General features: G+C 46.8%; 53 protein-coding genes, 6 tRNA genes and 1 pseudogene. 31 read left to right on the forward strand and 29 right to left on the reverse strand.

Going from position 1 to position 55,067, the window contains the following annotated elements:
* Window positions 1–88 precede the first annotated feature (88 nt).
* The 3 genes from MBO_RS06085 to MBO_RS10175 form a co-directional block, all read right to left on the reverse strand.
* Window positions 89–382 (reverse strand): barstar family protein, encoded by a 294-nt coding sequence (locus MBO_RS06085; RefSeq protein WP_036365631.1) that lies wholly within the window; start codon window positions 380–382, stop codon window positions 89–91.
* Window positions 379–2,187, reverse strand: coding sequence for a DUF637 domain-containing protein (locus MBO_RS06090; RefSeq protein ID WP_152545120.1), 1,809 nt, complete (start codon window positions 2,185–2,187; stop codon window positions 379–381). Before MBO_RS06090 ends, MBO_RS06085 begins: the two co-directional genes overlap by 4 nt.
* A gap of 200 nt (window positions 2,188–2,387) precedes the next feature.
* Window positions 2,388–2,516 carry a hypothetical protein gene (locus MBO_RS10175; protein ID WP_257791639.1) on the reverse strand — a complete coding sequence of 43 codons (129 nt, stop codon included), beginning with the start codon at window positions 2,514–2,516 and terminating at the stop codon, window positions 2,388–2,390.
* Between the two features lie 123 nt (window positions 2,517–2,639).
* Between MBO_RS10175 and MBO_RS06095 the strand changes: the two genes are divergently transcribed.
* Entirely contained in the window at window positions 2,640–2,855 is a 216-nt protein-coding gene (locus MBO_RS06095; RefSeq protein WP_036365747.1) for a helix-turn-helix domain-containing protein, read from the forward strand.
* A gap of 226 nt (window positions 2,856–3,081) precedes the next feature.
* On the opposite strand, the gene MBO_RS06100 is transcribed toward MBO_RS06095, so the two are convergent.
* A tRNA-Gly gene (locus MBO_RS06100) sits at window positions 3,082–3,157 on the reverse strand.
* Between the two features lie 23 nt (window positions 3,158–3,180).
* Window positions 3,181–3,256 (reverse strand) — tRNA-Gly (locus MBO_RS06105).
* A gap of 375 nt (window positions 3,257–3,631) precedes the next feature.
* Between MBO_RS06105 and pgsA the strand changes: the two genes are divergently transcribed.
* Window positions 3,632–4,279 (forward strand): CDP-diacylglycerol--glycerol-3-phosphate 3-phosphatidyltransferase, encoded by a 648-nt coding sequence (pgsA, locus tag MBO_RS06110; RefSeq protein ID WP_036365634.1) that lies wholly within the window; start codon window positions 3,632–3,634, stop codon window positions 4,277–4,279.
* 38 nt (window positions 4,280–4,317) lie between these two features.
* On the opposite strand, the gene MBO_RS06115 is transcribed toward pgsA, so the two are convergent.
* Genes MBO_RS06115 through nadR form a run of 3 tightly spaced genes read right to left on the reverse strand, consistent with a single transcriptional unit; the run spans window position 4,318 to window position 6,545 of the window.
* Window positions 4,318–4,746, reverse strand: a complete 429-nt coding sequence (locus MBO_RS06115) for an Mpo1 family 2-hydroxy fatty acid dioxygenase (RefSeq protein ID WP_036365638.1) — start codon at window positions 4,744–4,746, stop codon at window positions 4,318–4,320.
* A gap of 33 nt (window positions 4,747–4,779) precedes the next feature.
* Entirely contained in the window at window positions 4,780–5,523 is a 744-nt protein-coding gene (gene pnuC, locus MBO_RS06120; RefSeq protein WP_036365642.1) for a nicotinamide riboside transporter PnuC, read from the reverse strand.
* Between the two features lie 11 nt (window positions 5,524–5,534).
* On the reverse strand, window positions 5,535–6,545 hold the full coding sequence (gene nadR / locus MBO_RS06125) for a multifunctional transcriptional regulator/nicotinamide-nucleotide adenylyltransferase/ribosylnicotinamide kinase NadR (protein WP_036365646.1): 1,011 nt from the start codon (window positions 6,543–6,545) through the stop codon (window positions 5,535–5,537).
* A 250-nt stretch (window positions 6,546–6,795) separates the two neighbouring features.
* Here nadR and MBO_RS06130 point away from each other — a divergent pair, with 250 nt between their 5' ends.
* The 4 genes from MBO_RS06130 (at window position 6,796) to glyS (ending at window position 10,544) form a co-directional block, all read left to right on the forward strand.
* Window positions 6,796–7,038, forward strand: coding sequence for a PspC domain-containing protein (locus MBO_RS06130; protein WP_036365649.1), 243 nt, complete (start codon window positions 6,796–6,798; stop codon window positions 7,036–7,038).
* A 106-nt stretch (window positions 7,039–7,144) separates the two neighbouring features.
* A complete protein-coding gene (gene glyQ / locus MBO_RS06135; RefSeq protein ID WP_036365652.1) occupies window positions 7,145–8,086 on the forward strand; it encodes a glycine--tRNA ligase subunit alpha in 942 nt (313 codons plus the stop codon).
* 38 nt (window positions 8,087–8,124) lie between these two features.
* A complete protein-coding gene (locus MBO_RS06140; RefSeq protein WP_052585341.1) occupies window positions 8,125–8,379 on the forward strand; it encodes a hypothetical protein in 255 nt (84 codons plus the stop codon).
* Window positions 8,380–8,456: 77 nt separating this feature from the next.
* Complete coding sequence (glyS, locus tag MBO_RS06145; protein ID WP_036365656.1) at window positions 8,457–10,544, forward strand: glycine--tRNA ligase subunit beta; 2,088 nt, start codon at window positions 8,457–8,459, stop codon at window positions 10,542–10,544.
* Between the two features lie 68 nt (window positions 10,545–10,612).
* On the opposite strand, the gene MBO_RS06150 is transcribed toward glyS, so the two are convergent.
* The 3 genes from MBO_RS06150 to MBO_RS06160 all read right to left on the reverse strand — a co-directional run bounded on the left by MBO_RS06150 (window position 10,613) and on the right by MBO_RS06160 (window position 15,273).
* On the reverse strand, window positions 10,613–13,567 hold the full coding sequence (locus MBO_RS06150; RefSeq protein ID WP_036365660.1) for an insulinase family protein: 2,955 nt from the start codon (window positions 13,565–13,567) through the stop codon (window positions 10,613–10,615).
* Between the two features lie 671 nt (window positions 13,568–14,238).
* Window positions 14,239–14,676: a D-aminoacyl-tRNA deacylase gene (gene dtd / locus MBO_RS06155; RefSeq protein WP_036365663.1), complete on the reverse strand. Its 438-nt coding sequence runs from the start codon at window positions 14,674–14,676 to the stop codon at window positions 14,239–14,241.
* A 420-nt stretch (window positions 14,677–15,096) separates the two neighbouring features.
* Window positions 15,097–15,273, reverse strand: a complete 177-nt coding sequence (locus tag MBO_RS06160) for a chlorhexidine efflux transporter (RefSeq protein ID WP_152545121.1) — start codon at window positions 15,271–15,273, stop codon at window positions 15,097–15,099.
* Between the two features lie 79 nt (window positions 15,274–15,352).
* Here MBO_RS06160 and asd point away from each other — a divergent pair, with 79 nt between their 5' ends.
* Together asd and MBO_RS06170 are read left to right on the forward strand one after the other, a co-directional pair.
* Window positions 15,353–16,189, forward strand: a complete 837-nt coding sequence (gene asd, locus MBO_RS06165; protein WP_036365666.1) for an archaetidylserine decarboxylase — start codon at window positions 15,353–15,355, stop codon at window positions 16,187–16,189.
* Between the two features lie 165 nt (window positions 16,190–16,354).
* A complete protein-coding gene (locus tag MBO_RS06170) occupies window positions 16,355–16,567 on the forward strand; it encodes a type II toxin-antitoxin system RelB/DinJ family antitoxin (protein ID WP_046698657.1) in 213 nt (70 codons plus the stop codon).
* Window positions 16,568–16,604: 37 nt separating this feature from the next.
* Here MBO_RS06170 and MBO_RS06175 read toward each other — a convergent pair whose 3' ends face one another.
* The 3 genes from MBO_RS06175 to ygfZ are packed head-to-tail and all read right to left on the reverse strand — an operon-like array spanning window position 16,605 to window position 19,019.
* On the reverse strand, window positions 16,605–16,955 hold the full coding sequence (locus MBO_RS06175; protein WP_160169672.1) for a hypothetical protein: 351 nt from the start codon (window positions 16,953–16,955) through the stop codon (window positions 16,605–16,607).
* Window positions 16,956–16,987: 32 nt separating this feature from the next.
* Window positions 16,988–18,307, reverse strand: coding sequence for a D-amino acid dehydrogenase (locus MBO_RS06180; protein ID WP_227712682.1), 1,320 nt, complete (start codon window positions 18,305–18,307; stop codon window positions 16,988–16,990).
* Entirely contained in the window at window positions 18,300–19,019 is a 720-nt protein-coding gene (gene ygfZ / locus MBO_RS06185) for a CAF17-like 4Fe-4S cluster assembly/insertion protein YgfZ (RefSeq protein WP_036365667.1), read from the reverse strand. The genes MBO_RS06180 and ygfZ overlap by 8 nt, the downstream gene beginning before the upstream one ends.
* Before the next feature lie 161 nt (window positions 19,020–19,180).
* Here ygfZ and MBO_RS06190 point away from each other — a divergent pair, with 161 nt between their 5' ends.
* The 4 genes from MBO_RS06190 (at window position 19,181) to MBO_RS06205 (ending at window position 24,118) form a co-directional block, all read left to right on the forward strand.
* Window positions 19,181–19,519, forward strand: a complete 339-nt coding sequence (locus tag MBO_RS06190; protein ID WP_036365670.1) for a zinc ribbon domain-containing protein YjdM — start codon at window positions 19,181–19,183, stop codon at window positions 19,517–19,519.
* 51 nt (window positions 19,520–19,570) lie between these two features.
* Window positions 19,571–20,857 (forward strand): glutamate-1-semialdehyde 2,1-aminomutase, encoded by a 1,287-nt coding sequence (hemL, locus tag MBO_RS06195; protein ID WP_036365673.1) that lies wholly within the window; start codon window positions 19,571–19,573, stop codon window positions 20,855–20,857.
* A gap of 73 nt (window positions 20,858–20,930) precedes the next feature.
* Window positions 20,931–23,717: a preprotein translocase subunit SecA gene (secA, locus tag MBO_RS06200; RefSeq protein WP_036365676.1), complete on the forward strand. Its 2,787-nt coding sequence runs from the start codon at window positions 20,931–20,933 to the stop codon at window positions 23,715–23,717.
* Window positions 23,718–23,830: 113 nt separating this feature from the next.
* Entirely contained in the window at window positions 23,831–24,118 is a 288-nt protein-coding gene (locus MBO_RS06205) for a hypothetical protein (RefSeq protein ID WP_036365679.1), read from the forward strand.
* A 101-nt stretch (window positions 24,119–24,219) separates the two neighbouring features.
* On the opposite strand, the gene MBO_RS06210 is transcribed toward MBO_RS06205, so the two are convergent.
* The 3 genes from MBO_RS06210 to trxA all read right to left on the reverse strand — a co-directional run bounded on the left by MBO_RS06210 (window position 24,220) and on the right by trxA (window position 26,775).
* Entirely contained in the window at window positions 24,220–24,621 is a 402-nt protein-coding gene (locus MBO_RS06210) for a hypothetical protein (protein WP_046698646.1), read from the reverse strand.
* A gap of 331 nt (window positions 24,622–24,952) precedes the next feature.
* Window positions 24,953–26,221: a transcription termination factor Rho gene (gene rho, locus MBO_RS06215; RefSeq protein ID WP_036365682.1), complete on the reverse strand. Its 1,269-nt coding sequence runs from the start codon at window positions 26,219–26,221 to the stop codon at window positions 24,953–24,955.
* A 233-nt stretch (window positions 26,222–26,454) separates the two neighbouring features.
* Complete coding sequence (gene trxA / locus MBO_RS06220; RefSeq protein ID WP_036365685.1) at window positions 26,455–26,775, reverse strand: thioredoxin; 321 nt, start codon at window positions 26,773–26,775, stop codon at window positions 26,455–26,457.
* A gap of 186 nt (window positions 26,776–26,961) precedes the next feature.
* Here trxA and MBO_RS06225 point away from each other — a divergent pair, with 186 nt between their 5' ends.
* A complete protein-coding gene (locus MBO_RS06225; RefSeq protein ID WP_052585342.1) occupies window positions 26,962–27,714 on the forward strand; it encodes an RluA family pseudouridine synthase in 753 nt (250 codons plus the stop codon).
* 57 nt (window positions 27,715–27,771) lie between these two features.
* Here MBO_RS06225 and MBO_RS06230 read toward each other — a convergent pair whose 3' ends face one another.
* The 5 genes from MBO_RS06230 to MBO_RS06250 all read right to left on the reverse strand — a co-directional run bounded on the left by MBO_RS06230 (window position 27,772) and on the right by MBO_RS06250 (window position 31,635).
* Entirely contained in the window at window positions 27,772–28,101 is a 330-nt protein-coding gene (locus MBO_RS06230) for a beta-lactamase hydrolase domain-containing protein (RefSeq protein WP_036365687.1), read from the reverse strand.
* A gap of 132 nt (window positions 28,102–28,233) precedes the next feature.
* On the reverse strand, window positions 28,234–29,946 hold the full coding sequence (locus tag MBO_RS06235; protein ID WP_036365690.1) for a SulP family inorganic anion transporter: 1,713 nt from the start codon (window positions 29,944–29,946) through the stop codon (window positions 28,234–28,236).
* An 86-nt stretch (window positions 29,947–30,032) separates the two neighbouring features.
* On the reverse strand, window positions 30,033–30,434 hold the full coding sequence (locus MBO_RS06240; RefSeq protein WP_036365692.1) for a hypothetical protein: 402 nt from the start codon (window positions 30,432–30,434) through the stop codon (window positions 30,033–30,035).
* A 42-nt stretch (window positions 30,435–30,476) separates the two neighbouring features.
* Window positions 30,477–30,797 carry a BolA family protein gene (locus MBO_RS06245; protein ID WP_036365694.1) on the reverse strand — a complete coding sequence of 107 codons (321 nt, stop codon included), beginning with the start codon at window positions 30,795–30,797 and terminating at the stop codon, window positions 30,477–30,479.
* Window positions 30,798–30,813: 16 nt separating this feature from the next.
* The gene (locus MBO_RS06250) at window positions 30,814–31,635 is read right to left on the reverse strand and encodes a M48 family metallopeptidase (protein ID WP_036365697.1); all 822 of its coding nucleotides are present in this window, start codon (window positions 31,633–31,635) and stop codon (window positions 30,814–30,816) included.
* 124 nt (window positions 31,636–31,759) lie between these two features.
* On the opposite strand from MBO_RS06250, the gene MBO_RS06255 reads away from it, so the two are divergent.
* Together MBO_RS06255 and MBO_RS06260 are read left to right on the forward strand one after the other, a co-directional pair.
* The gene (locus MBO_RS06255) at window positions 31,760–31,930 is read left to right on the forward strand and encodes an oxidoreductase-like domain-containing protein (protein ID WP_080702208.1); all 171 of its coding nucleotides are present in this window, start codon (window positions 31,760–31,762) and stop codon (window positions 31,928–31,930) included.
* Complete coding sequence (locus MBO_RS06260) at window positions 31,905–33,164, forward strand: BaiN/RdsA family NAD(P)/FAD-dependent oxidoreductase (RefSeq protein WP_227712684.1); 1,260 nt, start codon at window positions 31,905–31,907, stop codon at window positions 33,162–33,164. Before MBO_RS06255 ends, MBO_RS06260 begins: the two co-directional genes overlap by 26 nt.
* A gap of 3 nt (window positions 33,165–33,167) precedes the next feature.
* Here MBO_RS06260 and aat read toward each other — a convergent pair whose 3' ends face one another.
* From aat to trxB, 3 genes are all read right to left on the reverse strand, one after another.
* Entirely contained in the window at window positions 33,168–33,914 is a 747-nt protein-coding gene (gene aat / locus MBO_RS06265; RefSeq protein WP_036365703.1) for a leucyl/phenylalanyl-tRNA--protein transferase, read from the reverse strand.
* Between the two features lie 148 nt (window positions 33,915–34,062).
* Window positions 34,063–34,818, reverse strand: a complete 756-nt coding sequence (locus MBO_RS06270) for a tetratricopeptide repeat protein (RefSeq protein WP_036365706.1) — start codon at window positions 34,816–34,818, stop codon at window positions 34,063–34,065.
* Window positions 34,819–34,921: 103 nt separating this feature from the next.
* Window positions 34,922–35,860 (reverse strand): thioredoxin-disulfide reductase, encoded by a 939-nt coding sequence (gene trxB / locus MBO_RS06275; protein WP_036365710.1) that lies wholly within the window; start codon window positions 35,858–35,860, stop codon window positions 34,922–34,924.
* A 297-nt stretch (window positions 35,861–36,157) separates the two neighbouring features.
* Here trxB and MBO_RS06280 point away from each other — a divergent pair.
* The 11 genes and pseudogenes from MBO_RS06280 to MBO_RS06330 all read left to right on the forward strand — a co-directional run.
* A pseudogene (locus MBO_RS06280) lies at window positions 36,158–38,971 on the forward strand (DNA translocase FtsK); the annotation flags it as partial.
* Window positions 38,972–38,978: 7 nt separating this feature from the next.
* On the forward strand, window positions 38,979–39,551 hold the full coding sequence (locus tag MBO_RS06285) for a hypothetical protein (protein ID WP_036365713.1): 573 nt from the start codon (window positions 38,979–38,981) through the stop codon (window positions 39,549–39,551).
* Between the two features lie 164 nt (window positions 39,552–39,715).
* Window positions 39,716–42,352, forward strand: a complete 2,637-nt coding sequence (topA, locus tag MBO_RS06290) for a type I DNA topoisomerase (protein WP_036365716.1) — start codon at window positions 39,716–39,718, stop codon at window positions 42,350–42,352.
* 187 nt (window positions 42,353–42,539) lie between these two features.
* Window positions 42,540–44,123 (forward strand): peptide chain release factor 3, encoded by a 1,584-nt coding sequence (locus tag MBO_RS06295; protein WP_036365718.1) that lies wholly within the window; start codon window positions 42,540–42,542, stop codon window positions 44,121–44,123.
* Window positions 44,124–44,194: 71 nt separating this feature from the next.
* A complete protein-coding gene (locus MBO_RS06300; protein WP_036365721.1) occupies window positions 44,195–44,761 on the forward strand; it encodes a hypothetical protein in 567 nt (188 codons plus the stop codon).
* A 280-nt stretch (window positions 44,762–45,041) separates the two neighbouring features.
* Window positions 45,042–45,671, forward strand: a complete 630-nt coding sequence (locus tag MBO_RS06305) for a DedA family protein (protein WP_080702211.1) — start codon at window positions 45,042–45,044, stop codon at window positions 45,669–45,671.
* A gap of 12 nt (window positions 45,672–45,683) precedes the next feature.
* Window positions 45,684–46,499 (forward strand): methyltransferase domain-containing protein, encoded by an 816-nt coding sequence (locus MBO_RS06310; protein WP_036365727.1) that lies wholly within the window; start codon window positions 45,684–45,686, stop codon window positions 46,497–46,499.
* Between the two features lie 106 nt (window positions 46,500–46,605).
* Complete coding sequence (locus MBO_RS06315) at window positions 46,606–46,905, forward strand: hypothetical protein (protein WP_036365731.1); 300 nt, start codon at window positions 46,606–46,608, stop codon at window positions 46,903–46,905.
* A 112-nt stretch (window positions 46,906–47,017) separates the two neighbouring features.
* A complete protein-coding gene (gene polA / locus MBO_RS06320) occupies window positions 47,018–49,912 on the forward strand; it encodes a DNA polymerase I (protein ID WP_036365734.1) in 2,895 nt (964 codons plus the stop codon).
* 131 nt (window positions 49,913–50,043) lie between these two features.
* A complete protein-coding gene (locus MBO_RS06325; RefSeq protein WP_036365737.1) occupies window positions 50,044–50,457 on the forward strand; it encodes an Ohr family peroxiredoxin in 414 nt (137 codons plus the stop codon).
* 116 nt (window positions 50,458–50,573) lie between these two features.
* On the forward strand, window positions 50,574–52,079 hold the full coding sequence (locus tag MBO_RS06330) for an anthranilate synthase component I family protein (protein ID WP_036365739.1): 1,506 nt from the start codon (window positions 50,574–50,576) through the stop codon (window positions 52,077–52,079).
* Between the two features lie 62 nt (window positions 52,080–52,141).
* Here the strand turns inward: MBO_RS06330 and MBO_RS10180 are convergent, their stop codons facing one another.
* From MBO_RS10180 to MBO_RS10195, 4 genes are read right to left on the reverse strand one after another with little or no spacing between them, the layout of a single operon-like run.
* Window positions 52,142–52,561, reverse strand: coding sequence for an alanine racemase C-terminal domain-containing protein (locus tag MBO_RS10180; RefSeq protein WP_052585344.1), 420 nt, complete (start codon window positions 52,559–52,561; stop codon window positions 52,142–52,144).
* On the reverse strand, window positions 52,545–52,835 hold the full coding sequence (locus MBO_RS10185) for an alanine racemase (protein WP_265013587.1): 291 nt from the start codon (window positions 52,833–52,835) through the stop codon (window positions 52,545–52,547). Before MBO_RS10185 ends, MBO_RS10180 begins: the two co-directional genes overlap by 17 nt.
* Window positions 52,778–52,903 carry a hypothetical protein gene (locus MBO_RS10190; RefSeq protein WP_265013588.1) on the reverse strand — a complete coding sequence of 42 codons (126 nt, stop codon included), beginning with the start codon at window positions 52,901–52,903 and terminating at the stop codon, window positions 52,778–52,780. Before MBO_RS10190 ends, MBO_RS10185 begins: the two co-directional genes overlap by 58 nt.
* Window positions 52,904–52,939: 36 nt before the next feature.
* Entirely contained in the window at window positions 52,940–53,125 is a 186-nt protein-coding gene (locus MBO_RS10195; RefSeq protein WP_265013589.1) for a hypothetical protein, read from the reverse strand.
* Window positions 53,126–53,380: 255 nt separating this feature from the next.
* Here MBO_RS10195 and MBO_RS06340 point away from each other — a divergent pair.
* The 5 genes from MBO_RS06340 to MBO_RS06360 all read left to right on the forward strand — a co-directional run bounded on the left by MBO_RS06340 (window position 53,381) and on the right by MBO_RS06360 (window position 54,465).
* A tRNA-Thr gene (locus tag MBO_RS06340) sits at window positions 53,381–53,456 on the forward strand.
* An 83-nt stretch (window positions 53,457–53,539) separates the two neighbouring features.
* Window positions 53,540–53,623 (forward strand) — tRNA-Tyr (locus MBO_RS06345).
* Window positions 53,624–53,652: 29 nt separating this feature from the next.
* Window positions 53,653–53,726, forward strand: a tRNA-Gly gene (locus tag MBO_RS06350).
* Between the two features lie 12 nt (window positions 53,727–53,738).
* Window positions 53,739–53,813: transfer RNA gene (locus MBO_RS06355), tRNA-Thr, on the forward strand.
* 226 nt (window positions 53,814–54,039) lie between these two features.
* Window positions 54,040–54,465: a DUF411 domain-containing protein gene (locus MBO_RS06360; RefSeq protein WP_227712685.1), complete on the forward strand. Its 426-nt coding sequence runs from the start codon at window positions 54,040–54,042 to the stop codon at window positions 54,463–54,465.
* Window positions 54,466–55,067: the final 602 nt, after the last annotated feature.

A 55,067-nucleotide genomic window follows, 5' to 3' on the forward strand; every position in this document is an offset into this window, starting at 1 on the left:
TGCAAAACCCAATAAATTCAATGAGTTACATCATAATTCTAGGTTACACTATCGCTGGTTGTCTTATGAGCTATAATCAGCCTGAAGTCTATTTTATTATATAATCAAAACGATCTGCCCGGCCAAAACTCTCATCTTGCTCCTTAACTCTTTGTAAGACATTAATGATTTGGTAGAATACTGACGCGCCCATGAATTTTTTTGAATTTTCAGAATTATTCCAAATAATACAAACTGGTCTTTCCACCCCCCCAGAAAGCAAATCCCAAAGAGCATTAAGATTATGCCCATAAAACTCTGTTACATCACACTGAATTGCTAAGGTTCTATGAAAATCTTTTTCAGTTTCAACAATATTACCATCAATCATAATTTGATTCATTTCCATCTCCCTATAAAAGTTACAGATTGATAATGGTCTGTTGTAATATATAATAAACCATCGTTTGAATACAAGAGTCTTGTACCTGGTTGTTTTGATCTGGATATGGTATTTTTAAGACCAACATCCGCCTCATACCAGATTCTCCTAGGTGCATTAGGTACAACACTGGGAGTATTCCAAAAAACATCTCCTCCAATTTGCTTACCTGGGTTTGTGCTATTTAAAGCCTTTCCTGTTTGCCATCCATCTTTCCCCGCCTCAATTTTTGTGATGTAATGACTAGGCAACCTTCCATTTGAGCGCAAGCTCTCAATAAGAGAGTTTGCTGCTTCAGTAGTTCTAAGATCCAAATTTAGCCTCATGCCACTATAAGAGCTGGTAGCATACCCATTTACATGGCTAACAGTGCCAGATAAACTTAGTTGATTGGTAGGGACTGCTTTTTTACCAATAGGCACAAACATTAAAGTTCCAGCCACAACCTGAAAAGAGCCTTGTCCTGTTTTTCCTTGTTTAACACTCTGAATGCCGCTTGCTATCATAGTGCTGCCTGTGGCAATGCGAACAACATTCATTACCTTTCCAGGAGCTGCAAATACAGCATCACCACCCAAAGATGCAACATCACTAACCTGCTTGTTTATATTGCGTTGTGTTGCAGCATTCCAAAACATTTTTTCATGTTCACCACCTGTGCCCCTATTAAACAGATAGTCATTTGGCTTTAAGGTGGAACCGGTATGATTTGTTAGCATGGACTGAATATGTGATAAACTACTGCCACCAGCATAATAGTAGTTTAGTATGTCTCCTAGTGCCATCAGTTCACTATGGCTGAGTGATGATGGATTTTGCCTGTATTTATCTATTAACTGATTTCCAACTTGGTCTAAAATAACTAAATTGGTTAATTCTTCAGCCTCAGCCAAAGTCATTTTATATTGTCCGAGAATATTTTTGCCTCGTCCCTGAATTTTTTCGTAGAGATTATAAAGTTTGTTGAAGTTTTGTTGGGTTAAAGCATTATTTTGAACCGCCTCCGCTGCCACACCAGCAGCCACATTGACATCTTCTCCAGCATAAGCGGCAGCGATGCCTGCAATCAGTTTGGCTTGGCTGATGAGTTTGTCTTTTTGTGCTTGGGTTAGGGTGTTTGGGTCATCTACTTGATAATCACCCACCATCTCACCGATGATAGCACCGATGCTGCCCGCTTCACAACGATTTCCTGCCGCTTTGGCAGATAGACAGCCTGTTAAGCCTGCGGCAAGTTTATGGGTAATGTTATCTATTAGGGTATCTTTGTCCAGTGGTTTGACATAATCGGTAAAGATCTCACTGGCGACAGCATTGGCAACTTCACCACGCAGATTTTTAATTAATGACTTTTCAAGACTGGTACCATATATGGCACTTTCAAGCAGCGCAGTTGAAGTGGCGTTGGCGATACCTTTGCTGATTTTATGGCTAAAATTGTGGGAGTTGGCTATATCACCCACACCAAGACTTTTTGAGAGTGTTTGGTTGATTTTGCTACCAATCCCAGCGCTGGCAATGGCAAAGGTCAGTTGCTTGATGTTTTGTTTACTACCAAGCTCCTTTAATGTTGCCTTAATATCTCCTTGATTGTTGATAAGACTGATACTGGCTGTGCTGACCAGTGATCCAAATGCAGCAGAGCTCATCGCCCCCAAAGTACCTGCTGTGCTAGCAGCGATGCCAGCATTAGTTGCTGAACTCACAATAGATGCCGAAAGTTCCGACCCAAGACCACCTGTCGCATAAGCCACTGCAATCGCCACAATGGCTGCTCCAGCAGGTGTCAAGCCTTGTTGTTTGTAGTTCCATTCATCGTTACTTAAGATGACTTGTTGCCAGTTGATGTCATCACGGTTGATGAGTTCGTTTAGATAGCTATACTCTGATTGACTGGCAAGGGTGATGATTTCATCTTTGAGCTGTCTTTTTTGAACATCCTTTTCTGATATGGGGATTTGGACATTTAGACCGCCTTTGGCTTCAAATGCACACCTTCAAGCAAAACACTGTCTTTTAATTGGTTACGAATGGTTCTCTCATCATACTTGATGCGATGGGAAAGCTCTTGAGTTGTGAGGTAGGTTTGTGTCATAATGACTCTCCATTTAAGATAAAGTTTTCATTAGTAATATCTTTGTTATCACTAATGAGCATATTTTATCTTATAAAATTATCATTTGAAAGTATTTTTTTATCATTTATGGGATTTTTTTTGATGATTAAGCTCAATTTACCAGTTTTATTTGCCCAAAAAGGCATACGAGTAGCCGATGCAGATCGAATGTCAAAATTAGGACGATCTACATTGTATAGAATGTACAACAACGAAGTGACTCGTATAGATTTTGAATCTCTGAATGAGCTTTGCAAATTGTTAGACTGCACACCAGGAGACATCATTATCTATGAAAAAGATGATGAGAATAAATAAAAAAATAGGCAAAATGAAAAATGGGGGTTGGTGTCAATTCAGGCTTTTTAAAAAATATGAAATTTTCACGATGGTCACGTTTTGGTCACGTTTTGGTCACGCAAAGCTCTAAGCACGAATCGCCTCTCTTTCCCTGAGTAATTTTTTATAAATAAATTTTTATTATAACCCATTGAATTTAAACAATAAAAAAGCCTAAATCTTTCGATTTAGGCTTTTTAGAATTTGGAGCGGGAAACGAGATTCGAACTCGCGACCCCAACCTTGGCAAGGTTGTGCTCTACCAACTGAGCTATTCCCGCAATGTTGCGATGTATTGAAAATTTGGAGCGGGAAACGAGATTCGAACTCGCGACCCCAACCTTGGCAAGGTTGTGCTCTACCAACTGAGCTATTCCCGCAATTTTCAAGATTGTCAATTCAACAAATCATTGCATGGGTGCGTATTATATAGATTTTTATTCATACGTCAAGATTTTTTTGATAAAAATATAAAAAATTTTAGTAAAATTTTAAAAATATCATTAATTTCAATCAGTTATAATTTTTAAAAAATTAAAAAAGCCCACCAAAAACAAAACATGGCGGGCTGAGGAAAACTATCAACAAGTCTTAGACATAGATATGGGGGCGATATCCATATAATCAAGCCAAAAGCCATGATTGGTCGCGCGAACAATAAAAAATGACAAATAAATTGGCAAAAATCGTCAAAAGTAAGGTATCATAAGCCCAAAATTATCCACCCAACAGCCAAGCAACGAGCAAAGTCAACCATGACCCAATCAAGCCACGCCAAGGACACCATCTTTAACCTGCCCAATAATCTGACCATCGCACGCATCGTGATGATTCCGCTTTTTATTGCCATTGCTTATTGGCCGCCTGCGCTTGGTATCGGCGTTCCTGCCATTCCTAATAACGCCATTGCGCGCCTTGGGATGCTTGAATACAGTGACAGCATGCTTAGGCATTTTTTATTGACTTTTTTGTTTATTTTGGCGGCGATTACTGATTGGCTGGATGGATATTTGGCGCGTAAGATGAACATTACTTCCGCCTTTGGTCGATTCCTAGATCCCGTGGCGGACAAGCTGATGGTCGCTGCCGCGCTCATCATTTTGGTGCAGTGGCATCCTAACATCGTCATGGCAACCTGTGGCATCGTCATCATCTCGCGTGAAATCGCGGTGTCTGCACTTCGCGAATGGATGGCAGAATTGGGCGCAAGAACCAGCGTGGCGGTATCTTATGTCGGTAAATTAAAAACCACCTTCCAGATGATCGCCATCTCAGTGCTGCTGCTAAACTGGCAAAGTCTAGAGATTCTAGGTTACATCCTGATGATCATCGCGGTGCTTCTGACGCTGTGGTCGATGATGATCTACCTAAAAGCCGCTTGGCCTTATCTAAAAAAACCTTAGAAAAAACCCATCATCGCGATGGGTTTTTTTGTTGACGTTTAAGCTTTTTTAAATAAATTCATGGCAACCCAAGCAGGCCCGATGAGTAAAAACTGCAAATCCTCAAAGAAAGACGGCTTAGCCCCTTCTATCTTATGCCCGACGAACTGCCCAATCCACGCTACCACGAAGATGGCAATCCACACGCCAACATACCAATTAACCAAAAGCACAAAGCCAACACACAGCGCAATGAATACCGTCATCGCCAAGAACAGTGATAAGGATAATCTAAGATAGAACCACAGCACACCGCCAGCAGCCACAGCCATCAATATCGGGCTAATATTCATGATCAAAGCCACAATGGTCAAAAAAATCACAGGCACGCAGATGACATGAATGAGCTTATTGGTGTGGTCTTGATGGCTGACCGCGTATTCATCAAGCCACGACTGTAGCGACTTATTACTTACGAGTAACGACATACAAACTCCTTTTATTCATCAATCAAGCAGCAATTATGACTGCTGCTCGCTTCTTTGCCAACCGTACAATCCCACAACGGCATTAATCTGATACACCATGGTCTGAATGGCGAAGATGATGTTGCCCGACATGATATTGACAATCAGCCACACGAAATTCACACCAATCCACAGCCACCAGTTGAACGAATAACGCAGAATCATCGTCACCTGAGCCGTGATAGACAGCACGAACGCCACCACGTTAATCCAAAAGAAGCTCACCCCAAAGAACCGACTGCCATCATCTTCGATCACGCCATAACCCTGGGCGATGAGCCATTCATTAATCACAGGAAACAGCATCAGCCCGACTGCGACGAATACAGCCGTTACACCCCAGATGTATTTGTTGGCGGTCTTGGGAATCATGTTGCCATCATCATCGGTGTGCCCACGCCAATTAATCATGCCATAGACATGGGTAAAAAAGTTAAACATCGGCGCAAGCATTAGCCCGACCGCACCAGACGTGCCCTGTACGACAACCTCGCCTGCCGTCGCCAGCACGCCTAAGCCATTACCAACCAGATTCTTACGAAATGACAATCCCACCACGCATAAAAGCCCGATGATAGACACGCCAAAATAGAACCAATCCAATCCTGAATGTGCTGTGGTACGCCAAAATCCGGTAAACAGTGCTGCCGCCCCGAATATGAACCAAGTCAAAATCCACTGCTTCGTCCAATCCTTCTCACCAAAACCTGTGATATTATCCAAAAATGCAATCTTCATCCTACCCTCACTCATTGCACGCTGTCATGCGTTAATCTAAGCACATGATCATCAATATATCGAACCGCTTGCAGATATCTTTGATGATAATCATCATCGTCTATCATATAAGGCGATATCCTGTGTCGCTCGAGCACCGTCAATAATCTTGTGGCGAATCGAGAACGCTGCTTTTGACTGCCTAGGCGGCGCATGCCATCTGCCACCCATTTGACATTATTGTCCAGATAGATGGTGTGATCCATGCGCATCTCATCGGCCAATGCTGAGACCACAGGATGGGTACGCCCCTCGTATTCTTCACAGAACGCCTGCGTGGTTACAAAGTCTGTGTCCACCAGCACGATCGGTGCTGTGGCGTGTTTTTTGGCATCTAGGATGGCGCGCGCATGATTCACTGCGATGGCTGTATAATCTGCATACTGAAGACCGACCTCCGTGCCACCCAGATCACTGTGCGTGTATAGGCGTCCCATCTCCAGCGCAACTGTCGCCCCATAGTGATTAGCAAGCTTATGCACTAAGGTGGTCTTGCCTGAACTTTCACCGCCAACGATACACACCGTCTGCACATGGTCGGACTTGGCGGACGGTGCTAATTTATCAAAGTATAAAATGGGATTGGCGCCAATATCTAATTTATCATACTCATTGGTGACTAGCGCTGATTTGTGATTCGTGTCTTTTTTGATGAATGTGATCACATCAGCATCAGCAGAATCAGTAGCCACCTTGGCTAGCACCTGCTGAATGATCGACTCATCGGGCAGATCCCCTTGTACATAATCACCCGTTACGGGTAGCTCAAGACTGTCCGATGTATGCACCTTAATAAAATTAAAATACTCACACGCCACCTGCACCCATCGAGCCTTATCCTGCAAGGTCTTGGTATGATACTGATGCTCGCTGGGCGTGACAATGATGTGCAATGTGTCGCACCGCCCTGCAGCGATGTTAATGTCCTGAAGATGTCCCAAATGCAGCGGCTCAAACCGCCCCATCAAAAGCCCTATACTCATGAAAATCCTTGTATGCCAAAAAATTACGACGCCTTATTAAAGACTAAAAATCTAAAAGATTCGTCATTATAACAAATTTCCACACCGTCCACGACAAAAGCCCAAAAAGATTACAAAACAACAAAACGCCGCTTAACGCTTAGCATTTGGGTTTTGTAGTGCTTTGGTAACTTAGGCTGATTTTAAATTGAAAATCGCACTAATAAGCCTCAAATTAATAGCAAGCCAATGAATTGTTTAAGGAATAATCATGACCAAAATGACAAAATTACACCGCTCAACCAAACACCGCGTATTAGCAGGCGTACTTGGTGGCTTTGCAGAATATCTGGGCTGGTCGCCAACCACTGTGCGCGTGTTGTTTTGGGCGGTCATTATCTTTAGCGCAGGCGTTACCTTGCCTATGGCATTATTCGCCTATCTGGTGATGTGGCTAGTCATGCCTGAAGCCACACCTGCTTCATATGCCATCGAGCACGAACACCGCTACTAAGCTACCTTACTAACAAAAACCACGTGAAAACGGTGGTTTTTGTTTTTTGTCATTGGTAAATTATGCTAAAATACGGATAAATTTTTACCCATAAAAGTGACTAATCATGAAAACGCCATTAACCTTTCAACAAATTATCCTAACCCTACAAAACTACTGGGCAGAGCGTGGCTGTGTGGTCTTGCAACCTTATGACATGGAAATGGGGGCAGGGACGTTTCACACCGCCACATTTTTGCGTGCTTTGACGCCCGAAAAATGGAACGCTGCCTATGTGCAACCGTCTCGCCGCCCAACCGACGGACGATATGGCGACAACCCCAACCGCTTGCAACATTATTATCAATTCCAAGTCGTCTTAAAGCCAAACCCTGCCAATATCCAAGAGCTGTATTTGGGTTCTTTGCAGGCGTTGGGTATTGATACACTAACCCATGACGTGCGTTTTGTGGAGGACAACTGGGAGAGTCCAACTTTGGGTGCGTGGGGGCTTGGCTGGGAGGTGTGGCTAAACGGCATGGAAGTTACTCAGTTTACCTATTTTCAGCAGGTGGGCGGTATTGAGTGTTTCCCTGTAACGGGTGAGATTACTTATGGGCTTGAACGCCTTGCCATGTACATTCAGGGTGTGGACAGCGTTTATGACCTTGTATGGACGGACGGCGAGTTTGGGCGTGTTACCTATGGCGATGTGTTCCACCAAAACGAAGTGGAGCAGTCCACTTATAATTTTGAATATGCAGACGTTGTCAAACTCTTTGAATTATTTGACTTTTATGAGCATGAAGCCGACCGTCTGGTGGGCGTAAATCTGCCCCTGCCAGCCTATGAAATGGTGTTAAAGGCAAGCCATACCTTTAACCTATTGGACGCTCGTGGGGCGATTAGTGTTACCGAACGCCAACGCTTTATCCTACGTGTGCGGACATTGGCTCGTAAAGTGGCGGTCAGCTATGTGCAAGCTCGTGCTAAACTGGGCTTTCCATTGGCAGATGATGAGCATAAAGCAGAAGCTCTTGAAAAATGGCTTGCCAAAGAAGAAGATTGATTTGAACATCACAACCATTTGATTAACTAGGACACATCATGAACACCAAATTGATTAAATCACTATCTGTATTATCACTTATCGCTCTTTTAACCGCTTGTGGCTTTGGCGATAATAACGATAGTGCAAACAACGAGCGTGAAAACGACCGCACCGAATATTCCGACCGTCAAGCTCGTGATAATGACGATGACAGAAATGACAATCGCAATGACGACCAAGACGGCGACAGAGATAACGATCGTGATAATGATGATAACGACCGTGATAATGACGATGATGACAAAAATTAATGCCAAATAAATATCACATCGGTTATTGATAAAAACCTATATCGTGTTTTATAGTTAATTAAATGTAAAAGGTTAAAATGAGCACAATCCTATTTGAACTTGGCTGTGAAGAGTTGCCACCAAAATCCCTAAAAACCCTACAAAATGCCCTATACGACCACGTCAAAAAGGCATTGGGTGAGCAAAACATCGCTTTTGATGACATTAAGGCATTCTCCGCTCCACGCCGTTTGGCACTACTTATCAAAGGCGTGGGCGACTATCAGCCCGACCGCACCGAAACCAAAAAAGGCCCAAACATCAAGGCGAGTTTTGATGAGGCAGGCGAGCTGACAAAAGCAGGGCAGGGCTTTTTGCAGGGGCTTAACGCAAACGGCTTAAACCTTACCAAAGACGACTTGATCACAATTAGCGACAAAAAAGGCGAATATGTCGCTTATACGCTTACCATCAAAGGCGAGAAAGTTACCAACCTGATGCCAAGCCTTATCCAAAAGGCATTGGACGACTTGCCGATTGCCAAACGTATGCGTTCTGGGGCGAGCAAGGACGAGTTTGTCCGTCCTGTACAATGGGTGGTACTCATGGCAGACGATACCGTCATTCCTGCGCGCATTCAAGGACATGACACAGGCAAGCAGTCTCGTGGTCATCGCTATCACACCCCTGATTTTTTTGTGATTGACCATGCCGAGCATTATGAAAGCCTGCTTGCTGAGCGGTTTGTGGTGGCGGATTTTGCCAAACGCCAAGCCAGCATTGTTGAGCAAGTCAGTCAGCTATCCGATGAAGTGGGGGCAGATGCCATTGTGCCTGCTGATTTATTGGACGAGGTTACCGCCCTTGTGGATTATCCTGTGGCAATGAGAGCAAGCTTTGATGAGAAATTTTTAAGCGTGCCACAAGAAGCATTAATCAGCACGATGCAAGCTGACCAAAAGTATTTTTGCTTGACCAAAGACGGAAAATTACAGCCTTATTTTATCTTTATCAGCAACATTGACAGCCTTGATAAATCTGCGGTGATTTTGGGCAATGAAAAAGTGGTACGCCCACGCCTGTCGGACGCTGAATTTTTCTTTTTACAAGACCAAAAACGTCCGCTTGCCGACTTTGCCGAAACCCTAAAAACCCGAGTATTCCAAGACAAACTTGGCACGATTTGGGAAAAGGGCGAGCGTATTGCCAAACTGTCCGCCTTTATTAGCGAAAACCTGCGTCCGCACGGTTGGGACGTGCCGACCGATGATGTGGTGCGAGCGGGGGTTTTGGCGAAAGCGGATTTGGCGACCACGTTGGTGGGCGAATTCCCCGAATTGCAAGGCATTGCAGGGACATATTATGCCCACAAATCAGGCGAGAAAGCGGACGTGGCGAACGCCATTGCCGAGCAATACCTGCCCAAATTTAGTGGCGATGAATTGCCAAAAACCCCAATCGGTATCGCCCTTGCCTTGTCCGACCGCCTAGACACTTTGGTGGGGATTTTTGGCATTAACGAAGCTCCGACAGGCTCAAAAGATCCATTTAGCCTAAGACGGACAAGCATTGGCGTTCTGCGTATTTTGATTGAAAATAAACTGCCATTAAATCTAGCGAGCCTTGTGCGTGAAGCGATTGCTAATTTTGGCGATAAATTAACCAACGCCAACACCTTTGATGATGTCATGGAATTTGTGGGTTCACGCTATCGTGCCATGTACACCGAGCAGGGCGTGAATGTGGACACCATTCAAGCGGTGCAAGCGATTAACCCACAAAGCCCGCTTGATTTTGATGAGCGTATCCGTGCCGTGCAGGCGTTTCGTGCATTGCCACAGGCACAGGTGCTGGCAGAGAACAACAAACGTGTTGCCAATATCCTTGCCAAAGCCGACAACGTGGGCGAGAATGTAGATGAGAGCCTATTGACCGAGACGGCAGAAAAGGCGTTGTATCAGGCGATTTTGAGTGCCAAAGAGACGGTGAAACCCTTGCAGGACAATGCCAATTATCAAGGAGTATTGACCGCCTTGAGTGCCTTGGCAAGCCCATTGACCGACTTTTTTGATAATGTCATGGTAAATGCCGATGATGAAAATCTCAAAAACAATCGCCTAGCCTTGCTTGGGCAGGTGCGTACGCTGTTTTTGAGCGTGGCGGATATTGGGGTGCTTCAAAGCTAATCTGTATGCCACATCAAAAAGCCTTGCAAGACGCAAGGCTTTTTTATTGATCATGCCAATTTTTTTGATCATGCCAATTTTTTGATCTTAAATCCAAGCTCTGCCATTGCAGATTCTTGCTCTAGTGGTGCAAGACTTGCCTTGGTGCATGGCTTATCTTTTAGGTAGGTTTGTGCGACACGCTTTAGATCATCGACACTTACTGCTAGGATTTTGGCACGCAGCGCCTGCTGATATGCCTTATCACGCCCATGCAGCTCACCAAAGCATGACTTAACCGCCTCGCCCGCTGGGGATCCAGGCTTGTCCATGCCTGCGACGATGCCCAAAATCGCCTCTTCAAGCTTTTCATCATCATGATCGTTATCAAGCAACCAATCAATGCTTGCCATGAAGTGATCAAAAGTCGCAACGCAGTTCGGATCGCGATAGCTGTAGAATTTAAATGCTGCTGCATTCGCATCAAAGCTAGCCCCGCCGCCATACGCTCCGCCTTTCTCACGGATGGTGGCATGCAGATAGCCATTACGCAAGAATGGTGCAAGCACCATCAGCGCAGGCGCATCATCGTCATCTGACGTGGTCGCAGCATAGACGGCAGCATTATGATAGACATTCGTTGAGATGAGCCAAGCAATGTCATCTTGAGCGTCATCCTCGATGATGCCTGTCAAAGCATCAAAAGGCAGCGGCGACGTCGATTGCTTACCAGATGCCTTGCGATTCTTCAAAGTTCTGGCAATCTTATCGCTAATCACGACTGCAGAGTCGGACTCACAGACTAAGATCACATCCTTAGGTAGGCTGGTGATGGCATCGTGCAAGGCTACCAATCGCGCGCATAAGACCTCCCATTTATCTTCATTCTCATCCGCTAAGAACGCCTTTAACGCACTTAGTGCAGGTAAGCCTGAAAAGGCATATTCAATCTTAGCAAGGCGGCTCATATTGCGACTGGCTGTCTGCATGGCATAAGCATGACCTGCACCCGTAAGACGCGATTGCCAGCTGGTTTGTTTTTGTTGTAGGAGCTCACGAATGCGATCCGTCTCGGTGAATATCGTCTCATCCAGTACTTCACTCACCAGATTAACGGCGTCTAGTTTGCGGTTAAGCGCACGGGTTGCCACCACAAAATAACTGCTCATCTTGTCTTTATCCGCCACATCGGTTCGCTGACTGATGCGCGCCGTCACCCCCGATGAGCACGCTGCTTGCACCGCTTGGAATTCACGCGCGTCACGCTGATGCGTCCCCACCTCTGACAGTAGCGTCAGATAAATTGGCAGCAATGGGTTATTTAAAATATCGTCAGCAGCATCGCCCAAATCAGCGACCACCTGATAATAATACAGCCCATTCGTGCCCGCATGATATTCATACAACGTGCGCGTGTCGCCGTCGATGTTGATGGGTTTTTTGATGGCGTGTGTAAAGGCGACATCACTTGGAACGTCTGACAGACCCACTTTCGGCAGTAAGTTCACATCATCAATCATCGCTTGGCGCGCCTGTAGTTCAGCAGTTTTTTGTTGGATGATGGCACGCGCCTCGTTGCTAAGTGCCTCATTGAGCTGGTCAAGTGCCGCCTGCTCATCATCGATGAGCCTTTGGGCTTTGTCTTTGTCAGGTGAAGCAGTTAGGCGCACGCGATGTGGGTTGTCGATCAGGTGTTTTTTGATGAGTGATGGCACGAATTTAGGATCCTTCGCCTGCTGTCTTAGCCAGGTCAGATGCTCATCAATCTGCCACACATCCAGCGGATCACCACCGTGCACCACCGTGCTAAACGCCTCAAGCATCAGCGTCAAGCCATAAGGCATGCTGTCACCACCGATGTGTCTTTGGTCAAGCTCTATCTGATGTAGCACCGTCTCGATGGTCTCATCATCAACACCTTCTGCAGCGACTTTTGAGAGTAGATCTAAGATGCCTTGCTCCACATCATCGGCATATTCGACGTCCGAGCCTCGCACACCAGCATAGAACACCATCTCATAATGACTGTCATCTAAGCCAAGCAGCGGACTTGGCGCCACAGACTGTGGATAACTCTCAAGATAAGCACGCAGTGGAGAGCCTGAGTGCTCCACCAAAACCCCCTCCATCAGGCGCAGTGACAATCTTTCACGGGGGTCGCTGATGGTTGGTAATAGCCACGACAGCACATGGTGGGTCATCTGTTTGCCGTTATCATCAGCGGTATAAGTATCAAAGGCTTGTACAGGCTGGGTCAGGCGTGTCTCTAGGGCTGAGATGAACCTTTTGCCCACTTTAGGACGGCTGATGTCATCAAAGCGCACCAACACATCATTCTGCAATTTGTCCTGAATGTCTTTGGCAGGAATGTCCCCAAAGCTCATCACGATGGCGTTCGATGGATGATAATGCGCCTGATGGAATTTCACCAAATCGTCATGGGTCAGATTAACAATGTGCTTAGGATCGCCACCAGAATTATAATGATAGGTCGTCGTCGGGAACAGATGATGCGTCAGTGCATAATACAGCTGATCGATCTCACCGCTCATCGCGCCCTTCATCTCATTAAAGACAATGCCGTGATATTGTGGCTTGCCCGCTTCATCCAGCTCAATGCGAATACCCTCTTGGGCAAAATCCAGCTCATGAATATTGGGGAAAAAACACGCATCCACATACACAGACAGCAGATTAAAAAAATCATTCTTGTTCTGAGTGGCGAACGGATAAACCGTCCAGTCCGCTGCCGTCATGGCATTCATAAACGTCTGCAAGGAACGCTTAATCATACTAAAGAACGGATCGCGCACAGGGTATTTTTCAGAGCCACACAGCACCACATGCTCCAAGATATGCGCCTCACCGCGCGATGTCATCGGCTGCGTGGCAAAACCGATCATCAGTGCATTCTCGTCATTATCATATGCCAGATGATAATGCATGAGCCCCGTTTCTTTGTGGCGATAATATGCCACGTCGATGTTTAGTGCGTCGATTTTCGTTGTTGATATGAGTTCAAAAGCAGGATTGTTGGCGGTCATGAGTATCCTTAATAATTGTTCGTATGGATGAATAAAGTCATCAAAAATCGCTAGTTTAGCATAATTAATTCAAGGTGTTGAGATTAAAATCACACAAATCACCACATCTCATTTAATGCCGTCAAAATAAAAAATCGCAAGTGGTTTAGCTTGCGATTTTTATATTTATCGAAGGTTTAAGATAAGGGGCTGTACTGGTATAACATTGATGTTGCTATAGTACAGCCCCAAACTTTTTAAAAAAAGCAATATCAACAATAAATCCCATGGTGCGAATTAAACTTATAAAATCAAAGACCCACTACTACGGCGTAGCAGAATCCGCATCACGCACCAATATGTTTTTAGGCATTGCAATTGGTGATAATTTTGGATAAATTTGTAGGGGGTAAATTGCAATTTTACCTTGTCAAATCATCAAATTTAGGCTCTTTGGTGGTTGGTGTAGATTCGCTGAAAGTCAGATGAATATGTTTGATGTTAATCCAGAAATTATTGAAAGAGCTCTTGAAGGTGCTTAGCACTCAAAAACTTTAGAGCATTACCAAGAAGATAAAGAATACTATGCTTTGGACTTCTCTAAAGAAGAAAATGTGAGATTCGCCATAAAAAAATGGTTAAAGAATGGAGATGGTCGCAACTGGAGAAATAATGAAAAACCTATTTATCAATCACACGTCAAGCAAAAAATTAATCGGGCCGTCATTGACTGCCATGACCGCCATATTCGCCCCAAATTCGCCTGTGGCAACGCTTGGATGGGCTTGTTTGGCATAATTTACCAGCTTATCAAACAATGCCCTTGCGTCATCTGGGGGCATGGCAGGGGAGAAGTCGGGACGGCGACCCTTGTCGGTTTTTGCCATTAGGGTAAATTGCGACACGAGCAATAAGCCACCGCCCACATCGGACACTGATTTGCCCATTTTACCGTTGTCGTCTTCAAAAATGCGGTAGGCGATGATTTTATCCACCAGTCTGCACGCTTTATCAAAATCATCATCTTTGCCAATGCCGATATAGGCAAGCACGCCTGATTGGATCTGTCCGATGATTTGACCGTTCACAGCGACATGGGCGGACTTAACTCGTTGGATTAGGGCTTTCATGGGTTTTTCCTTTGGGTTGGGTTTAAATGGGGGTGTTGGGGCGATTTATTTTTTTGCTAAAATTTATTCTAGTGCAAATTATGATTTTTGGGCGAATAAATTGCTCCTACACGCTTACTATTACAAAACTTATTTTAATGGAACAATGCCATATTTTAAAAATTACCTTGCCCGTATCTTATACCGCACCCAATCATACCCCCAATTAAAAAGTAGCGTATATACCCCAACCACCGCCACCACGAATATCCATAACAAACGCCATCCACAGCCAGACATCTAGGGCGTGGGCAATCGTCGGCACGGTTGCCAAAACAGCCCACCTTCAAACAAGCCCATATGAACAAGGCGAGTGCCAAGCAAGCGGTAAAGGCGTTCGCCCGTTACCACTTTGTCAAACAAAAAATTAAACACCATGTTTCACGCCACCGCCAGCACCGAGATTACCACCGCCAAACCTGTAGCATGGGCATGGCTATGGTTGTCGCCAAACAGGGCAAAAACAGCCACCGTCAGCCCAATCGCCCCAATCTCAAACAGCACGGCATGAAATAGGCGTTCTTTAGCAGTCATGGGATCGGTTGGGGTGTTTGACATAAAATTTAGCAAAATATAACGGTTATTATAGCAAATATCGGTTAAAATAGCCCAAACCCGTTTTTATTTTGGAAAAATCATGAACCTATTTACCCTAGCCCAAAATCTTGCCCCACAGCAAACCCTATCAGAAGTGGCAGGCTACCTTGCCAAAAGTCAAAATCCGTACATCAAAAAAGCCTTTGTCCATACTTTTGCCAAAGCCTATAACATTGATTTGGCAGAATATGAGCGTGGCAATTTGGATGATTATGACAGTTTCAACGACTTTTTTACCCGTGAATTAAAGAGTGGTATGCGACCAATTGACGAGACGGCAGACGGCATTGCCTGCCCCGCTGACGGTAAAATCAGCCAAATCGGAGCAATCACAAACGGGCAAGTCATTCAAGCCAAGGGGCGAGATTATGACGTGGGGCAACTTTTGGCGGATTTTGAGCTCGGTAAGGCGTTTGTGGACGGCTCATTTGCCACGATTTATCTTGCCCCCACCAATTACCACCGTGTACATATGCCCTTTGACGGTACGTTGGTTGCCACACGCTATGTGCCAGGGACGTTGTTTTCGGTCAATAACACCACCGCCGAGAACGTGCCTGATCTGTTCGCCCGTAACGAGCGGTTGGTGTGCGAATTTGATACCGCTTTTGGGCGTGCGTGCGTGGTGCTGGTTGGGGCGATGATTGTGGCGGGGATTGAGTCTGTGGCGACAGGGGCAATCAAACGCACGCCCTACATTCAGCACCGCACGCATGACATCACTTTGAGAAAAGGCGATGAGCTTGGGCGGTTTTATCTGGGTTCTACCGCCATTATCGTGCTACCCAAATCGGCAAATGCCATATGGGGTGATGAGTTTGTGCATGGTAAGACGGTGGTAATGGGGCAGAGGATTGGACAAGTTACACAGTCTTAATTTATCAGTTAAACTTGCCAAAATGGTAGGGTGCGTACTATGCACCATTTGCCCAATCATTACAGCTTGGCATAAATCAAACCGAAGGCTTGATTTATGCCAGTTTTCATTTTGAAATAAAGAAAAATCGTTAGATTGTCATTAGTTTTATAAGGAAAAATAACGATGAGTAATAATTTTAACATGAGTTTTGACCCTACCACCAAAGAACAATTTGCCAAAGTGGTTGGTGAATATGGCTTGACTGTGCCACAAGCATTTAAATTATTTGCCAATCAAGTCATTAAAACAGGGGTTATCCCTTTGTCCTTTGATTGGGCGAAAAATGACAGAATCCCCACCGATAAACTGCTAAATGCCATTAGCGAGTTGGAGTAGGGCGATGTGCTGATCTATGACAGCTTGGACGATTTTGTTAAGGCGTACGACACCACCCCCAAATTATAATGTGCCATGAAAAAAAATCATAACCACACGCCAGTTTGACAAGGATTTGAAGGCTTTGGGTTATCAAGCGAGCTGATAGACGTATTGCACGCTCTAATTCATGACACGCCTCTGCCGACTGTCTGGCGGACGAGATACAGGGCATTTTGGGCTTGACGGTGGATGTTAGTGAGATGATTGGTAAATTTAAACTGAGCCAAAACCGAGAGCAGGGTGATTTTGACAGCGTGGCGCAAGGTTTGACCGATAGCGGACAAGTAGGGCTGGCGGAGGCGGTTGCCAGAACGCGCGAATAGGCTAGGACGGATTGGCTGAGCACATCTGACTGGTAAATTTATTGCGCTATTTTGCTTATGTGCCAACAAAATCAAACATCAGATCAGGTTCGTCGCCCGCCATGAGATGAGTCAATGCTTTGGCGGAGCCGCAGGCGTGCGTAAAGCCAAGCGTGCCATGACCTGTGTTCAGCCATAGATTATCCAGTGTCTCCCCTGTCGAGCCGTGACGTACCTGCCCGAAGTGCGCCTGTCCGATGAGTGGCACATTGGACGGTGTCATGGGGCGCAGCCCTGTCCAGTAATTTGGCTCATCATAACTTAACGCATCGCCGAACACAGATCGAACGCGGCGCGTCAAGGCATGACAGCGTGTCTCATCAAGATTTGTATTATAGCCGTTAAATTCTGCCGTGCCTGCCACACGTAGCACATCGCGCTGATCGGAGGTAAAGCGGCTCATGACGAGCTTATATTCATCATCGATCAGGCTGACTTGTGGTACTCGAGCGCCATCAAGCACCTGATAGGTGGCTGAATAGCCCTTAGCAGGGAAAATCGGCAAGAACACCCCAATCGCATCAAGTAATGCCTTGCCATGACTTGCCAGGCAGACGACATAATGGTCGCTTTTATGGGTGATGGTGTTGTCTTTGTGGGTTAGTGTCAGATGGGTGATGGTGCCGTTGGTCTGATGGATGCTATCGATGTGCGTATCATGTAGGAAGTTGACGCCTTGTGCTTGGCAGTGCTTGGCGAGCTTGCGGGTGAATAGATGAGCATTACCAGACAGATCGGCATCAGTATAAGTCGCCCCCACTAAGGCATCACCCAGCATGCCAAGTGCAGGCTCGATGTGCCGAGCTTGATCGGGGCTGATGAGCGTGCGATGACAGCCTAATGTCTGCATTCTCTGCGTGGGCGTGATTGCGGATTGATATTCTGCATGACTGGTATAAAAGTGCATGATGCCCTGTAGCCGCTGTTCAAATGCCAATGGCAACTGCGCCATCAGATCCTTTAGCGCATCGCGAGAATACAGCCCCAGATTGACCATCTGCACCAGATTGGCATCGGCACGCTTGGCGGTGCATTCTCTTAAGAATCTATAGATGAATCGCATCTGTTCTATGTTGCCATTGATGCGATAAAGCAGAGGCGCATCGGGCTGGCTGAGCCATTTTAGGGCTTTTAGAGGGGTGCTGGGATTCGCCCATGGCGTAGCGTGGCATACTGAGATCTGACCACCATTGGCGAAGCTGGTCTCCATGGCGGGCAGGTTTTGGCGGTCAATGACCGTTACATCAAAGCCTGCCTGAGACAGATACCAAGCGCTAGTGACACCCGTAACGCCCGCACCGAGCACCGTAACGGTTGGCTTATTGGTATTAGCCACGCGCCACATCACCCATAAGCTCATCGGGCAAGGGTAAAATCTCCCCGATTTCCGCTACATTGTCAGGCGAGCCAATGACTAGGGCGTCAAAGCCACCATCGGTAGGTACGCTATTGACGATTTGTACTTTGCCAAGTTTATCGCCGTCATTTGCCTGTTCTGTGAGCGAGATACGGTGCAGGTAGGCTTTTGGGCTTGCCTTGAACCACAGCCGGGCGATGATCTCTTGCCCTAGATAGCAGCCTTTATCATAGTCCACGCCTCCACGCTGGTGTAGGCGCAGCTCCTGGGGTTGGAACAGTCCTTGGGTTGCTTTGGTGATCCAATAGTTGCCTGTTTGGATGCTTAAGCTTGCCCAATTCTGAGCATCGGCTTGATTGGCATCATCACTAAAGGCCGGCTGACCATGCTCTATGGCAGGATAAATGGGCGCGACATCAGACTGGGTGAATTTAGAAAATGCGCCGTATTTTTTGATGTGTGCGGTCAGATCGCTCATGCAGTCTGCTGAGGTGACGAGCGCGAAAGACTCAACGTCAATGCGTCTTACCCATAGCCCAAACTGCACGCGACCCTTTAAATCGCTGATGGCACAGGGCGAAAAATCATCGGTTAATTTTTCGACATTGATGGTTAATTGACCTTGTAAGAATTTGGTGGCGTCTTTACCGCTTAGGGTGACTTGCTCAAAAGTGGGGATTGTCGTTGTCATGATTGTGTCTTATCGTTTGTTGTGAAATAAATAAAAAAGCAGTTATGCTATGGTTGTCATTGTAGCATTTTCAAGGCAAGATTAACATTTTGTATCAACAAAAAATTCGCAAAATCTGCTATACTAGGCGCTCATAATTTTAGCTCTATTTAGGATGTATCATGAATCTACCTGCCTGCCCAAAATGCGAAGAAAACTACACTTATGCTGATGGCGATCTCTTGATCTGTCCAATGTGCGCGCATGAATGGTCAGCAGATGCAGACGCGGATGATATGCCTATTATTAAGGATGCAGTGGGCAACGTGCTAAATGATGGCGACAGCGTAACTGTGATTAAGGATTTGAAGGTCAAAGGCTCATCAACGCCAATCAAAGTAGGTACAAAAGTCAAATCCATCCGCCTGATTCATGACGCACCAGACGATCATGACATTGATTGTAAGATCGATGGCTTTGGTGCAATGAAACTAAAATCCAGCGTGGTAAAAAAAGCCTAGTTCTATTTTCTTTCTATCTGCATTCATAAAATCAAATAACAAGGAACTTCCATGACGACACTTACTGCCGACCAAGTCTTATTTGAAAAAGCTAAACGCCACATTCCGGGGGGTGTAAACTCGCCCGTGCGTGCCTTTGCAGGGGTGGGTGGTACGCCTGTGTTCGTAAGCCGTGCCAAGGGAGCGTATATGTACGACACCCAAGGGCGTGAGTACATCGACTACGTTGGCTCGTGGGGACCTATGATTTTAGGTCATGCTCACCCCAAAGTCATTGATGCGGTCAAAAAGGCTGCCGATGACGGCTTGTCCTTTGGGGCTCCCACGCCCTTTGAGACGACCATGGCGGATTTGATTGCCGATATTATTCCACACATTGAGCTCGTTCGCATGGTGTCATCAGGGACGGAGGCGACCATGAGTGCCATTCGTCTGGCTCGTGGCTACACAGGGCGAGATAAGATTGTCAAATTTGAAGGGTGCTATCATGGGCATTCAGATAGTCTGCTTGTCAAGGCAGGCTCTGGCATGCTAGACATTGGCGAGCCGACATCTAAGGGCGTGCCTGCCGACTTTGCCAAGCATACTGTAACTTTGCCTTATAATGACATTGATGCGTTGCAATCCGCCTTTGATAAATTTGGCGATGAATTTGCGTGCGTGATTTTAGAGCCGATAGCGGGTAACATGAACATGGTTATCCCAAGCCAAGAGTTTCATAACACCCTGCGTAAGCTTTGCACCAAGCACGGGGCGGTGTTGATTTTTGATGAAGTGATGACGGGCTTTCGTGTGGGACTGCGTGGAGCAAGTCATCATTTTGGCATTACCCCCGATCTTAGCACCTTTGGCAAAATCATCGGGGCTGGCTTGCCTGTGGGAGCATTTGGCGGTAAGCGTGAGATTATGGAATGTATAGCCCCCTTGGGTGGTGTTTACCAAGCAGGGACACTGTCTGGCAACCCCTTAGCCATGCGTGCAGGTAAGGCGATGTTTGATGAATTAACTCGTCCGAGTTTTTATGAAGAATTAACCGCCAAAACCGCCAAACTGGTAGACGGCTTGCAAGCACTGGCGGGCAAACACGGCATAGATTTTGCAAGCTGTCATGTAGGCGGTATGTTCGGGTTGTTTTTTGCCAAAGAATTACCCAAAAACTTTAATGACGTGGCATGCGCCGACACCAAACGCTTTAATAAGTTTTTCCACGGCATGCTAGAACGTGGCATTTATCTTGCGCCTTCTGCCTTTGAGGCGGCGTTCATGTCGATTGCGCACACTGATGATGACATTAAAAAGACGCTGGCGGCGGCGGATGAAGTCTTTGCATCGTTGTGATTAAAATGATTTTTTCTTGTATTTGTTCTGTTTATCATTATATAGTTAAAAATTTAAATTTGTTGGAACATTCATGTTAAGTAAAATTATCGGCAGTGTCATTGGCACTAAAAATGAGCGCGAGCTCAAACGCATGCGCAAAATTGTCGCAAAAATCAACGCCTATGAACCTACGATTCAGACGCTGTCCGATGAAGAGCTGCGCCAAAAAACCTTTGAATTCAAAGAGCGCCATCAGCAGGGTGAGAGTCTAGATAGCATCCTGCCAGAAGCCTTTGCGGTATGTCGTGAAGCGTCCATTCGTGTTAATGGCATGCGCCACTATGACGTGCAGCTCATCGGTGGTATGACTTTGCATGAAGGCAAGATTGCCGAGATGAAGACCGGTGAGGGTAAGACCTTGATGGCGACCCTTGCCATTTATCTAAATGCGATCAGTGGTAAGGGTGTGCACGTCGTCACGGTGAACGACTATCTGGCAGGGCGTGATGCCGAGCTAAACCGTCCGTTATTTAGCTTTTTGGGGTTGACGGTGGGCGTGATTTATAGCCAGCAGCCACCACAGGAGAAGTTTGAGGCTTATCGCGCTGACATCACTTACGGCACGAATAACGAATACGGCTTTGACTATCTGCGTGATAACATGGTGTTTAGCCTTGCCGAGAAAAAACAGCGCCCGCTTAATTATTGTATCATCGATGAGATCGACAGTATCTTGATTGATGAGGCGCGTACACCGCTCATCATCTCAGGTCAAGCAGAAGATTCAGCCGAGTTGTATGCACTGATTAACACCATCGTGCCTCGCCTGACTCGCTCTGAAGATGAAGAGGCGAATAAAGATAATAAAGACGGCGATTTTTGGATTGATGAGAAGAACCGTGCCATTGAGATCAGTGAAAAAGGCTACGAGAAGATCGAGCGATTCTTGGTTGAGGTGGGTGAGCTTGGCGCCAATGAAAGCCTGTACAGTCCTGCGCGTTTGCCATTGCTGGCGCATGTGCAGGCGGCGATCCGTGCGCACCACATTTTTGTTAAGAACATTCACTACATCGTCCAAGATGGCGAGGTCATCATTGTTGATGAGAACACGGGTCGTACCATGCCTGGCCGTCGCTGGAGTGAGGGTCTGCATCAAGCGGTAGAAGCCAAAGAAGGTGTTGAGATTCAAGCCGAAAACCAAACGATGGCAACCACCACCTTCCAGAACTATTTTCGTCTGTATGACAAGCTGTCCGGCATGACAGGTACGGCGGATACCGAGGCGGCAGAATTTAAGTCCACTTATGATCTTGATGTGGTCATCATCCCAACACATCGTCCGATTGCTCGTATCGACATGGACGATCAGATCTTCTTAACCAAGCTTGGTAAATACCGAGGCATCATCAAAGAGATCAAATCAATCACCGCCAAGGGCGCACCTGTGCTGGTCGGTACGGCAACAATTGAGGCAAGTGAGGAGCTGTCGTACCTACTGGATCAAGAAGGTATCGTTCATAACGTCCTAAACGCCAAGCAGCATGAGCGCGAAGCAGAGATCATCGCTCAGGCGGGTCGCCCACAAGCAGTAACCATCGCCACCAACATGGCGGGTCGTGGTACAGACATCATCCTAGGTGGTAACTGGCAAGCTCAGATTGATAATCTGCATGAGCTGACCGAAGAGCAAAAAGCGCAATTACAAGCCGATTGGCAAAATAAGAACGAAGCGGTAAAAGCGGCAGGCGGTCTACACATCATCGGCTCAGAGCGACATGAATCTCGCCGTATCGATAACCAGCTGCGTGGTCGTGCTGGTCGTCAAGGCGACCCGGGGCAATCACGTTTCTTCTTATCGTTAGAAGACGACCTGATGCGCATCTTCGCTGGCGATCGTGTCATGAATATGTTCCGTGCGATGGGTCTAAAAGAAGATGAAGCGATCGAGCATAAGATGGTCTCTCGCTCAATCGAAGGTGCGCAGGGTAAGGTTGAGGCGCGTGACTTCGATGCGCGTAAAAACCTACTCAAATATGACGATGTGGCGAATGAGCAGCGTAAGGTCATCTATGGACAGCGCGATGACTTGTTAGGGCAAGCTGACTTGCAAGAATCCATTAAACAGATGCATCATGAGGTCTATAATGCACTGATTAATCAGTTCGTGCCAGCAGGTTCAGTGGATGATCAGTGGAATATCGATGGCCTAGAAGATGAAATCGAAGACGCGTTCAGATTCTACATGCCGATCAATGATTGGCTGGATGCAGATCGCCGCCTTGATGAAGAAGGTCTGCGCGATAAGATCATCAGTACCGCAATCGCACGCTACGAAGACAGACGTATGCAGATGGGCGAAGACAGCGCGGCACAGCTTGAGCGTCATTTCATGCTACAGAGTTTAGATCGTCACTGGAAGGAGCATCTTACTCAGATGGATCAGCTTCGTAAAGGCATTCATCTGCGCAGCTACGCTCAGAAGAACCCTGAGCAAGAATATAAACGCGAATCTTTTGAATTGTTCCGCTCAATGCTTGGCGCGATTAAATCTGATATCGTTCAGGATTTGGCGCGTGTTCATGTACCAACCCCTGAAGAGCTTGCTGCACTAGAAGAAGAGCGTCGTCGCCAAATCGAGCAGATGCGCATGCAGTTCGAGCATAACCAAGCCAATGAAGAGACGAGCGAACCACGCGAACATCGCGCATCATCAAATCAAAACATCACCTTCACATTAAGTGCAGCTGGTGTGAGCGCAGAACAAGCAGCGCGTATGGCGGAAAAAGATGTGGTTATACCCGAAAACATTAATCGTAACGCGCCGTGCCCTTGTGGTAGCGGACTAAAATACAAGCAATGCCATGGCAAGCTATCGTAAAAACTTAAATAGGCAGGTCTTTACCTGTCTATTTTTTGTGATATATTGTGTGAATCAATCATCAATGATAAAAACTATCATTTACAATATCTGATGAATTTAAGAGTGTTTCAATGAAAAAACTAATTTGGCTGACCCCTATATTATCTGTGGTTATGATGACAGGCTGTGGTGATAAAAAAGAGGCGACTACAGAAGAGTCTGCAGAAGTAGAAACTGTTCCGATGTCTGCTGAGCCTGCTGATCCGATCATCACAACTGAGCCGAGCATTCAAGATCCGCCAGTAACTGAACCCGTTGAAGGCGATGTATTGGAATCTGACGCATCAGCGGAAGTAGAGCAGGGCGATACTGAGGCAGTACCTATCGAATCCGTGGATGAGGAAGTTACCACTAATTAATCACACGACAAATATGTGATAGTATGCAATTATTAATACAACAGATAAAAAAAGAGAACCAAAAAGGTTCTCTTTTTATGTGCTTTAAGAAAAAAGACAAATTAGTTAGTCTTAGTCTCAGTGGTAGCAGTAGCAGTAGCGTCTGCAGCAGGAGCGATAGCAGCGTCTACAGCAGCTTTATCAGCAGCGTCTTTTGCAGCATCAGCAGCTTCTTCAGCAGCATCTTGTGCGTTTTCAGCAGTAGCTTCAGCTTGCTCAGCAGCAGCGCCAGTAGTAGCTTGTGCGTCTACAGCAGCAGTAGCAGCAGTGTCAGCAGCGGCTTGTGCAGTGTCAGCAGCTTGTTGTGCAGCAGCGTCGGCAGGAGCAGCGTCAGCAGCGGCTTGCGCTTCGTTTGCAGCAGCTTGTGCTTCTTCGGCAGCTTTAGAAGCTTCTTCAGCTGGCTTTGAGCAAGCAGTTAGAGCTAGAGAAGCGATTAGAGCAGATAGAAATAGTTTAGTTTTCATGGTGATCTCCATAGAATAGTAAGTTAGCAATTGTATTACAGTTCTTAATGGCACTAGGCGAGAACAAAGGATTGCTCTCGCCATGTTGCAAAAAAATCCCTGAAGTACTTTACTGCATCGCAAATTATATAGTAATTCAGCATAAATAAAAAATGATATTTTTTAGCAAAATCAAAAAAATGTAACAAAATATTTCTAATTGCTTGCTAAGTATCGAATTTCTATTCAAAACGCCTAAAAATCCACCATATAATCGAGAATTTTTCGTTTAAAACAGCATTTTATAATAGCATAGAATTATGACCGTTTCAAGTCAAGGATTTTTGGTGACTTAGGAGGACGCTTTTTTGGTCATATTGCTAAAAAATTCGTCATTTGTCTTAGAGTCTTTTAGGCGGTCAAGTAAAAACTCAGTCGCTTGAGAGTCATCCATCGGTTGTAGCAGCTTGCGCAGAACCCAGACACGGCGTAGAGTCTCTTCATCTAATAGGCGCTCTTCACGGCGAGTGCTTGATTTTTTGATGTTGATGGCAGGGAATATGCGACGCTCTGCCAAATCACGCTCAAGGGTAATCTCTTGGTTGCCCGTGCCTTTAAATTCTTCAAAGATCACCCCGTCCATCTTCGAGCCTGTGTCGATCAGCGCGGTTGAGATGATGGTCAGACTGCCACCTTCTTCGACATTACGCGCCGCACCAAAGAAGCGTTTCGGACGCTCGAGTGCATTGGCGTCCACACCACCTGTCAGTACTTTGCCGCTCGATGGAATGACAGTATTATAGGCGCGCGCCAGACGGGTGATGGAGTCTAATAGAATCACGACATCTTGCTTGTGCTCAACCAGGCGTTTGGCTTTTTCGATGACCATCTCAGCGACTTGAATGTGACGTTGTGGCGGTTCATCAAAGGTGGATGCTACCACTTCACCGCGTACGGTGCGCTGCATCTCGGTGACTTCTTCGGGGCGCTCATCGATGAGCAGGACGATTAGATAGCATTCAGGGTGGTTTTTGGCGATGGCTTGGGCGATGTTCTGTAGCAGAACGGTCTTACCTGCCTTGGGTGGCGCTACGATGATGGAGCGCTGACCCTTACCGATGGGGGCGATGAGATCAATCACGCGACCGGTTAGGTCTTCGGTGGTGCCGTTGCCTTGCTCAAGTGTGAGCTGCTTGGTGGGGAACAGGGGTGTTAAGTTCTCAAAAATCAGCTTATGACGGCTGCGATCCGGCGTATCAAAGTTAATCTCGCTGACCTTCAGTAACGCAAAATATCGCTCTTGTTCTTTGGGTGGGCGAATCTGCCCTGCGATTGAGTCGCCGGTTTGGAGGTTGAAGCGGCGAATTTGGCTTGGGCTGACATAGATGTCATCAGGGCCTGCCAAATAGGAGCCTTCAGATGAACGTAAAAATCCAAAGCCATCGGGCAGAATTTCTAGCACACCATCACCATAAATGGGCTCACCGTTGCGGGCGTGGGTTTTTAGGATGGCGAAAATAATGTCTTGTTTGCGGCTGCGAGCCATGTTCTCAAGTCCCATTTGCTCAGCGATGGCGAGCAGTTCGGCGACTGGCTTTCTTTTGAGTTCGGTTAGATTCATGGATAGGTCTTAGGAGAAATTAATCATGAAAAGTTGGGCGGCCTTGCGAATGCTTGACCGAAAAAATCTGTTAATGATTTGATATTGAGAATGCCGTTGGGAGTGGTGTTTTTTTACAGGATAACGGCTAGCGCATAATGATACGAGTTTTTATCCGGAAAATCAAGAGTGTTAAAGGACTAAAACAAAAAAAGACTTGCAAAACAAAGTACTTTTTTGTGGTGTGAATGCGCTTATAGGTGCTTATCAAGCAGTGCAGCGAATTCTGATTTTGGACGGCTGCCAACGATGGTGTCTACTTTCTCGCCGCCTTTGAAGACGAATAGCGTTGGAATGCTGCGAATGCCAAAGCGTGCCGCAACTTCGGGGTTGTCATCGACATTAACTTTAACGATCTGCGCGCGACCGGCATAGTCATCGGCAAGCTCTTCTAGGATTGGCGCGATGGCTTTACAAGGACCACACCAAGCGGCCCAAAAATCTACAAGCACAGGCTTGTCGGCTTGAAGTACGTCTTGGTCAAAATTAGCGTCTGTGGTATTGATGATTGACATGATTATTCCTGCCTTATTTGGTTGGTTAATTTGGTAAATATATGGAGATGCTTGGGGATTTTTCAAGATGGTTGAATGTCAAATCGCTGCATCTGTTTGTGCTATAATAGCAAACTTTTCATAAAAAGGCAGACTTTGTTTCATTAAATTTGCCAATTATCCTGATTAACTTCATCAAACGCCATTATGAATCACGCCCAAGAACGCCACGACCGCCTAAATGACAAAGCCATTGCCAAGATGAATGCTGATGAGCAGGTACGCTCAGATGTATTTTTTAGGGAATTTATCCAGTCCATCACCGTTTATGAAGATGAGGACATCTGGGTGGGGGATAAGCCTGCGGGGCTCCTGAGTGTGGATGGGCGAGTGTTAAAGGTTAGCTTGCAGTCGCGGCTGCTTAAGGTAAATCCTAACATCAAGCTCATACATAGGCTGGACATGGATACATCGGGCTTGATCATCTTTGCCAAGCATGAGGCGGCGCAGACTCACATCTCAAAGCAGTTCATCGAGCGCATTCCTACCAAGGAATATCAAGCAGTCGTCTTCGGCACGATCGCCAAAGATGGCAAAAAAGGCATCATCGATGTGCCCGTGCGTTACGAGCCCAGCACTAAGCCGCGTCACATTGTGGACATGAACTGGAATAAGAGTGCGCTTACGCATTATGAAGTGCTGCATCATGAGCTGCGCACCGATGATCAGGGTGTCTCACATCCGGTGACCCGAGTCGCGCTAAAGCCCATCACAGGCAGAAGCCATCAGCTGCGAGTGCACATGGTGCATCTGGGGCATGTCATGATTGGCGATCCCATCTATGCCACAGGCACAGCGCTGCAGATCGCGCCACGTCTAAACCTGCATGCCCATAAACTTCGCCTAAAGCATCCTATGCATGGGGTGTGGATGGACTGGGAAAGTGAAGTGAATTTTTAGGGTTTTTTATAAATAAAGACCGCCATGTGCGGTCTTCTATATTAATCAATTATCAGCCTAGATAAGGCCGCTCACCACCGCGCTTTGATAAATGCGCTTGGCGCGGCTGCCCGTGCCACAAAACACCATCACAGGACTGGGCAGCTCATTGATCAGTTGGGCAAATCGCTGCACGACATCGAAGGGCAGGTTCCCAACATCCACAGGTAGGTGGCGATATTCTAGTCCCGTACTGCTTGCGCTTAACCCTAATTCTGCTGCCTTGGGCTGATTATCGCACTCATCATCAAAACGTAGATTGATGATACTCTTAAAGCCGAGCGTTGATAAGGTTTGGCATTGACAGGGGTGGATTTGCTTATATAAAGTGATGGTTTGGGTGTTCATTGTTATCATCCAGATTAGTAAAAGATGCGATTATCTTAGCGAACTTTTTTGGTTGATTCAATATTGATTGCGCATAAGCTTATTCCTAAAATTAAAATTTCTGATAAGAATTCAAAATTTAGGAATAAACCATTACATGCCGCACCAATCATCGCCTTGGTATTTTAATCTATCTACAGCCAGCTTGGTGCTTAAGAATACTTCGCCAGACAGGTGCTTAAAGAGCTCGCTGCCCTTTAGAACATCCATGGCAGGGCCTTTGACTTCTGCCAGATGTAGGCGTCTGCCTTGGCTTTGGATTTCTTGATTGAAGGATGAGAGCATCTCTTGGGCGGTTAGATCGATGTGATTCACTGCCGTCATGATAAGAATAACCTCACTGGCCTTTGGGTGCTCATAGTAGAGATTTCGCAGTGTCTCATGGATGGTCAGTGCATTACCAAAATACAGGCTCTCATCGATGCGCACCATCAGTAGATTATCAAAGGTGGTCGCCTTATGCCGGGAGATGTCGCGAAAATGCTCGCTATTACCAAGCTGTCCGAGGATGGCGATGTTCACGCGGTGCGAGCGATAGATCATCAGTACAAAGCTAACCAACAGACCAACCACAAGCCCGATATTAAGCCCAAAGATAATCGCCGCTCCAAAGCATAGCACCAGACATAGTGCATCTGCCTTGTCGTGTTTTAGGGCGGTTTTTAGGGTCTGTATGTCAATCATCGACAGTACGGAGCTTACGATGATGGCGGACAGCACCGCATAAGGCAGGCCTGCCAAATGCTGCCCAAAAAACAACAAAATAAATAGAATGCCAAGCGCGCACACGATCGATGCAAAGGGCGTCTTAGCGCCAAGACTGATGTTTAGGCTAGTGCGTGACAGACCTCCCGCCACCGTAAAGCCCCCCGTGACACTGCTGGCGATGTTAGCAAAGCCTAGGCCCAGCAGCTCTTTGTTGTTATCAAAAGGCTGCTGATGGGTGCGTGCATAATTGCTGGCGATGGCAGAGCTTGAGATGAAGGCGATGAGCGCAATTAATAATGCCGATGGTAGTAGGTCTAACAGGGTGCCAAGTGATAACGGCAAAAACTTAAACGCAGGCAATCCAGTAGGCAAAGGCTCAAGCAATCGAATGTCAAGTGCGCCCCATCCAAGGCGTGTGGCAAGGATAATGGAGAGTATCGTGATGATGATTACCACAAGCCGCTTGGCAAAGTCTGCCTGTGCCTTGGGTAGCCATGCCCACAGCGCACCAACGTAGCGATTGACCAATAAAATCATGAGTGCGCCGACGCCTAATAGGGCGGTATATGGCTTAATGGCGATGGAAGTGTTCGATAGGCTGCTGATGATGTCGATGAGACTGCCACCTGTGATGGGCGCGCCGATGAGGTTTTTTAGTTGGCTGATGACGATCAGTACCGCTGCCGCACTAATAAAGCCTGAGGACACGCCGCGGCTGACGAACTGCATGATCCAGCCTAGCCTTAGGATGCTGGCTAGACACAATATTCCGCCCACCATCATGGCAAGCGTGATGGATAAATTCACATACTGTACGCTACCTGTGGCATAGCCAGACAGCGCGCTGGATGTCATGATCGCAGTGATGGCAACAGGGCCTACTGCATTGATGCTGCTTGCACCAAGATAAGCATACACTAGAGTCGGGACGATGGATGCGTATAGCCCCATGATGGGTGGCAGTCCTGCCAGTGCTGCATAACCTAGGCTCTGAGGAATCACCAATACCGCCATCATTAGCCCTGCCATCAGATCGTTACCGATGAGCTTTGGGTTTTGACGCAGTGTACCAAGCCAGTTGGGAAGAATAGACATCATAAAAAATAAGCCACAATAGATGCGGCTTATTTTGGGCGATTTTGAATAACTTGTCAAAAAATTTTTATGATTTTTGATGTTTTGGATTATTTTTCGCCGTAGATTTTGATGTTTTGGGCAAATGCGCAGTTCTTTTGACGGGCAGCGATGACCATGGCATCATGCTCACCGTATAGGCGGGCAAGTGTGTTGGTGTGCGCAGCACGAGTTGAGCTGCCCGAACCTACGCCAAAGCTGATGCTCGGGTAGATGCCACCACGACCGCCCGCGATACCAATGCCTACACCTGTCGCTGATAGTGGTGTTTGTTGGTTTTGGGTTTTTTCGACCAGGTTGGTCACGCGAGCGACTTCACTTTGAAGATAAGCACAGTCATGGCTGTTGTAGTTGTTTGGGTTCACGTACTGTGGCGCGATGTTGCTCGTGGTGGCACAGCCAGTCAGTACGGTGATGGCAGCCAATGCGCCTAGTGATAGGATTTTTTTCATAGCAATTATCAAAAATGAATAAAAGATAAAAATGAGTGGAGTTTACCCGCGATTTTGACCTGCGCAGTTGGGGCTGTCAGGCGCTTGCCCTGACCATTCGTCAGGGGTGTAGGCATGAATGGCGAGGGCATGAATCGTGCCACCATTCGCCATCATTAAGGGATTCGTCAGTGCATAAACGAGCTGATGACGAGCCACCAAGCGCTTGCCATCAAAGGCATCGCTGACGATGACAAGCTTAAAGTGGCTCTCTTTGCCTTCATAATAACCTGCATGCATGTGGCTTTCGTTATCAAGCGTGATGTGTGTATGGCTCAGGCTTTGTAAGTTACTAATAATCGCGTCAGCGGTTGGAGTGTTCATAAGATGACCTTAACTCTTAACGCTTATTCGATGAATCATACAGCGGTGTCACCGTCGGCATGAGCGCCTGCATGGCTTGGATGCGGCTTGCGCTGCTTGGGTGAGTGCTTAGGAATTGTGGGGTTGAGCCGCCGCCTGCGCGCTGCATTTTTTGCCATAGGGTGATGGCGGCATTTGGGTTGTAGCCTGCGCGTGCCATCAGTTCTAGACCGATTTTATCCGCCTCGGCTTCTTGGGTGCGCGAGTGTGGTAGGTTTAGACCCAGCTGACTGGCCAGACCTGCTAGCTCTTGCTGACCTGATGACAGACCCAGCGCAGCAGTTGCGATGGACAGAACGCCAGATGTGGCAACGCTGCGGCTCACCTTCTCACGGCTGTGCTCGCGCAGAGCGTGCGCCATCTCATGCCCCATGATGGCGGCGATCTCGGCATCGGTTAGGCTTAGGCGGTCGATGATACCGCTATAGAACACAATCTTGCCACCTGGCATGACATAAGCGTTGATGTCATTTGAGCTGATGGCGTGTACTTGCCATTGCCAACGTGTCGCGTCAGGACGATATACGGTGGTCTGAGGAATAAGGTCGTTAGCGATGCGGCGTAGGCGTGCGACCTGTGCGGCATTGGTGTCAAGCTTGCCTTTGGCGCGTGCCTGTGCGATGGTTTGCTGGTAGGCTTGGTTCGATAGCTGCATGATTTCGCTACTAGATACCAATAACAGCTGTCTGCGATCAGCGCCCACGGCACCGCCATCGGTGGTGCTAGAGCAGCCTGCGATTGGCAGAGCGACGGTGGCGGTCAATGTTGCGGCGAGTAGGGATTTTTTGAGTAATTTCATAATGTTATCCTGTAACAATGCACACAATGCGTGTATTTTCTCATGCTTTCAATTATAATAAATGCCACAATAAATACAAGCGACGGCTACAAAAAGCCACAAAATTTTTAACAAGTGTGCCAATATGACCCATCCCAATGACATTCCGCCCCCACCAGAGCCGCCCGAAGATTATGAATGCTGTGATAATGGCTGCGATGATTTGTGCGTCTTTGAAATCTATAAAATGCAAAAAGCCGACTATGACGCCAAGTACGCTCATCTGATCAATGACCCGAGTGCCTCTGATGAGTGAGGCTTGTGCTGATCGCGAATGCGTTGATGTCATCATTATCGGGGCGGGGGCGTCGGGGTTATTCTGTGCGTTCAATGCTGCGCTATACGGCAAGCGCGTGCTGGTGCTCGACCACGCCAACAAAGCTGGCAAAAAAATCCTCATGTCTGGCGGTGGGCGGTGTAACTTCATCAATCTAAACGTCACTGCCAATGAGTTCATCGGACAAAATGAGCATTTTGTCAAATCGGCCCTTAGTCGCTATAGCAGTGATGATTTTATTAAATTGGTGCAAAAACACGGCGTCGCCTATCACGAGAAATCACACGGCGAGCTGTTCTGTGACGACTCATCCAAAGACATCCTAAACATGCTACTGACCGAGTGTGAGCAGGCAGGCGTGACCATACGACTTAATACCACCATCGACAGCATCACCAAAGACGATAAGCAGAATGGCTTTGTTATTCATGTCAGCCCAAAAAACGCCAAGCCTTATGAGCTGTCATGCCGTCATCTGGTCATCGCTACCGGTGGGCTGTCTATTCCTACGCTTGGGGCGAGTGGGTTTGGGTATCAGGTGGCGACTCAGTTTGGGCATCGTATCGTGCCAACCGAGGCATCTCTTGTACCGTTCACTTTCACCGATCACGTGGGTGAGATGGCTAAGTCGTTGGCAGGCGTGAGCCTTGACGTCATCGCCTCTAATGACAAGGCAAGCTTTGAGCTGCCCATGTTGTTCACTCATCGTGGGCTGTCTGGCCCTGCCATGCTACAGCTGTCAAATTATTGGCGGCTTGGCGAGTGCATCAATATCAATCTACTACCCAAGCTAGATGCTGCAGAGCTATTAATCACCGCTAAAAAATCCCACCCAAAACAGCTCATCCGTACCGTGCTAACTCCATATTTCCCCAAGAAGCTGCTCTTGGCATTGCAGGCGCATTTTTGGGTTCGGTATCAGGATGTTGAGCTTGCTAATATCAAGAACAAAGAGTTATCCGATTTGGGAAGCACCTTAAACGCATGGCAAATCAAGCCATCAGGCACCGAAGGCTACCGCGTGGCAGAAGTTACCCGTGGCGGTGTGGCGTGCGATGAGATCTATGGCAAGACCATGCAGAGCAGACTGTGCGAGCGGTTGTATTTTATTGGCGAAGTGCTGGACGTGACGGGTCATCTGGGTGGGTATAACTTTGCATGGGCGTGGGCAAGTGGCTATGCTGCCGCCCAAGACATCGGCATGGATTGGTAAATATCAGCCATCAATGAGCGCAAGCTCGTGCGTGCTCATACTGCCAGATAAAGGCGGTGTCGGTGCGCGGTTGAGGGTTGCTAGGGCGGTCAGGAACTCATCGCGTGGCATTAAGGTCGCGCCTAAGCTCATCAGATGTGGATTTTCCAATTGGCAATCAATCAGACGAATGCCGGCGGATGTGGCGAGGTGCATGAGCGCCCAGAAGGCGATCTTTGAGGCGTCTTTTTGGGTATGGAACATGCTCTCGCCAGAGAATGCCGCCCCATACTGCACGCCATACAGTCCACCGATGAGCCTAGCGTCATCTGCTGTGCTGTCCCATACTTCCACGCTCATGGCTGCGCCCATGTCGTGCAGCTTAGTGTAGGCGTCTATCATCTCATCGTTAATCCAAGTATCATCGCTGTAGGCGCGTGGGGCGGCGCAGGCTGTCATGACAGACCCAAAGGCGCGATTCGTGGTGATGTGCCACGGCATCTTCTTGGCGATGCGGATGAGGGATTTGGCAGGACGAAAGTCATCAGGATGAACCACGCAGCGCACAGGTGGGCACCACCAGCAGATGGGATCATCCGCCCCGAACCAAGGAAATACACCGCTGCGATAGGCATTCAGCAGCGTGGCGGTGGATAAGTCCGCCCCCGCACCGATAAAACCATCATCATCAGCAAGATTGATAATCCGCCCAAAATCAAAGGCGGCACGGTCGGCGATGGTATGCAAGTCGGCAAGGTCTAAAGATGGCATGAGATGAATAAGATGATAAACTTAGAAATCAAGAATGATTCTTGATAGTCTCAATTCTAGCACAACGGCCAAAAAATACCAAGCTATAACACCATCAGCCCATAAAAAGGACGGGATAACATCCTTTTTGAGCTTGATGCAGTATAGATTAATAGCCCTGTTGGTTAAGTTCACGATATTTATCACAGCCTTTTTGATCGCCCAAATCACAGGCTCTGCCATACCATTCTTTGGCGGTGCTTTTGTTTTGGCGTACGCCCTCGCCGTTATAGTAGCGCACGCCGATATTATGGGCGGCTCTTGCATCGCCTTGGGCGTGGGCTTTTTTATACCACGCTATGGCTTGGGCATAATCTTGACGCACGCCTTTGCCATCTGTATACATATTGCCTAAATTTATTTGAGCATCTGCAAGCCCTTGCTCAGCCGCCTTTTTATACCAAGATGCTGCCTGATGATAATCTTGATGGACGCCTTGTCCATTGTCATACATATAGCCTAAATTTAATTGAGCGGCAGCATTACCTTGCTCAGCCGCCTTACGATACCAAGATACTGCCTGCCCATAATCTTGACGCACGCCTTGGCCATCGGCATGCATATTACCCAAATTAGATTGAGCGGCAGCATTACCTTGCTCAGCTGCCTTACGATACCAAGCCACCGCCTGATGATAATCTTGGCGAACGCCTTGACCATTGACATACATATAGCCCAGCTCATTCTGAGCAACGGCATCGCCTTGCTCGGCTAATTTATTAAACAATTCAAAAGCTTGGCCATGGTTTTGATTGTTGGCGTATGGTAAGGCTTGTGCAAATTCAGCTTCGCTTGCCATGGCGGGACTGGTCAGGCTTAGGCTTACGCCCAGCAGTAGGGCGATGAGAGAGTGTTTGACGGTCATGGTTCTTCCTAGGGTGACATTTATTCTATTGTAAGATGCCCGTAACTTTTTTTGCAAGATGACTGATAATAATAAAGGGACGATGATCGTCCCTTTGTGCAGATTATAAGCTGTCTAGGTATTTTTCAGCGTCCAGGGCTGCCATGCAGCCGGTGCCTGCCGAGGTAATGGCTTGGCGGTAGATGTGGTCAGCGACGTCGCCTGCCGCGAATACGCCTGGCACGCTGGTGGCGGTGGCATTGCCATTAAGGCCGCTATTCACCACGATGTAGCCGTCCGTCATGGCAAGCTTACCATCGAACATGGCGGTATTTGGCTTGTGTCCGATGGCGACGAACATGCCCATCACGTCTAGGGTTTTGGTTTCGCCGTCGGTGTTCTTGATGACCACGCCAGTAACACCCATCTCATCGCCCACGACTTCTTGGACGCTTGAGTTCCATTCGATGCTGATGTTGCCGTTTTTGACTTTATCGAACAGCTGATCTTGCATGATCTTCTCAGCGCGTAGGCTGTCGCGGCGGTGCACTAGGGTCACGTGGTTTGCGATGTTCGATAGGTATAGGGCTTCTTCGACTGCGGTGTTGCCTCCACCGATCACGGCGACATTGCGATTCTTATAGAAGAATCCATCGCAGGTGGCGCAGGCAGATACGCCTTGACCCATGAATTTACTCTCGGATTCTAGGCCTAGGTATTGGGCGGTGGCGCCAGTGGCGATGATGAGCGCGTCGCAGGTGTAGGTGGTGCTATCACCAGTTAGGGTAAATGGGCGCTGCTCAAAATCCACACTATGAATGTGGTCATAGATCAGCTGAGTGCCGAAGCGTTCTGCATGCTCTTTCATCTCTTCGACCAGTGCGGTGCCAGTCAGACCGTGGCGACCGCCTGGCCAGTTGTCGATCTCGGTGGTGGTGGTCAGCTGTCCGCCCACCTGTAGACCGGTGATGATGACAGGGTTTAGGTTGGCGCGCGCGGCATATACGGCGGCAGAGTAGCCAGCAGGGCCTGAGCCTAGGATGATTAAGCGATGGTGATTCATGAGTGTGTCCAATGGGTGAATATGATAAAAAGTTGATTAGTATATGGGAGATTTTGCCAAAATTGCAAGCCAAATCCACCAAAACACCACCATCAATAAAACCAAACATCAAAAAATCATAAAATTTTTTCTTTCTGCAATAAAAATTTTGATATGTCAAGCGGTTATCCTATATAATGTAGGGTTTGTTAATGCACCACTCTCTAAGCATCCACCATGAATCAACTGCTCCAACACGAATCCGTCAATCAATTCTTAGGTAAATTACCCATCATCAAGCGTCTGTTTTTTAGTATGGTTGGTGTGGGGCTTTTGGCGTTTTTATTCATCTCGTTGCTGTCCTATAACCCTGCGGACCCTGCGTGGTCTCATGTCGGTAGCAGCACCGACATCAGTAATGTCGGTGGTCGTCTGGGCGCGTGGGTGGCGGACGTTCTGCGTGCGTTTTTTGGGTTGGGCGCGTGGTTCTTTGTGGCGGTACTCGCCTATGAGTTGGTGCATCTGTGGTGGACACGCGGCTCTGTAATGTGGGTGCTGCGTTTGATTGCATATGCGTTCTTGTTGGCGTGCATCAGTGCGATGTTCGCTCAGCTGGGCGCATGGTGGCAGGCGGACAGTGCAGCGACCTTTGGTGGGATGTTGGGTTATGAGCTGCTAGGTAGTCTGAATAGTGTGCTGGGTGTGCCTGTCGCGATGGCGTTCTTGGTATTGATGACGTTATTGGTGGCGACATTGACCTTTGAGGTGCGCTGGTCGCTACTATGGGCAAAATTCGCCAAGCGCAAAACCACCACCGAAGATGACATCTATACAGATGCATCAGACGAGGTCGAGGTGAGTGGTGCGGATGCATCCGAAGATGATGAACTGATTATCAGCCAAACCACCCCAAAAACACCCGTCTATCAGGCGCATAACCATCAAGGGACGCTGGAGAGCTTCTTGGTGAATTCTGGGCTTCGTGAAGAGCTCATCGCCAAAAAACAAGCCGATGCCGAAGCGGAGAAATTGGCTCAGCAGCAGGCGCAGGCAGTGCCGCTACATGAGGAGCATACTCAGCCTGACTATGAAGAGGTGGATGCACCTCATGATATCATGGGTAGCGACACGGATGATGGCAATCATGATAGTACTGTGTATGCATATAAGCAGGCTTATCAAGATGATAGCGTGCAGATTAATACGACTTATGATGTCAATGCGTACGATGAGCCTGTATATGAGACCATCCAGCAGTCTGATGAGTATGTGATAGATGAGCAGATTCGCCACGAGGATGATTATTTTGACAGTCGTCAAAAGACTACTGATGCCCGTCAAGTCGCTTCAGTCATCAGCGCCGAGCGTGTATCTGATGAGAATACTGCCTTTGGTGGGGTGGACTTCGCAGGATTGTCAAATGATGCTCTGATAGAGCAAGCTGACGAACAAGCTACCCAAGGTTGGCAGACGCATAGTCAATCAGAGGTGCTAAGCGATAACAATCATACATCTCATGCCACTCATCAAGATGAAGCTGTCTATGCTAAGGTGGAAGAGCTTGATGAAGCGCAGATTCTGCCTGTTGATCATCTGCCAAAATCTATGTCATCAGGCACCGAGCGACCAAAGTCGCACGCGATGAGCACGCTAGAATATCGCATGAGTCTAAGCGTGGTGCCAGATCTTGACATCCTAGATCCTAAGCCTGCCAAGACCATCACCTACACCCAAGAAGAGCTAGACCAGCTGTCGGCACTGCTTGAGATTAAACTCCAAGAATTCAACGTCAAGGCAGAAGTCGTCTCAGCGATGGTAGGCCCTGTGGTGACGCGCTTCGAGGTGGATCTGGCGGCAGGCATCAAGGCAAGCCGCGTTAGTAAGATCGCCCAAGACCTTGCGCGCTCTGTGTCGATGGCGTCTTTGCGCGTGATTCCTGTGATCGCAGGTAAGCCTTATATTGGTATTGAGGTGCCTAATCGTAAGCGTCAGATTGTCAGCCTAATTGAACTGCTTGAAACCCCTGATTATAAGGATCCGAATGCAGGCGTCAGCATTGCCATCGGTACGAACATCAGCGGCAAGCCTGTCATTGCTGACCTTGCTAAGGCGCCGCACATGCTGGTGGCAGGTACAACAGGCTCGGGTAAATCGGTGCTGGTAAACTCATTCTTGATGTCAATGCTATTAAAATATACACCCGATGAATTAAAGCTGGTTCTAATTGACCCAAAACAGCTTGAGCTGGCGAACTACGCTGACATCCCGCATCTGCTAACGCCTGTCATCACTGACATGACCGAGGCGACCGCCGCGCTTAACTGGTGTGTGACTGAGATGGAGCGTCGTTATCTACTGATGAGTAAGCTTCGTGTGCGTAACCTTGCTGCCTTTAACCAAAAGGTGCTAGAAGCCCAAGCATCAGGCGAGCCGATTATTGATCCGCTATGGAATGCGTCTGACCACGTGAGTGGCATCGCACCGAAACTAAAACCACTCTCAAAAATCGTTGTCGTGGCGGATGAATTTGCCGACATGATCATGCAACTTGGCAAGACCGCAGAAGAGCCAATCGTCCGCCTTGCCCAAAAATCACGTGCAGCAGGTATCCATCTTATCTTAGCCACCCAGCGCCCTGTGGCGAACGTGGTGACAGGCTTGATTAAGTCTAACATCCCATCGCGTGTGGCACTGCGCGTGAACTCTGCTACAGACAGCCGCATCATCATCGAGGAGTCGGGCGCGGAGAACATGCTGGGTCATGGTGACATGATGTTCCTAGCGCCAGGTGCGATCGAGACCCAGCGTGTGCATGGCGCCTATGTTAAGGATGATGAGGTGAACCGTGTGACCGACGCATGGCGTGAGCGCGGTGTGCCTGATTATATCGACCTGACAGACAGCTTTACTTTCGAGGGTGAAGGCAGTGGCGACAGCGGTACGGGCAGTGATGATGAGTATTTTGATTTGGCGGTGTCGCACACGCTTGAGACGCGTAAAGTATCTATCTCAGCATTGCAGCGTAAATTTAGCATCGGCTATAACCGAGCAGCGCGCATCGTGGACATGATGGAAGAGCGCGGCGTAGTGAGCGCGGCGGATAATAGCGGCAAACGCCAAATTCTAGTGTAGGGATAGTATGGATATTCAAGGCTCATTGCCGCTTATCGTGGTGCTTGTCGTGGCAGGATTTTTGCTTGGTAATATGTTCGCTGCCAAGCCAAAGGCGCACGAGGTACGCACGTCAGATTTTAGATTATTGGCCAGACAATTGGGATTTAACCCAAAATTCGTGAGCCGTCCTGACTGGCTGCCTGCTGTTGTTCAGACAGGCGTGCGAGCCAATAACCACGCGGTTAAGAATCAGATGGTAACTTCCTATGCGGTCATTAATGATGAATGGCGTCTGCCCTTAGTGAGACTGGCGGCAACAGATGCCACATGGCAGACGATTGAGGGTAGTCATACTTTAGATGGCGTATTGATCCACCTACCTAAGGACATCAGCGATCACGTCGTGGGACTACAAGCCAAAGCCAACAGCGTGATCATATACTGGCATGATGGGCGTTATCAATCCTGGCAAGGCACCAAGAAACTTGACAAACCCCTTGCCGAGCAGGAATTAACCGCTCTGCAAGCGCAGCTTACCGCATGGGGCGATGAGATGAATCGCAAAAATCAGCCAAGAATTAACCCCATATTAATATAACACGCTCACCTAATGGCATATTGACATACTTGTCAGAGTGTGGGTAGTGTGATATTTTATAAATACAAATATTTGTGTAACTCTTGGGATGACTCCAGTTTTGGACAAATTGGATAATTAATAAAGTAAATTAAACCGTTTTGAATCATTTTTAAGGCAGCTTCATGTCGACAACCAAATCCACCAAAAAAACTACCAAGTCCACCACGACTGCACCCAAGGCATCCGCCAAAGGCAAGTCGCTTGTTATCGTGGAGTCACCTGCCAAAGCCAAGACGATTAATAAATACTTGGGTAATGACTATATCGTACGTTCTAGCGTGGGGCATGTGCGTGATCTGCCTGTATCTGGCACAGATAAGACCAAGGCTAAAGCAGATGAGGCGGGATTGTCCCGCGAAGAAAAAGCACAGCGCGCCTTGGTTCGTCGCATGGGTGTGGATCCTGAGCATGACTGGGCGGCGGTGTATGAGATTTTGCCAAATAAAACCAAGGTCATCAAAGAACTAAAATCCCTAGCCAAAGACGCTGATATCATTTATCTGGCGACCGATTTGGACAGAGAGGGGGAGGCGATCGCTTGGCACCTAAAGGAGGTAATCGGTGGTAGCGATGATAAGTACAGCCGTGTGGTATTTAATGAAATCACCAAAACCGCTGTCCAAAAAGCATTTGAGCATCCCGACAAGCTAAACATCGATCGTGTCAATGCCCAGCAGGCGCGCCGCTTCCTTGATCGTGTGGTGGGCTTTATGGTGTCGCCGCTACTGTGGGCAAAGGTTGCTCGTGGTCTGTCAGCAGGGCGCGTGCAGAGTGTCGCCACGCGTCTGGTGGTGGAGCGTGAGCGTGAGATTCGTGCCTTCGTGCCGGTGGAATATTGGGAGATTCACACCAACAACCAAGCCGCTGGCGAGGATCTGCGCTTAGAAGCCACCAAATATAAAGGCAAGACCTTAAAGCTTGGTAATAAAGACGATGCCGATGCCATCGTGAATGTCCTGTCTGATGCCAAATTCATCGTCTCTAGCATCGATGAGAAGCCTACGCAGTCTAGAGCGTCTGCACCTTTTATTACATCGACGTTGCAGCAGGCAGCAAGTACACGCTTGGGATTCTCAGTCAAAAAAACCATGATTCTGGCTCAAAGACTCTATGAAGCAGGCTTCATTACCTATATGCGTACCGACTCGACTTTCTTGAGCCAAGATGCGCTTGGTGCGGTGCGTGGCTACATTACGGATAATTTTGGCAATCAATACCTGCCACAAAAGCCGAATCTCTACGGCAACAAACAAAACGCACAAGAGGCGCACGAAGCGATTCGCCCATCTAATGTTGCCATCAAATCAACCCAGCTGACAGCGATGGAGCGTGATGCTCAGCGCCTGTATGAGCTGATTTGGCGTCAGTTCGTGGCTTGCCAGATGACGCCTGCGCGCTATCGTTCGGTGAGCCTGATTGTTGATGCTAATGGTGTTGAACTTAAGGCGAAAGGGCGTACGCTCGTATTTGATGGCTATACTAAGGTTCAGCCACCTGCCAAGAGCGATGACGTACTACTGCCGAACGTACAAGTGGGCGAGCATCTACCACTGATTAACATTGAGCCGAGTCAGCATTTTACCAAGCCGCCTGCGCGCTATTCTGAGGCCAGTCTTGTCAAGGAGCTTGAAAGCCGTGGCATCGGACGACCATCAACCTATGCATCCATCATCTCCACCATCCAAGAACGTGGCTACGTCCGTCTAGAGAATAAGCGCCTATACGCTGAGAAGATGGGCGACATCGTGACGGAGCGCTTGATTGAGAGTTTCCCCGATCTGATGGATTATGCGTTTACCGCTGGGCTTGAAGATAAGCTTGACGAGGTGGCAGAGGGTCATCAAGATTGGAAGCGTGTGCTGGACAATTTCTACGGTGATTTTAAGGGTAAATTAGAAACCGCCAAAGGTAAAGACGGCATGCGCCCGAACGACCCGACGAATGTACCAGACATCCACTGTGATCTGTGCAGCCGTCCGATGCAGATTCGCACAGGCTCAACGGGCGTATTCTTGGGCTGTACTGGTTATAATCTACCGCCAAAAGAGCGCTGCAAGGGCACTAAGAATCTCATGCCGGCATCTGCTTTTGTCTTTGATGCGGACGATGACTCGGCAGAAGTTAATGCACTCATGGAGAAAAAACGCTGTCTAAAATGCCACACAGCTATGGAGAGCTACATCGTCGATGGTGGTCTAAAGCTGCATATCTGTGGTAATAACCCAGACTGTGATGGCCATGAGCTAGAGCGCGGTGTGTTCGAGGTAGCAGGTGCGGACAATCAAGATGCACCCACCATTGATTGCGATAAATGCGATGGCAAGATGACCTTAAAAACCGGTCGTTTCGGTGCGTACTTCGCCTGCGGCAGCTGTGACAACACGCGTAAGGTATTAAAAAACGGTGAAGCAGCACCGCCACGCATGACTCCCATCAGCATGCCAAATCTGCGCTCGCAGAAGTTCGATGATCATTATGTACTGCGTGAAGGGGCAGCAGGACTGTTCTTAGCAGCGTCCAAATTCCCCAAAGTGCGCGAAACGCGCCCGCCTAAGCTTGCTGAGCTGCGCCCCATCAAAGACCAGCTAGAACCGAAATTCGCCTATCTGTTCGAGGCGCCAGATGTCGATGGTAAGGGCAATCCTACCATCTTAAGATGGTCTCGCAAGAATGCCGAGCAATATGTCGGCTCAGAAAAAGACGGCAAGGCGACACGTTTTGCCTTGGTGTGGCGAGATGGTAAATGGATTGAGGAATGATCAAAACCCCAAAGAGTTGCTTTGGGGTTTTGCTATATTTTCTACATAAGCCAATCTCGTTGAATTAGGAAACACCCAGTCGTGATATTGGGAATCCCCTTGCTTTAGCAAGGGGGGAGGTCAAAGCTGTATTTGCCAATGTAAAACATGATATAATTAGCTATTTTTTAATTAACGAACAGACATCATGAACCAATTATCCCAAGAAATCAACCAACGCAGAACTTTTGCTATTATCTCGCACCCTGACGCAGGCAAAACCACCATGACCGAAAAGCTCCTACTGTGGGGTAAGGCAATCCAAGTTGCTGGCGAAGTGCGTGGACGTAAAGCCGACCGCCACGCGACATCCGACTGGATGAGCATGGAGCAAGAGCGTGGTATCTCTATCACGACATCGGTCATGCAATTTCCCTATAAAAATCATGTGGTTAATCTACTAGATACCCCCGGACATGCCGACTTTTCAGAAGACACTTACCGCACGCTCACCGCCGTTGATAGTGCGTTAATGGTCATTGACGGGGCAAAAGGCGTGGAAGAGCGGACGATTAAGCTTATGGAAGTGTGTCGTATGCGTGATACGCCCATTATTTCATTTGTTAATAAACTTGATCGTGAAATCCAAAATCCGCTTGCCCTCTTAGATGAGATTGAAAGCGTCCTAAAAATCAAATGCGTACCGTTTGCCTATCCCATTGGCATGGGGCAGGATTTTGTAGGCGTGTATAGTTTTGTGGACAACAAAACTTACTTTTATCAAAAAGGCTTTGGCTCACAAATCACGGACATCGAGAGCCGAGACGGTTACGACCATGCCGACATCAAGGAGCGACTTGGGCAGATTTTGTGGGACGAGTTTGTGGATAACATCGAACTTGCCCAAATGGCGTATGAAGATTGGGATGTGGATGAGTTTTTGGCAGGGCGACAAACGCCTGTCTTGTTCGGTACGGCGTTGGGTAACTTTGGTGTAAACATGATTTTGGACGTATTGATCCAATACGCCCCGCCCCCAAAAGACCATGTGGCACAAGAACGCACCGTCAAAGCGGACGAGCCTGCCTTTACGGGCTTTGTTTTTAAAATTCAAGCCAATATGGACCCCAAGCACCGAGACCGTGTCGCCTTTATGCGTGTGTGTTCGGGCAAATACGAGCGTGGCATGAAAATGAACCATGTGCGTATCGGCAAAGAAGTGCGAGTGTCGGACGCACTCATGTTCCTAGCGGGCGACCGTGAAGCGTTGGATGAAGCGTACGCTGGCGACATTATCGGCTTACACAATCACGGCACAATCCAGATTGGCGATAGTTTCACGAGTGGCGAGACCTTGAATTTTACAGGCATTCCGCACTTTGCTCCTGAACTGTTTCGCCGTGTGGTACTAAAAGACCCGATGAAATCCAAGCAATTACAAAAAGGACTACAACAGCTCTCTGAAGAAGGAGCAACGCAAGTATTTATGCCCCAAATCAATAACGACCTGATTTTGGGGGCGGTGGGCGTGTTGCAATTTGAAGTGGTGGCACATCGTTTGCTAGAAGAATATAAAGTGCAATGCACCTTTGAGCCGATTAGTATCGCCACCGTGCGTTGGGTGCATTGTGATGACAAAGTCGCCTTTGAAAAATTTAAGAAAAAAGCCCACGACCAGTTGTCGGTGGACGGTGGTGGGTATCTGACCTACCTTGCCCCCAGTCGTGTCAATCTACAACTTATGCAAGAGCGGTATCCAGAAGTGGAATTTCGGGCGACTAGGGAGCATTGATAAAATTTCGGCAGTAAAAACCGCTTTATGGGCGGTTTTTTCACACTTGATAAATAAATGAACTTGATTAAATGAAACTCCCCTTTCATCTACAACGTCCATTTTTTAAAGTCATTTTAGAAAATGATGATATAAAAGCGTTAGAAACTTGGATATATCACGAGCCAAGTTTGGAGGAATATTTATCGCCTGATGATTATTTGATGCTAATTGGCTTGGACTTTAATAATAAGAAGACAGTGATTGAATTAGAAAAACTCATCAGTCCCTATTTGGAGTTTTTGGTATATTATCAAAATCTATTAAAACAAACTTTATCATCGCTCATCAACAATCCTGATGATTTTTATAAATTATCACAAATTTATGATTGGTATTGTCAAGGATATTATTTTTTAAGAAAATTGGCATTAACTTATGGGCTATCTGCCGATTTGCCTTTTTATGATGAAAGTTATCAAAACTTTCAATTTTCTGATGAAGCTTTGGCTGAGATTGCACAGCAGGCTCTTTGGCTTTATAATGATTTGATTTGTCAAAATATTGTGTTAAGCAATCCGCCAAGTTATGATGTGAATACAGACCATTTTCAAGATTTTAGAGATGATGCAGAAAGGGCGAGAACGGATTTGCCTTAATCTAAAAATTGCCACTAAAACAAATAGTAAAACCTAAAAATATTGGCAAAATATTGGTATGTATTATTTTTTGTATTTTTCTCTTACGATGCAATGAAGGTTTGGAAATGACCCTGTATTCAGCCATTCAAGCTGCTATCAACACAAGTGATACCGCTTTTTGTGTGGCTTTTTTGGTGGTTTTGGTGGGTGGTTCTTGATTGAACTATTTATTCTCCAATCCATTAATCCATGATAAAATAGGCGCTCATTATTTAGCTTAGAGTTGATTGTGGATTTTATTTTAGGCATCGTTGATTTTATCTTGCATATTGGCGATCATCTGCAGGAATTGGTGGATAATCACGGAAAGTGGATTTACGCCATTTTATTTGTGATTGTCTTTTGTGAGACGGGACTGGTGGTTACGCCGTTTTTGCCAGGTGATTCGATGCTGTTTGCGGCAGGGGCGATTGCAGCTGTCGGCGAGATGAATGTTTGGCTGTTGATGTTGCTACTGATCATCGCTGCGATTATTGGTGATTTTGTGAATTTTGAGATTGGTAAGCACTTTGGCAGACGTCTATTCTCAAATCCTGATTCTAAGATCTTCAAACAAGCCTATCTACACAAGACCCAAAGCTATTACGCCAAATATGGCGGCCGCACGATCATCATCGCAAGATTTGTGCCGATCGTGCGTACATTTGCGCCGTTCGTTGGCGGAATGGGGAGTATGCCCTATAAGGACTTCGCCAGATATAATGTGATTGGGGCGATTCTGTGGGTGGTGTCGTTTACTATGCTTGGGTATTTTTTTGGGCAATTGCCATTTGTCAAAAAATACTTCACTTCCTTTATGGTTGGTATCATTGTGCTGTCAGTGGTTCCGATGATCATCGAAATCATTCGCCATCGAAAACTAAAATAAAATCAAACACTTATGCTAAATTGCCCTATTTGCTATACCGATCTGATCTTAGATGGTAGAACTTACAGCTGTCAGAATCGACATAGCTACGATGTCGCCAAAGATGGCTACGTCAATCTGCATGTCGTCCAGCATAAGAACAGCCGCAGTGCGGGCGATACGGCTGTCTCGGTTCAGGCTCGCAAGCGTTTCTTAGCCAATGGATTCTATGCGCCATTACGCGATAAAATCGGTCAAGTTGTCAGCGAGCTCTCCCCAAAAACCATGTTGGATGTCGGCTGCGGCGAGGGCTATTACACGAGCGTTCTGGCAGAGCAGGGCGCACAAGTCATCGGCCTAGACATCGCTAAGACCGCCATCATTACTGCATCAAAAACTTACAAAAATCAGGATCTTAATAAGAACATCACTTGGGTGGTGGGTACAGGTTCGGTGTTGCCTGTGGCAGATGGCAGTGTGGATGTGTGCACGAGCTTTTTTAGCCCATTGCCAAAAAAAGAACTGTTAAGAGTGTTAAAATCTGGCGGTCATCTTCTGATGGCGACACCTGCGCCACAGCACCTATATGCCATGCGCGAAAGGCTGTTCGATACGGTAAATCCGCACCAGCCGACCAAGTTCATCGATGAGCTTGCGCCAGAATTCAAACTGGTGGATGAATGGCAAATCGACAATCCGATGGCTCTGGATAATCAAAGTCTGATTGATCTGATTGACATGACCCCTTACACTTATAAAACCAAGCTTGATAAGAAGACAGCATTAAAGCGTGAGACAAGTTTTGAGGCGGTGGCGTCTTTTTGTTTGTATCTTTTGAAGGCTGATTAATTTTACAATTTGTTACATATTCCAAAAATTTACGTTATATTGTCTTTGTATAATACCTTACAATTTTTAGGGTATTATTTTTTTGTTCTATTTGTAGGTTAGTACTATGAAAACTTGTGTTGCGCTGATTGCTCTTGCCATGCCTTTTTTATCTGCTTGTGTTGCACCCATTGACACACCAAATACAGGGGCGGTTGTCGTGCCTGTACCTGTGGGCGTGCCTGTGCTTGTCAAAGAAAATAAAGACAGTGTTCATGTCTGCAAAGTCAAAGCCTTTACCGAAACTTACCGCGCCGAAAACACCAGTCGTGGCAAGGCTCGCCTAGATGTACTCAAACAATGCCGAGCCGAGCACCATGAGATGTTTTGCCGTGATGAAGACGTGGAATGCACCGAATATGACTAAACGGTAAATCTAAGCCCTGAGCATCAGGGCTTTTTTTATGGGGAAATTTTCCCTAATTTTCCTTTTTTGGGTATAATAGTTCAAATTTTATATCAAAAAAGTTATTAAAATCATGACCTACACCGACATCCCCAACCTTGCCACTTTTGACACTTCCGCCATTGATAAATCCAAACCACCTGTCATTCTCGTGGACGGCTCGTATTATCTGTTTCGCTGTTTTCACGGCTTGCCCCTTTTATCCAACCAAGACGGCTTGCCCACCAATGCCACTCGTGGCGTGCTAAATGCCTTGGGCAAGCTCATCAAAAAATACAAGCCTACCCACATGGCGGTCGCTTTTGATACCAAAGCCCCCACCTTTCGCCACGAATTATCGGACGCTTATAAGGCTCACCGTCCGCCGATGGACGATGATTTGCGAGTGCAGATTCCGTATATTCATGATTTGATTGAAAAATTGGGCATTCCCCTCATCAAAATTGACGGTTTTGAAGCGGACGACATCATCGGCACGCTTGCTCGCACCGCTTGCCAAAACGGCTATCCTGTCGTCATCTCCACAGGCGACAAGGACATGGCACAGCTGGTTAATGACTGTGTGATTTTGGAAGACAGTTTTAAGGACAAAATCACGGACGTACAGGGCGTATTTGACAAATTTGGCGTACACAACACCCAAATCGCCGATTATCTCACGCTCATGGGCGACTCATCGGACGGCATTGCAGGCATTCCTAAGGTTGGGGCGAAGACGGCAAGCAAGTTATTGACCGAATATGGCGATATTGACGGCATTTTGGCAAATCTTGCCAATATCAAAGGCATGGTTGGGCAAAAAATATACGAGCATCAAGGCGAAATCCCCCTAAATCGCACCCTTGCCACGATTGTTACCAATCTAGAACTGCCCATTTCATTTGACGAATTAAGATTAGACAATAATAAACAGACACAAATAAAACGTGCCAAAGCGTTATATGAGTTATTTAAGACATTAGAATTTAAAAAAGAAATGGCAGAGCAGTTAGCATTATTAAAAATGGCGGAGTTGCCTGTTACTGATGATTTATTTAATAATGACAATGCCGATAATGAATTAAACAATCCTTTTGATGATAATTTGGCTGATAACAGCGATGAATTATCTGTTAAACCCTTACCCATTAAACAAGGTACTTACAAAACCATAAATAGCCTTGATGAATTTTATAAGCTTATTGATAAATTAAAGAGTCTGCCTTATTTTGCCATTGATACCGAGACCACCAGTATTGATTGGCAAAAGGCAGAGTTGGTTGGGGTATCTGTCGCTACAACCAATTATGAAGGCTATTATATCCCTGTGGGGCATACGGGCGATTTTGATATTTTGCTTGATAATCAATTAGATAGGGACTTTGTTTTAAATGAGTTAAAACCCATTTTAGAAAATCAGAGTATCGGCAAAATCGGACAGCACATTAAATACGACAGTCATGTTTTTAAAAAATATGGCATTGAGCTAAATAATTGGCATATGGATACCATGTTAGCCAGTTATGTCATCAATGGCGTGGCGACACGGCATAACATGGACGATTTGGCACGACACTATCTGGGCATAAATACCACCACCTTTGAAGACGTGGCAGGTAAAGGGGCAAAACAGCTTAGCTTTGATAAAGTGGACATGGATAAGGCAAGCGATTATGCGTGCGAAGATGCGGACATTACGTATCGCTTGTTTAGTGTGTTTGACGAGTATTTACAAAAAGATACTAATGCCAATAGCCTTTTGCACAAATTAGAAATCCCCACTGCCCAAATCTTAGCCCAAATGGAGCATGACGGCATTTTGATAAAGACCGAATTTTTGGGTAAATTATCGCTTGCTTTTGACAATCAAATCAGTCAATTAGAGCAAAAGGCGTTTGAGTTGGCGGGCGAGAGCTTTAACGTGGCAAGCCCCAAACAGCTTGGCGAGATCTTGTTTGACAAATTAGGCATATCAGGCGGTAAAAAAACCAAAACAGGGCAATATTCCACGTCTGAGGCGACCCTTGCCAAGATTGACCACCCGCTTGTGGACGTGGTGCTAGAACACAGAAGTCTATCCAAGCTCAAAAGCACCTATACGGACGCTCTTGCCAAAGTCGCTGACAAACAGGGGCGAGTGCATACCAGCTACCACCAAGCCTTGACGAGTACAGGGCGACTGTCGTCATCAGACCCCAACCTACAAAATATCCCCATTCGCACCGACACAGGGCGACTCATTCGTGAAGCCTTTATCGCACCGACAGGACGTGTGATTATGGCGGCGGATTATTCGCAGATTGAGCTGCGGCTCATGGCTCATTTTAGTGGCGATGAGAGTTTAATTAATGCCTTTAAAAACAACCTAGACATTCACACCGCCACCGCTGCCGAGATTATGGGTAAGGAGCTATCAGACGTAACGCCAAACGAGAGACGTTCAGCAAAGGCGGTGAATTTTGGGCTACTATACGGCATGGGCGTGTTTGGGCTTGCCAAACAGCTTGGCGTAGAAAATGGCGTGGCAAAGGACTATATCAAGCGATATTTTGCCCGTTATCCTGCCATACATGACTACATGGAAAATACCAAAAGTTACGCCAAATCAACAGGTTATGTTACTACCATTTTAGGACGTAAGCTCTACGCTCCCGACATCAACTCATCAAACGCCATGATAAGACAAGGGGCGGAGCGGGCAAGCATTAACGCCCCACTACAAGGCTCTGCCGCCGAAATCATCAAACTTGCCATGATAGCCGTGGATAAAATCCTGCCCAAAGACCATGCCAAACTTTTGCTACAAGTGCATGATGAATTGGTATTTGAAGTCGATAGCGATAAGGCGGACGAGATAGGCAAGCTTATCAAAACCGCCATGCAAAACGTGTTGACCGATACCGCCAAAAGCTTAGGCTGGGACGTCGATTTTGCCGTGCCACTTGTTGTGGAGATTGGCGTGGGGGAGAATTGGGAGAAAGCTCATTGATAGATCAATGGCGGCTGTCTGTTTTGTGGTAGTCGTGTAAAGGTGCGGGTGTTTTTCTTGAAATTGTCATATTTTATCTTTACAATGGAATCAATAACAAGCACCTAAAAACACCCAAAAAGGAGAATGAAATGGCTCAAATCTACTCAACCACTGCCACCGCCATTGGCGCCAGAAACGGTACCGCCAGTCTAAGCGATAACGCGACTACTTTTAATCTGGTGAGCCCCGGCTCAGGCAAAGATGGTGTAAACCCTGAACAGCTGTTTGCCGTAGGTTACGGGGCGTGTTTTGATGGCGCACTGGGATTGGTCAAAAAAGCAGAGGGCGCAAGCTTTGACAGTGAAGTACAAGTCACTATTAACTTAAGCAAAGAAGGCGATGATAATTTCTTTTTATCGGGCAATATCCATGTCATCGCCAAAAACACCGACATCGATGCTGACACGCTTACTCGTATTGTCGAAAAAACGCATCACGTCTGCCCATATTCAAAAGCCGTGGCAGGCAATGTAGATATTACATTGTCATCAGAAATCCAATAGTTTTATTCGTCATCCTAAGCCTTGTCATTTGACAAGGCTTTTATTTTTATGGTGATATTACCATGTCATATTACTTGTGGTAGAATAAGAAAATTAACATAACAATTAGGAAAAACATGCTATCTTTATCCGATTTTTATACCCTTTCTGAGCAAGGCTATACCCACATTCCACTTATCAAAAAACGCCTAATGGACGATGCCACCCCTGTATCGGTGTTTGCCAATTTGCGTAAATTTTTTGCGTCCGCTTATTTGTTTGAGTCGGTGGTGGGGGGCGAACGCTGGGCAAGATATTCCATGATTGGGCTAGGTTCGGACATTGTCATACAGTATCATGATGACAAAGTGGTGGTAAAGGATGCTCGCAAGGACGAGATAAGCACACACGACACCAACCCCTTTGATTTTATCCGCACCTTTATGGCGGAGTACAAAACCCCAAGCCAAGATGTCATGCCCGATTTGCCTGCATTTAGTGGTGGACTCGTGGGCTATTTTGGCTATGACATGATACGAGTAATTGAGCCGACTGTTGGCGTGTCAAACTCGCCCAATCCTTTGGCTCTGCCTGATATGTGGCTGACCCTATCATCGTCTGTCGTGGTATTTGACAACCTAGAACATACCCTGTCTATCGTGGTCTATGCGGACGTACAAGCCAAGGACGGCTACAAAAAGGCGGTAAAACAGCTTGATATTATTGAGAATTTGCTGTCGCACAAGCCTGATTTGACCGTCAAAAAACAGCCCCTACCACATTTTGTCTCACAAACAGGGCAAAACAAATTCTGCACGGACGTAAATCGCATTAAGGAATACATCAGGGCGGGGGACGTAATGCAAGTCGTCCCTGCCCAACGTCTGTCGGGTGAGTACAGTGGCGACCCGCTCGCGGTGTATCGGGCGTTGCGTTATCTCAATCCGTCTCCGTATCTGTTTCTTATCCAAGGCGAGCTTGCCAATGACGAGCCGTTTCACATCGTGGGGGCATCGCCCGAGATTCTCTCTCGCATTGAGACGGTGGGCGATGAGCGTAAAGTTACCGTGCGACCATTGGCAGGGACTCGCCGTCGTGGCGTGGACACGGCAGAAGATTTGGCACTAGAAGCCGAGCTACTCTCCGACCAAAAAGAAATCGCTGAACATCTGATGCTCATCGACTTAGGGCGTAATGACATTAGCAAGGTGTGCGACATCGGCACGGTCAAGGTAACCGATAAAATGTTTATTGAACGCTATTCACAAGTCATGCACATCGCAAGCAACGTAGAAGGCGCGGTATCGGCTGATAAGGACGCTTTGGACGTGTTTTGTGCGACTTTCCCAGCAGGTACGCTGTCGGGAGCCCCCAAAATCCGAGCCATGCAAATCATCGATGAGGTTGAGCCTGTTCGCCGTAGCGTTTTTGGTGGAGCGGTGGGCTATCTGGGCTGGGCGGGCAACATGGATACCGCCATTGCCATTCGTACTGCTGTGTTAAAAGACGGACAAGTCCATATCCAAGCGGGGGCAGGCGTGGTGGCAGACTCCGACCCTGTGGCAGAGTGGGAAGAAACCAACAAAAAAGCATTGGCAATCGTCAAGGCGGTGGAAATGGCATGCAAAGGCCTTTCTGTATAACATAATTCTTGGTAAACAAAATCCCACACAAGGTGGGATTTTTACTTTCTGAATTATTTAACTCAATCAGCTTTGATAAATCTAGGATTTGAATTGCCCCAAATCGTGTATAGATCCACCAGTAGAGCGTCATTGATTTCCTTAATTTCAGCTTGGCTAATTCTATCCTCGCCTTGCGAGCCGTAGATGACTACTTCATCGCCGATTTTGACATCGTTAACGTGGTCGGTTACGTCCACCATGGTCGTGTTCATTGGCACTTTGCCTAGTACGTTGGCACGTTTGCCGCCAATGAGTACCACACCTTTGTTGGTGAAGGCAAGACGATAACCGTCCGAGCAACCAAAGTGTAGGTTCGCCAAATAAGAATCACGGGTAAGCGCGTGCGTACCATCATAATCGACTTTTGTGCCGGCTTTATAAAATTGCACGCTGGCAACTTTGATCTTAAAGCTCATGATGGGCTTATAAGCAGTTGGCATCGATCGTATCGCCGTAGATAAGACCGCCAGGACGCACCATGTCAAGATGACTTTCAGGTACAGCAATGGTGGCGAATGAATTGGCGGTGTGTAGGGTGAGTTTGCTACGATCTAGCTTAGCGTTTTTGATAAGCCACGAGCTTTGTTCTTTAAACAGCGCCAAACGCTCACGAACATAATCCTCTACACTGGCTAAGCGTACACGGGCGATTTTACTTAATAGCCATGAGCTCGGACAACTTTTGCCTCTTCGTTGCTGGCGATGCCAACACAAGGCACACCTAATTTGATGATGCTAGGCATAAGCAGGTCAATACCATTACCATAGGCGTCTGCTTTCATGATGGCGCAAATCTGGCTCTTGTTGCCAAGCTGTTGCTAAAGGCGTGTAATGTTGTCTTCAAAAGCTTTGACGTCAATTTCAACCCATGCATTGGCGTGATTGCGCTGCGTAATACTGTAGTCACCATTGACTTGTAAGATGGGTGCAGAATGAGCGGTGCTTGCCAGACCTAGTCCGAGCAATACTGCCAAGGCAAGGGTTTTATCATGATGAATCCTCAATGAAAGTATTTAGGTTAGCTATAAAAAGCGATTACTTATAACACGATTTTTTACCTCTGCCAATAACCATAACACATGATAAATTAGAGTAGGGTGTTCAATAAAAGCTAGAAATTTGATGATGGTCAGCATAATGAAATATATAAAAATAAAATAATAAAAATCAGTTACTTATATAAAAATTTAAAAATTAATAAAAAAATAACTTGCACAATCTGAAATCTATGTTATTATACGCACCACTTAGGAAACACCGCCGGCTTAGCTCAGTTGGTAGAGCAACTGACTTGTAATCAGTAGGTCGCCAGTTCGATTCCGGCAGCCGGCACCACTCCTAAGAAATCTTTCAGGTCAAGCCCAAGCAAATGGGCTTAGTCTTTTAAAAGACCATTAAAAGATACACCTGTACCACTTGGTGGGGTTGGGGAGCGGTCAAACCCAACAGACTGTAACTCTGTCGCGAAAGCTTCGAAGGTTCGAATCCTTCCCCCACCACCATTATTTCCCTACCTTGTTTTTACTACCCTGCGGGTGTAGTTTAGTGGTAGAACCTCAGCCTTCCAAGCTGATGGTGCGGGTTCGATTCCCGCCACCCGCTCCATATATCGGTTTCGCTCTTATAGCTCAGCGGTAGAGCACTCCCTTGGTAAGGGAGAGGTCTCGAGTTCAATTCTCGATAAGAGCTCCATATTGCACCCCTTGTAGCCTAAGAGCCCAAGGGGTTTGTTTTTATCTGTATGAAATAACCCCCTCTCTCAGTTTTGTACTATTTGGCAAAAATAAGTCAAGCAAGTAGCGTTTGTACCAAAACAGGTTGATGACTTCTTGCCTGCCCTATCAGTTTTGAAGAGGTTTGTATGCGGATTAGAACCGTCAGACAAAAATTGTCATTTGTTGGTGTTGGATTGGTTTATTTGACAGCCTTAATCGTCATGGGATTTTTTGCTGTGCAACCATCTCACTCCGTGACTGTTGAAGTTTGGAAAGATCCAAATTGTGGCTGTTGCTCCAAATGGGTGGCCTATACGCAAAGGAATGGCTTTTCTGTCAAATCACATGACACAGGCAATCAAAAAATCCAGCATGATGCTGGCATACCCGATGATCATCGTTCTTGTCATACAGCGATTGTGGCAGGTTATGCAGTCGAAGGTCATGTCCCTGCTCAAGACATCAAGCGTTTGTTGGATCAAAAGCCTGATGCAATCGGCTTATCAGTTCCTGGCATGGTGATTGGTACGCCAGGCATGGACGATGCTGTCTATCAAGGCAGACAAGACCCTTATAAGGTTTTTTTATTAAATAACGATGGCAATCACGAAGTATTTGCCGCTTATTGAATGCTTTATAACGCGATTTCGTCATTAAATTGACCGAATTGTTTGATAATATTGGCACCAAAAAAATACACCAAGATTTATTGGTGTATTTTTTTTATCTTTAATTGTTGGTGATTCAAATGCTCCAAATAGTTGCTCATCATTGCAAGTGCTACTTTGATAATATTTGGCATTCAAATATATTAAAAAATGATGATGTTATTCGTATTTCCATTGTCAGCCCAAACAATCGAAACATTAATTAAAACTATCAAATGTCCAAAAGATTGTTTTTGATAAATCGTGTGCGATGCGGCAATGCTGAATAATATCAAAATAAGGGGGTGAAAATGAGAGATATTGCCATACAGATTTACCATAGCAAATGCAATATGTTTGATAATTTTAGGATGTCGTATCATGGTTGGTTGTAGGCAAGTGGTTAATGGCGGTGATTTTTGCGGTCTTTCATGCTAACAAATGCCACGTAAAAGCTTGTTTGATGGTTGCAAAGACTTGATTGTGTGTTATAATAAGAAAAATATAGCAAATAATTTGCTAGATGCTTCGATAAAATAGTGACAGATATTATTTTATTTTTTAAACAACATGAGGACATACTT

It is taken from the genome of Moraxella bovoculi 237 (genome assembly GCF_000696305.2).
Taxonomy (GTDB): Bacteria; Pseudomonadota; Gammaproteobacteria; order Pseudomonadales; family Moraxellaceae; genus Moraxella; species Moraxella bovoculi.

Excerpts from the sequence above, each read along its gene's own strand:
- MBO_RS06330 (WP_036365739.1), top strand. The coding sequence starts at position 50,574 with ATGCTATCTTTATCCGATTTTTATACCCTTTCTGAGCAAGGCTATACC.
- MBO_RS06115 (WP_036365638.1), bottom strand. The coding sequence starts at position 4,746 with ATGTCGTTACTCGTAAGTAATAAGTCGCTACAGTCGTGGCTTGATGAA.
- dtd (WP_036365663.1), bottom strand. The coding sequence starts at position 14,676 with ATGAAAGCCCTAATCCAACGAGTTAAGTCCGCCCATGTCGCTGTGAAC.
- pnuC (WP_036365642.1), bottom strand. The coding sequence starts at position 5,523 with ATGAAGATTGCATTTTTGGATAATATCACAGGTTTTGGTGAGAAGGAT.
- MBO_RS06250 (WP_036365697.1), bottom strand. The coding sequence starts at position 31,635 with ATGAAATTACTCAAAAAATCCCTACTCGCCGCAACATTGACCGCCACC.
- MBO_RS10190 (WP_265013588.1), bottom strand. The coding sequence starts at position 52,903 with ATGAAAGCAGACGCCTATGGTAATGGTATTGACCTGCTTATGCCTAGC.
- MBO_RS06140 (WP_052585341.1), top strand. The coding sequence starts at position 8,125 with ATGAACACCAAATTGATTAAATCACTATCTGTATTATCACTTATCGCT.
- ygfZ (WP_036365667.1), bottom strand. The coding sequence starts at position 19,019 with ATGACAACGACAATCCCCACTTTTGAGCAAGTCACCCTAAGCGGTAAA.
- MBO_RS06150 (WP_036365660.1), bottom strand. The coding sequence starts at position 13,567 with ATGACCGCCAACAATCCTGCTTTTGAACTCATATCAACAACGAAAATC.
- MBO_RS06235 (WP_036365690.1), bottom strand. The coding sequence starts at position 29,946 with ATGATGTCTATTCTTCCCAACTGGCTTGGTACACTGCGTCAAAACCCA.
- MBO_RS06170 (WP_046698657.1), top strand. The coding sequence starts at position 16,355 with ATGAGTAATAATTTTAACATGAGTTTTGACCCTACCACCAAAGAACAA.
- pgsA (WP_036365634.1), top strand. The coding sequence starts at position 3,632 with ATGACCCAATCAAGCCACGCCAAGGACACCATCTTTAACCTGCCCAAT.
- trxA (WP_036365685.1), bottom strand. The coding sequence starts at position 26,775 with ATGTCAATCATCAATACCACAGACGCTAATTTTGACCAAGACGTACTT.
- MBO_RS10180 (WP_052585344.1), bottom strand. The coding sequence starts at position 52,561 with ATGCCAACTGCTTATAAGCCCATCATGAGCTTTAAGATCAAAGTTGCC.
- MBO_RS06095 (WP_036365747.1), top strand. The coding sequence starts at position 2,640 with ATGATTAAGCTCAATTTACCAGTTTTATTTGCCCAAAAAGGCATACGA.
- MBO_RS06085 (WP_036365631.1), bottom strand. The coding sequence starts at position 382 with ATGAATCAAATTATGATTGATGGTAATATTGTTGAAACTGAAAAAGAT.
- MBO_RS06230 (WP_036365687.1), bottom strand. The coding sequence starts at position 28,101 with ATGAACACCCAAACCATCACTTTATATAAGCAAATCCACCCCTGTCAA.
- MBO_RS06210 (WP_046698646.1), bottom strand. The coding sequence starts at position 24,621 with ATGAAAACTAAACTATTTCTATCTGCTCTAATCGCTTCTCTAGCTCTA.
- MBO_RS06225 (WP_052585342.1), top strand. The coding sequence starts at position 26,962 with ATGAATCACGCCCAAGAACGCCACGACCGCCTAAATGACAAAGCCATT.
- MBO_RS06325 (WP_036365737.1), top strand. The coding sequence starts at position 50,044 with ATGGCTCAAATCTACTCAACCACTGCCACCGCCATTGGCGCCAGAAAC.
- MBO_RS06285 (WP_036365713.1), top strand. The coding sequence starts at position 38,979 with ATGGATATTCAAGGCTCATTGCCGCTTATCGTGGTGCTTGTCGTGGCA.
- glyQ (WP_036365652.1), top strand. The coding sequence starts at position 7,145 with ATGAAAACGCCATTAACCTTTCAACAAATTATCCTAACCCTACAAAAC.
- MBO_RS06245 (WP_036365694.1), bottom strand. The coding sequence starts at position 30,797 with ATGAACACTCCAACCGCTGACGCGATTATTAGTAACTTACAAAGCCTG.
- MBO_RS06270 (WP_036365706.1), bottom strand. The coding sequence starts at position 34,818 with ATGACCGTCAAACACTCTCTCATCGCCCTACTGCTGGGCGTAAGCCTA.
- polA (WP_036365734.1), top strand. The coding sequence starts at position 47,018 with ATGACCTACACCGACATCCCCAACCTTGCCACTTTTGACACTTCCGCC.
- topA (WP_036365716.1), top strand. The coding sequence starts at position 39,716 with ATGTCGACAACCAAATCCACCAAAAAAACTACCAAGTCCACCACGACT.
- MBO_RS06190 (WP_036365670.1), top strand. The coding sequence starts at position 19,181 with ATGAATCTACCTGCCTGCCCAAAATGCGAAGAAAACTACACTTATGCT.
- MBO_RS06310 (WP_036365727.1), top strand. The coding sequence starts at position 45,684 with ATGCTAAATTGCCCTATTTGCTATACCGATCTGATCTTAGATGGTAGA.
- glyS (WP_036365656.1), top strand. The coding sequence starts at position 8,457 with ATGAGCACAATCCTATTTGAACTTGGCTGTGAAGAGTTGCCACCAAAA.
- MBO_RS06205 (WP_036365679.1), top strand. The coding sequence starts at position 23,831 with ATGAAAAAACTAATTTGGCTGACCCCTATATTATCTGTGGTTATGATG.
- trxB (WP_036365710.1), bottom strand. The coding sequence starts at position 35,860 with ATGAATCACCATCGCTTAATCATCCTAGGCTCAGGCCCTGCTGGCTAC.
- rho (WP_036365682.1), bottom strand. The coding sequence starts at position 26,221 with ATGAATCTAACCGAACTCAAAAGAAAGCCAGTCGCCGAACTGCTCGCC.
- asd (WP_036365666.1), top strand. The coding sequence starts at position 15,353 with ATGAACCTATTTACCCTAGCCCAAAATCTTGCCCCACAGCAAACCCTA.
- secA (WP_036365676.1), top strand. The coding sequence starts at position 20,931 with ATGTTAAGTAAAATTATCGGCAGTGTCATTGGCACTAAAAATGAGCGC.
- MBO_RS06295 (WP_036365718.1), top strand. The coding sequence starts at position 42,540 with ATGAACCAATTATCCCAAGAAATCAACCAACGCAGAACTTTTGCTATT.
- hemL (WP_036365673.1), top strand. The coding sequence starts at position 19,571 with ATGACGACACTTACTGCCGACCAAGTCTTATTTGAAAAAGCTAAACGC.
- MBO_RS06160 (WP_152545121.1), bottom strand. The coding sequence starts at position 15,273 with ATGTCAAACACCCCAACCGATCCCATGACTGCTAAAGAACGCCTATTT.
- MBO_RS10175 (WP_257791639.1), bottom strand. The coding sequence starts at position 2,516 with ATGACACAAACCTACCTCACAACTCAAGAGCTTTCCCATCGCATCAAG.
- aat (WP_036365703.1), bottom strand. The coding sequence starts at position 33,914 with ATGCCATCTTTAGACCTTGCCGACTTGCATACCATCGCCGACCGTGCC.
- MBO_RS06260 (WP_227712684.1), top strand. The coding sequence starts at position 31,905 with ATGACCCGAGTGCCTCTGATGAGTGAGGCTTGTGCTGATCGCGAATGC.
- MBO_RS06130 (WP_036365649.1), top strand. The coding sequence starts at position 6,796 with ATGACCAAAATGACAAAATTACACCGCTCAACCAAACACCGCGTATTA.
- MBO_RS06300 (WP_036365721.1), top strand. The coding sequence starts at position 44,195 with ATGAAACTCCCCTTTCATCTACAACGTCCATTTTTTAAAGTCATTTTA.
- MBO_RS06255 (WP_080702208.1), top strand. The coding sequence starts at position 31,760 with ATGACCCATCCCAATGACATTCCGCCCCCACCAGAGCCGCCCGAAGAT.
- MBO_RS06240 (WP_036365692.1), bottom strand. The coding sequence starts at position 30,434 with ATGAAAAAAATCCTATCACTAGGCGCATTGGCTGCCATCACCGTACTG.
- nadR (WP_036365646.1), bottom strand. The coding sequence starts at position 6,545 with ATGAGTATAGGGCTTTTGATGGGGCGGTTTGAGCCGCTGCATTTGGGA.
- MBO_RS06315 (WP_036365731.1), top strand. The coding sequence starts at position 46,606 with ATGAAAACTTGTGTTGCGCTGATTGCTCTTGCCATGCCTTTTTTATCT.